Annotated in this window: 35 protein-coding genes and 1 pseudogene; 9 read left to right on the forward strand and 27 right to left on the reverse strand. The window is 38.5% G+C overall.

Annotation, left to right across the window (positions count from 1 at the left end; translation table 11 throughout):
* Nucleotides 1-112: 112 nt before the first annotated feature.
* Nucleotides 113-250 carry a hypothetical protein gene (locus V7161_RS21945; protein ID WP_335714985.1) on the reverse strand — a complete coding sequence of 46 codons (138 nt, stop codon included), beginning with the start codon at nt 248-250 and terminating at the stop codon, nt 113-115.
* Between the two features lie 210 nt (nt 251-460).
* On the opposite strand from V7161_RS21945, the gene V7161_RS21950 reads away from it, so the two are divergent.
* Nucleotides 461-1633 carry an MFS transporter gene (locus V7161_RS21950; protein WP_335714986.1) on the forward strand — a complete coding sequence of 391 codons (1173 nt, stop codon included), beginning with the start codon at nt 461-463 and terminating at the stop codon, nt 1631-1633.
* A gap of 72 nt (nt 1634-1705) precedes the next feature.
* On the forward strand, nt 1706-2029 hold the full coding sequence (locus tag V7161_RS21955; protein WP_289984206.1) for a hypothetical protein: 324 nt from the start codon (nt 1706-1708) through the stop codon (nt 2027-2029).
* A 31-nt stretch (nt 2030-2060) separates the two neighbouring features.
* On the opposite strand, the gene V7161_RS21960 is transcribed toward V7161_RS21955, so the two are convergent.
* The 7 genes from V7161_RS21960 to V7161_RS21990 all read right to left on the reverse strand — a co-directional run bounded on the left by V7161_RS21960 (nt 2061) and on the right by V7161_RS21990 (nt 8661).
* Nucleotides 2061-3530: a protein adenylyltransferase SelO gene (locus V7161_RS21960; RefSeq protein ID WP_335714987.1), complete on the reverse strand. Its 1470-nt coding sequence runs from the start codon at nt 3528-3530 to the stop codon at nt 2061-2063.
* Between the two features lie 35 nt (nt 3531-3565).
* Nucleotides 3566-4225, reverse strand: a complete 660-nt coding sequence (phoU, locus tag V7161_RS21965) for a phosphate signaling complex protein PhoU (protein WP_335714988.1) — start codon at nt 4223-4225, stop codon at nt 3566-3568.
* A gap of 14 nt (nt 4226-4239) precedes the next feature.
* Entirely contained in the window at nt 4240-5013 is a 774-nt protein-coding gene (pstB, locus tag V7161_RS21970; RefSeq protein WP_335714989.1) for a phosphate ABC transporter ATP-binding protein PstB, read from the reverse strand.
* Between the two features lie 12 nt (nt 5014-5025).
* Nucleotides 5026-5787: a phosphate ABC transporter ATP-binding protein PstB gene (gene pstB, locus V7161_RS21975; protein ID WP_335715014.1), complete on the reverse strand. Its 762-nt coding sequence runs from the start codon at nt 5785-5787 to the stop codon at nt 5026-5028.
* A 76-nt stretch (nt 5788-5863) separates the two neighbouring features.
* Nucleotides 5864-6751, reverse strand: a complete 888-nt coding sequence (gene pstA / locus V7161_RS21980) for a phosphate ABC transporter permease PstA (RefSeq protein WP_335714990.1) — start codon at nt 6749-6751, stop codon at nt 5864-5866.
* Entirely contained in the window at nt 6751-7671 is a 921-nt protein-coding gene (gene pstC, locus V7161_RS21985) for a phosphate ABC transporter permease subunit PstC (protein ID WP_335714991.1), read from the reverse strand. Before pstC ends, pstA begins: the two co-directional genes overlap by 1 nt.
* A gap of 78 nt (nt 7672-7749) precedes the next feature.
* The gene (locus tag V7161_RS21990) at nt 7750-8661 is read right to left on the reverse strand and encodes a phosphate ABC transporter substrate-binding protein (RefSeq protein WP_335714992.1); all 912 of its coding nucleotides are present in this window, start codon (nt 8659-8661) and stop codon (nt 7750-7752) included.
* A gap of 158 nt (nt 8662-8819) precedes the next feature.
* Here V7161_RS21990 and V7161_RS21995 point away from each other — a divergent pair, with 158 nt between their 5' ends.
* Nucleotides 8820-9032, forward strand: coding sequence for a hypothetical protein (locus V7161_RS21995; protein WP_335714993.1), 213 nt, complete (start codon nt 8820-8822; stop codon nt 9030-9032).
* 45 nt (nt 9033-9077) lie between these two features.
* Here the strand turns inward: V7161_RS21995 and V7161_RS22000 are convergent, their stop codons facing one another.
* From V7161_RS22000 to V7161_RS22040, 9 genes are all read right to left on the reverse strand, one after another.
* Nucleotides 9078-10007, reverse strand: coding sequence for a phosphate ABC transporter substrate-binding protein (locus V7161_RS22000; protein WP_335714994.1), 930 nt, complete (start codon nt 10005-10007; stop codon nt 9078-9080).
* 148 nt (nt 10008-10155) lie between these two features.
* The gene (locus V7161_RS22005; RefSeq protein ID WP_335714995.1) at nt 10156-10869 is read right to left on the reverse strand and encodes a response regulator transcription factor; all 714 of its coding nucleotides are present in this window, start codon (nt 10867-10869) and stop codon (nt 10156-10158) included.
* A gap of 326 nt (nt 10870-11195) precedes the next feature.
* Nucleotides 11196-12125 carry a phosphate ABC transporter substrate-binding protein gene (locus V7161_RS22010; protein WP_335714996.1) on the reverse strand — a complete coding sequence of 310 codons (930 nt, stop codon included), beginning with the start codon at nt 12123-12125 and terminating at the stop codon, nt 11196-11198.
* 342 nt (nt 12126-12467) lie between these two features.
* The gene (gene pnpS / locus V7161_RS22015) at nt 12468-13877 is read right to left on the reverse strand and encodes a two-component system histidine kinase PnpS (protein WP_335714997.1); all 1410 of its coding nucleotides are present in this window, start codon (nt 13875-13877) and stop codon (nt 12468-12470) included.
* Nucleotides 13878-13956: 79 nt separating this feature from the next.
* Entirely contained in the window at nt 13957-15279 is a 1323-nt protein-coding gene (locus tag V7161_RS22020) for a multicopper oxidase family protein (RefSeq protein ID WP_335714998.1), read from the reverse strand.
* A gap of 158 nt (nt 15280-15437) precedes the next feature.
* A complete protein-coding gene (locus V7161_RS22025; protein WP_335714999.1) occupies nt 15438-17345 on the reverse strand; it encodes a PhoX family protein in 1908 nt (635 codons plus the stop codon).
* A gap of 134 nt (nt 17346-17479) precedes the next feature.
* Nucleotides 17480-20563, reverse strand: coding sequence for an efflux RND transporter permease subunit (locus V7161_RS22030; protein ID WP_335715000.1), 3084 nt, complete (start codon nt 20561-20563; stop codon nt 17480-17482).
* Between the two features lie 139 nt (nt 20564-20702).
* Entirely contained in the window at nt 20703-23450 is a 2748-nt protein-coding gene (locus V7161_RS22035) for a bifunctional YncE family protein/alkaline phosphatase family protein (RefSeq protein ID WP_335715001.1), read from the reverse strand.
* Nucleotides 23451-23638: 188 nt separating this feature from the next.
* Nucleotides 23639-24919 (reverse strand): VTT domain-containing protein, encoded by a 1281-nt coding sequence (locus tag V7161_RS22040; protein ID WP_335715002.1) that lies wholly within the window; start codon nt 24917-24919, stop codon nt 23639-23641.
* Between the two features lie 218 nt (nt 24920-25137).
* Here V7161_RS22040 and V7161_RS22045 point away from each other — a divergent pair, with 218 nt between their 5' ends.
* Entirely contained in the window at nt 25138-28260 is a 3123-nt protein-coding gene (locus tag V7161_RS22045; protein WP_335715003.1) for an efflux RND transporter permease subunit, read from the forward strand.
* A gap of 49 nt (nt 28261-28309) precedes the next feature.
* Here V7161_RS22045 and V7161_RS22050 read toward each other — a convergent pair whose 3' ends face one another.
* The 10 genes and pseudogenes from V7161_RS22050 to V7161_RS22090 form a co-directional block, all read right to left on the reverse strand.
* Nucleotides 28310-29398 carry a PrsW family intramembrane metalloprotease gene (locus V7161_RS22050; RefSeq protein ID WP_335715004.1) on the reverse strand — a complete coding sequence of 363 codons (1089 nt, stop codon included), beginning with the start codon at nt 29396-29398 and terminating at the stop codon, nt 28310-28312.
* Between the two features lie 153 nt (nt 29399-29551).
* Nucleotides 29552-30841, reverse strand: coding sequence for an NO-inducible flavohemoprotein (gene hmpA / locus V7161_RS22055; protein ID WP_335715005.1), 1290 nt, complete (start codon nt 30839-30841; stop codon nt 29552-29554).
* Between the two features lie 512 nt (nt 30842-31353).
* Complete coding sequence (locus tag V7161_RS30445; protein WP_223590896.1) at nt 31354-31482, reverse strand: respiratory nitrate reductase subunit gamma; 129 nt, start codon at nt 31480-31482, stop codon at nt 31354-31356.
* Nucleotides 31452-31832 (reverse strand): annotated as a pseudogene (locus tag V7161_RS22060) (MFS transporter); the annotation flags it as partial. The pseudogene V7161_RS22060 and the gene V7161_RS30445, both read right to left, overlap by 31 nt.
* Nucleotides 31833-31987: 155 nt before the next feature.
* A complete protein-coding gene (locus V7161_RS22065; protein WP_335715006.1) occupies nt 31988-33466 on the reverse strand; it encodes a sodium:solute symporter family protein in 1479 nt (492 codons plus the stop codon).
* Nucleotides 33466-33663: a DUF3311 domain-containing protein gene (locus V7161_RS22070; protein WP_223590053.1), complete on the reverse strand. Its 198-nt coding sequence runs from the start codon at nt 33661-33663 to the stop codon at nt 33466-33468. Before V7161_RS22070 ends, V7161_RS22065 begins: the two co-directional genes overlap by 1 nt.
* A gap of 18 nt (nt 33664-33681) precedes the next feature.
* Nucleotides 33682-34851, reverse strand: coding sequence for a M20 family metallopeptidase (locus V7161_RS22075; protein ID WP_335715015.1), 1170 nt, complete (start codon nt 34849-34851; stop codon nt 33682-33684).
* Between the two features lie 226 nt (nt 34852-35077).
* Entirely contained in the window at nt 35078-36376 is a 1299-nt protein-coding gene (locus tag V7161_RS22080) for a hypothetical protein (RefSeq protein WP_335715007.1), read from the reverse strand.
* A 302-nt stretch (nt 36377-36678) separates the two neighbouring features.
* A complete protein-coding gene (locus tag V7161_RS22085; RefSeq protein WP_335715008.1) occupies nt 36679-40803 on the reverse strand; it encodes a S8 family serine peptidase in 4125 nt (1374 codons plus the stop codon).
* Between the two features lie 291 nt (nt 40804-41094).
* Nucleotides 41095-42342, reverse strand: coding sequence for a helix-turn-helix domain-containing protein (locus V7161_RS22090; protein WP_335715009.1), 1248 nt, complete (start codon nt 42340-42342; stop codon nt 41095-41097).
* Nucleotides 42343-42514: 172 nt separating this feature from the next.
* Here V7161_RS22090 and V7161_RS22095 point away from each other — a divergent pair, with 172 nt between their 5' ends.
* From V7161_RS22095 to V7161_RS22115, 5 genes are all read left to right on the forward strand, one after another.
* The gene (locus V7161_RS22095) at nt 42515-43159 is read left to right on the forward strand and encodes a response regulator transcription factor (protein WP_335715016.1); all 645 of its coding nucleotides are present in this window, start codon (nt 42515-42517) and stop codon (nt 43157-43159) included.
* A gap of 1 nt (nt 43160) precedes the next feature.
* Entirely contained in the window at nt 43161-44267 is a 1107-nt protein-coding gene (locus V7161_RS22100; RefSeq protein WP_335715010.1) for a sensor histidine kinase, read from the forward strand.
* 115 nt (nt 44268-44382) lie between these two features.
* Nucleotides 44383-45321, forward strand: a complete 939-nt coding sequence (locus V7161_RS22105; protein WP_335715011.1) for an ABC transporter ATP-binding protein — start codon at nt 44383-44385, stop codon at nt 45319-45321.
* 12 nt (nt 45322-45333) lie between these two features.
* Entirely contained in the window at nt 45334-46446 is a 1113-nt protein-coding gene (locus tag V7161_RS22110; protein WP_335715012.1) for an ABC transporter permease, read from the forward strand.
* Complete coding sequence (locus V7161_RS22115) at nt 46446-47591, forward strand: ABC transporter permease (RefSeq protein ID WP_335715013.1); 1146 nt, start codon at nt 46446-46448, stop codon at nt 47589-47591. Before V7161_RS22110 ends, V7161_RS22115 begins: the two co-directional genes overlap by 1 nt.
* Nucleotides 47592-47641: the final 50 nt, after the last annotated feature.

The following is a 47641-nucleotide window of genomic DNA, read 5'->3' on the forward strand; positions in this document are numbered from 1 at the left end:
ATATAATTGCTAGCAATATGATGTATTAATGCTACCCCCTTATTAGCTCAGCTTTTCTCTCTCCTTTATTCCTATTAATTTGATAAATTTTCCAATTTTAAAGTCGTCCGTATTATAGATTATATATACTGACACCAACGAATTCTCCTTGTGCAACCCTTAAATCAATTTCATGAAGCGCATGGAAGGAGTTCCTTCTTGTGTCAAAAACTTTAATAATTTTCTTCGCTTCTAAATTGAGTTCCATCATTTATCACTCTTTCCTATCAGGTCCTTAAATTAACTATAGGAAAAATACACCGGAAATTCTATAATTTTCCCTTAGCGCTTTCACTGTTTAATCTTATAATTTCGTAAGGACGGGGATACGAAGAAAATAATTCCCCAAAAGCTTGTATTCGTCCAACGATTTCCATTATCCTAATGAATAGAACAACTAGTTTTGGGAGTGAAAATACATTTGCAAACAAAAGCAGCTTTGCCAATATTATTTGTAGTGATGTTTTTGGTAATGGTGGGGTTCGGAATCATTATTCCTGTTTTACCTTTTTATGCCGAAGAAATTGGGGCTAGTCCCACAGAATTAGGGCTGTTAATGGGGGTCTATTCGTTCATGCAGCTCATCTTTGCACCAATGTGGGGACGACTGTCCGATCGGATTGGCCGAAAGCCTGTGATGATGATTGGGATTACTGGACTTGCGCTATCCTTTTATATTCAAGCAATTTCAACAGAGCTTTGGATGTTATTTGCCGCGCGGATCATTGGCGGCACCCTTTCATCAGCCAATATGCCGACGGCGATGGCGTATGTTGCTGATATTACAACAGAAGAAAACCGTGGGAAAGGCATGGGCATCGTAGGAGCAGCCGTAGGGTTAGGATTTGTATTTGGTCCGGCAATTGGCGGTATTTTTTCAAAAATTAGTTTGAGTATGCCGTTTTATCTTGCCAGCTGTTCTTCTTTGATTACCTTGATCCTTGTATTTCTTTTATTAAAAGAATCAAAACTCAATAAGAATGACTCTATAGAAAAAAGGCGCTCCATTTGGGGGGCATTTAATCGAGATGTTGGTGTATTGTTTTTTGTGCAATTATTAATTTCCTTATCCCTCTCTGGCCTTGAAGCAACCTTTGCCTATTTTGCGGCAAAAAAAGCGGGCTTAAATTCAACAGAGCTCGGTTATATTTTTATGATCATGGGGTTTGTGGGAGCGATGGTCCAGGGCGGCTTAGTCGGAAGGATGACCAAAAAATACGGTGAACCTTCTGTCATTCAAGTCGGTATCATTGTTTCAGCCCTTGGGTTTGGTCTGATATTACTGGTAAATAGCTTTACTACTGCTGCTATCTTTTTATCTATTTTTGGGATCGGAAATGGAGTCATACGTCCGAGCGTCTCTTCCCTGCTTACAAAAACATCAACTGCAGGACATGGCAGTGCCACAGGACTGCTTTCTTCCTTCGATTCATTAGGAAGGATCATTGGCCCGCCATTAGGCGGATGGCTTTTTTCGCTAGCGATTGGCCTCCCTTATATTTCAGGTGTAATTATATCCATAGCTGCTCTTGTTCTCTTTTTCCTTTTCCGCCCTCAGGTAAGTACGTTAAAGACGACAAACATGCAAAATTAATCGATAGGCATATGTGGATAGGACATGCATAAAATGGTTGCAAGAATATATTTGATAAAAGGAGTCCGGCGCATGAAAAACAAAACCGTCATTAGTGTATTTTTCCTTTTAGTCATATTAGGTTTTGCAGCCTATTTAGATTCACCTTATTCATTTATTAACAAAAACTACGCCTATTCCGACGACCAGCCTGTAATGGCCCAGCCTGTTGAAGTTGAAAAACCCGAGAATGTTCCTGAATTGGTAGATAAACTGGAAAAAACGAAAAAAGAAGATGGGTATATTATCGAAACCTACGAGGAATACGAGGTCTATAAAGATCAGAACGGGAAAGTAATCAAAAGTGAACCAACAGGAAAAACAGAAACGCTAAAATACTGGGATTATAAAGATTAAGACCGCTCTATTGATGAGCGGCCTTTTTTAATTATGTACCACAATAGGTACGGTATGGTTGGTTGGATGGTGCTGGCAGTGTGCAGTATTCCTCGTGTTTAGGCGACACTGTGAATGGGTTTGAAAGAACCTGAAGCAGACTTTCCATCACACTGTAGTCTCCCTGATTGACGGCGGCTTCCAGTGCCTCCTCAACCCGGTGATTACGCGGGATTACTACAGGATTTGAGTTTTGCATCAATTGCTGTGATACTTCTTTCGACTCCTCCTGCCTTCCTAGTCTTTCCTCCCACTGCTTATGCCATTGAATAAACTCTGGTGTTCCAAACATAGCCGTTTCCTCTGGCTTATCCATAGTTAGGGCTCTGAAGGTATTTGTATAGTCGGCACGATATTTCTGCATCATGCCTAAGAGATCATCGATTAAGGAATTATCCACTGCTTCTTCGTTAAATATTCCTAGTTTGGCTCTCATTCCCTCAAGCCAATATCCACGATACAACTCCATGTATTCTGATATCGCCTCTTGGGCTATTTTGACCGCCTCATTCTCATCTTCATGGAGCAGCGGCAGAAGAGTTTCTGCAAATCGAGCGAGATTCCATCCGCCAATATATGGCTGATTGCCGTATGCATAGCGACCTTGCTGGTCAATTGAGCTGAAAACTGTATCCAGGTCGTACGTATCCATGAAGGCGCACGGCCCATAATCGATGGTTTCACCGCTAATGGTCATGTTATCGGTGTTCATTACTCCGTGAATAAAACCAACCAGCTGCCACTTTGCAATCAGTTTAGCCTGACGCTTAATGACTTCCTTTAGGAGTGAAAGGTATTGCCCCTCGCCTGATTCAACTTTTGGATAATGGCGGTTAAGTGTATAATCCGCCAATACCCGTAGATCTTCTACGGTTCCCCAATTAGCTGCATATTGAAAAGTACCCACCCGCAAATGACTGGCAGCGACACGGGTCAAAATAGCCCCCGGCAGGTAGGTTTCACGGATAACTGGTTCACCAGTTTCCACTACTGCGAGGCTGCGGGTGGTCGGTATGCCTAGTGCATGCATGGCTTCGCTGATAATGTATTCGCGCAGCATCGGTCCAAGTGCCGCCCTGCCATCACCCCCGCGGGAGTATGGTGTTCTTCCAGACCCCTTCAGTTGAATATCAAAACGTTCCCTTTTAGGGGTGATCTGTTCGCCAAGCAGCAAAGCACGCCCGTCCCCTAACTTGGTAAAGCCGCCAAACTGGTGTCCCGCATATGCTTGTGCAAGAGGTGCTGCCCCTTCTGGTATTTGATTTCCGGCAAAAACGGCAACACCAGCTTCGTTTTGTAACGAGTCGGTCTTCAATCCAATTTCTTTTGCCAATGCGCCATTTAGTATAATCAACTTTGGTGAGCGGACAGGTGTTGGTGTTTGGCTTGTAAAAAGTAATTTAGGCAGTCGAGCATAACTATTATCAAAATTCCATCCCGTTTCTATTCTTTCATTTGTCATTGAATCCTCTTCTCTATTTTACAAAAATTTATTTTTTACGCGTTTAAATCAAAACGCTCCCCAGTCACAAGGTAAATAACATGTTCAGCGATGTTCGTCGAATGGTCCGCAATTCTTTCAATGTATCTGCACACAAAAGCTAACTGTGTAATTTGATTCGTTTGTGCAGGATATTTCTGGATATAGCCCAAAAGTTCTTTAACTAAAGTTCCGTACATTTCATCCACTTTGTCATCCTTTTTAGCGCATTCCTTTGCGAGATCAACATCTTCTGAGAGGAAGGCTTTTAAAGAATCACTTAGCATGTCTAAGGCAAGATCCATCATTTTGGGAATGTCGACAATTTCTTTAATATGTTTTTCTTTCCCTATATGCAAAGTTGACTTTGCAATATTAACGGCATTATCAGCAATTCGTTCTACCTCGGATGAAATTTTTAACGCAACAACAATTTTTCTGAGGTCCCTGGCCACCGGAGACTCCTTTGCAATTAAAATAATCGCCTTATTGTTAATTTCATGTTCTAACTCATCAATAATTGTATCATTTTTAATAATTTCATTCGCTTTTTCAATATCCTGATTTATGAGGGTGTTAATACTTTCTTTAATAGCATGTTCTGATTTATGAGCCATTTCCATAAGCATATCTTTTAATTGTTTCAAATTACTATCGAAATTTAATCTTGTGATCATCTTTGTCACTCCTATTAACCAAATCTTCCTGTAATATATCCTTCAGTACGTTCATCACTTGGATTTGAGAAAATCTTTTCGGTTTTATCGAGCTCAATTAATTCACCCATCAAAAAGAAAGCAGTTCGATCCGAAACCCTCGAGGCTTGCTGCATATTGTGTGTAACAATCACAATCGTATATTTCTCCTTCAGTTTTAAGATTAATTCTTCAATCTTTAAGGTTGAAATAGGGTCAAGGGCCGAGGTTGGTTCATCCATGAGTAAGACATCCGGTTTTGTTGCAAGGGCTCTTGCAATGCACAACCTTTGCTGCTGTCCGCCTGAAAGACCAAGTGCTGGCGTATTTAATCGATCCTTGACTTCGTCCCATAAGGCTACGTCCATCAATGATTTGGTTACAATCTCTTCAAGATGGGTCTTTCTTTTAATTCCATGGATTCTTGGTCCGTAAGCAACATTATCAAAGATCGACTGTGGAAAAGGATTTCCTTTTTGAAAAACCATTCCCACATTTTTTCGTAGTTCTACTAGGTCCATTTTTTCATTTAAAATATTTTGGCCATTATAATTAATTTCTCCTGTCATCTTAACATTCGGAACATAATTAATCATCAAGTTCAACGTCTTGATAAAAGTTGACTTTCCACAGCCAGATGGACCAATAATGGCAGTTACTTCTTTTTTGTTAATCGGGAAGTTTATTTTTTTTAATGCATGATGCTCACCATACCATAAATTTAAATCATTAATTTGAAAAACCTGTCTATGTACCGTTATGGCAGACATACGAGTCCTCCCTTATCCAAACCTTCCTGAAATGTACTCTTCTGTCTTTTTTTGTGAAGGATTGGTAAATATTTTTTCTGTTAAATCGTATTCAATCAAATCACCGCTTAAAAAGAAAGCTGTTTTATCGGAAATACGAGATGCCTGCTGCATATTATGGGTTACAATAATAATTGAATAGTCCTTTTTTAATTCTATGATAAGATCTTCAACCTTACCGTTAGAAATTGGATCGAGTGCGGAAGAAGGCTCATCCAGGAGCATAACGGTTGGTTTCATCGCGATCGTTCTTGCAATGCAAAGACGTTGCTGCTGACCACCTGAAAGACCAAGTGCTGATTTATGAAGACGATCTTTTACTTCTTCCCACAATGCCGCCTTTCTCAGGCTCTCCTCAACGATTCCATCAAGCACGGTTTTCTTTCTCGTTCCTGCAAACTTTAAAGCGTGGGTTATATTATCATAAATCGATTTTGGAAAAGGATTCGGTTTTTGAAAGACCATTCCAATTTCTTTTCGTAATGCAACAACATTTATTTGATCAGATAAAATATTCAGGTCCTCATAAATGATTTCTCCTTTTGCATGTGCTCCAGGGATAAGATCATTCATCCTATTGATGCTTCGTAAAAAAGTCGACTTTCCACAACCAGATGGTCCTATGAGAGCGGTTACGGAGTTTTTTTCAATATCCAATGAAATCCCATTAACAGCTCGTTTTTCTCCATAAAAAATCTCTAAGTTTTTTACTTGCAATATATTATTTCTTTGCATTTTCTCAAGACTTTCAACCGCTTTTGTTTCTACCGGTCGTTCCTCTGTAGCTGTAACCATGATTATTCACCTGCTTTTATTTAGATGCTGTAATTTTTCGATGAATCATACTTCCGATCCATCTTGCCAATAAATTAAAAATTAATACAGAAATAACTAAAACCGCAGCTGCACCGCTAGAGACCTCTTCTACATCCGGGATTAAGCCTTGAGTATTGACAGACCAAATGTGAACGGCAAGAGTTTCTGCCGGGCGAAAAATATTTAAGGGTGAGGTTTGAGAAAATGGATTCCAATTTGCGTAATCCAGTCTTGGTGTTGACAAACCTGCTGTAAATAAAAGCGCCGCCGCTTCACCAAATACCCGACCAGAGGCAAGGATGATACCTGTTAAAATAGTTGGGAATGCACTTGGTAATATCACGGTTTTAATCGTGTGCCAATGTGTAATTCCTAATGCAAGGCTGGCCTCTTTTAACTCCCTTGGAACAGAACGGATAGCGTCCTCACTTACACGCACTATAACGGGTAAGTTAAACACTGTAAGTGCTAATGCGCCCCCAAATATGGTATAGCCCCACCCTGTTAAATTAACAAACATCAATAAACCAAACATGCCAATTACAATGGAAGGAAGCGAAGCTAAAACTTCAATACATGACCGAATAATGTCCGTAACCTTTCCAGGTTTCGCATACTCTGCCATATAAATTCCGCCGCCAATCCCTAGTGGAACGGCAATCAGCATCGTAATAAACAGGACATAAAACGAATTAAATAATTGATCCCGGATTCCCCCGCCCGCCCTTACGTTGGATGAAGGACCTGTTATGAAATCAAGGGAGATGTTTTTTAATCCGTTTACCAATATATAGTAAAATAAACCGACAAGTATTGAAATAATAACAAGTGCAATTACATAAAAGACACCTGAAGCTAATCGATCAGCAGATTTAGCATTCATTACATCTTCCTCCTTGAAGATAAATAACGTATGAGGAGAATAAATGCGAACGACATGATTAATAAGATTAATCCCATCGACCAGAGAGTATTATTTTCCACACTTCCATATGTGGTGTGACCCATATTTAACGTAATAATGGTTGTCAACGTTGCGGACGCATCCAGTAAACTTGTAGGCAAATTCTTCACGTTACCAATAACCATTTGAACCGCTAAAGCTTCTCCAAATGCTCTTGCCATCCCAAGTACAATAGCAGTGAGCAATGTTGGCATTGCGGCAGGAATCAGCACTTTCCGGATGGTTTGCCAACGGGTTGCACCAAGAGCATAAGAACCTTCTCTTAATGGCTTTGGCAAAGAGCTCATCGCATCTGTAGCAATGGTGGTTACGGTTGGGAGAATCATGACAGAAAGCACAATGGTACCGGACAGCAGACTAAATCCAAGTCCACCCACATTTTCCCTGATAAAAGGAACTAATACTGTAAGTCCGATGAATCCATAAACAACGGAAGGAATTCCGACTAAAAGCTCAATGACTGGCTGCAAAATTTTTCTACCCCAAGATGGTGCAATTTCTGTCATAAAGATGGCTCCGCCAATACCTAACGGTGCCGCTACTAGTGCCGAAAGAAAGGTTACAGCAAATGAACCGAAAATGAATGGTAATGTTCCGTATGCAGGGTTAGCTTGATTAGTAGGATTCCAAGTCTTACTCGTTAAGAACTCAATGAGACTAACTCCATTTTTAATAAAGGATTGCAGACCTTTTGTTCCTAGAAAAATCGTGATGGCTATCGTTGCTGAAATCATAATGACAGCGCATAAAATTACTAGGGCTTTTCCCCTGAATTCTCCTCCCAGCCTATCCTTTCCTGATTTTAATAGCCTATCTTTTGCCGGAACCAGTTTTTCCATATTGCACCAAACACCCCTAAATTACGTCGTAAGGGTAAATGTGCAGCCACATTTACCCTATTTAATGCCGTATAATGATTATTTATTTGTTTGATTCCCTTTAGCGTCACGTTCAACTTTCATTTTGGTAACAGGCAAGTAACCTTGATCTTTTAACAAGGTATTTTGAACGTCATCAGACATTAAATAATCTAAAAACGCTTTTGTCACACCAGTTGGTTCCCCTTTTGTATATGAATGTTCGTATGCCCAGACTGGAAACTTGCCTGATTGCACGTTTTCATCTGTCGGTTCAACCCCATCAATGGAAAGTGGAGTTACCTTATCATCCGTAAAGTAAGAGAAAGCTAAATAACCTACTGCACCAGCGGTTTCATTCACGATTTTTTTAACCGTGTTGGAAGAATCTTCTGTAATTCCTTCCGCAGGTGTCGCTCCATCTAGGGCAAATTTATTAAAGACTGCACGTGTACCCGATGCATCAGGGCGATTCACTAAGACGATCTTTTGATCCTTGCCGCCAACATCTTTCCAGTTTGTAATTTTTCCAGTAAATACTTTAATAAGATTATCTTTTGAAATGTCCTTAATGCCAACATCTGGATTTACTGCAGCGGTAATTCCAACTACCGCTACTTTATGATCCACTAACTGGTCGGCTGGAATGCCCTCTTTTTCTTCAGCAAAAACATCAGAGTTCCCAATCTGAACGGACCCTTCAGCCACTTGTGATAAACCTGTACCAGACCCGCCTGCATTTACTTGAACATCTACTTTTGGATTATTGGCCATAAATTCTTCTGCTGCAGCAGCAACGAGAGGCTGCATAGCAGATGAACCGGAAACCACAAGGGAACCTGAAAGTTCCTTGCCACCTTTATCAGTAGTATCATTAGTTTCATCTTTTTTTGCACCGCCGCCACAAGCAGCTGTAAACACCATGAGTGTTAAAATTGTCATCATTAAACTAAACTTTTTTAAGCTTATCATCTATACATTCCTCCCTGAAAATGGCTCATTTCGGATTAGATATATTTTTCATTTTATATTTTGTCTTACCAAAATTAATTTATTAAGGTTATTTTTTATATTTTTTTATAACATAAGATTACACACAATAATTTCACATAATTAAGTGAGGGATTAATATGTCTGTGGAGGAACAAAACAAAAATGTATCTAAGGAAACAAATCAATTTATGAGTCAAAAATTTAAAGATTATAGTGCGAGGGAGTCTTCAGAGGTAAATTCGGAAGCAGAAATGGCAAATCAGGAAATTCAGGAACAATTCTATGGAAAAAACGAGGATAATCTTGCTCCTTTCCATGTGGATATCAACAATCCGCCAATTAAAAAATAAATAAAAAAGGTAAATGCGCTTTGCATTTACCTTTTGAAACCTTCATTATTTATTTGTTTGATTTCCTTTTGCGTCGCGTTCAACTTCCATTTTTGTTACTGGCAGGTAGCCTTGCTCTTTTAAAAGAGTGTTTTGAATATCATCTGACATCATAAAATCAAGGAACGCCTTGGCTAATTCAGTAGGCTCACCCTTAGTATAAGAATGTTGATAAGCCCAAACAGGGAATTTACCAGATTGTACATTTTCAGCAGTTGGTTCTACACCATCAATAGAAAGTGGTGTTACAGTGTCATCAGTTAAGTATGAGAATGCAAGATAACCAATTGCACCGTCTGTTTCGTTAATAATCTTTTTAACTGTGTTTGAAGAATCTTCTGTGATACCTTCAGCTGGTGTTGCACCATCAAGAGCGAACTTGTTAAATACTGCACGTGTTCCAGAAGAGTCAGGACGGTTTACAAGAACGATCTTTTGATCTTTACCGCCAAGTTCTTTCCAGTTTGTAATTTTACCAGTGAACACTTTAATTAAATCTTCTTTTTTAATATCCTTAATGCCGACTTTAGGGTTAACTGCTGCAGTCATACCAACAACCGCAACTTTATGATCCACAAGCTGATCAGCTGGAACGCCTTCTTTTTCTTCAGCAAAAACGTCAGAGTTACCAATTTGCACAGATCCTTCAGCAACTTGTGATAAGCCTGTACCAGATCCGCCAGCATTTACTTGAATATCAACATTAGGATTTTTTGCCATAAATTCTTCAGCAGCTGCCGCAACTAATGGCTGCATCGCTGATGAACCTGAAACGACTAATGAACCAGAAAGTTCTTTCTTTTCTTCAGTTTTAGGTGTTTCATTCTTTGCAGTTCCTTCTGTTTTATCAGTAGATGCTCCGCCTCCACATGCTGCCATAATTACCATTAATGCTGCAAATACTGTGAGTAGGCTTAATTTTTTTAAGCTTTTCATTTGCCTTATTTCCCCCTAAGAGTAATGAATTTTTGTTTCGCTTTACATTTACTAGTATAGGAGAAGAGTATTAATTCAGTTTTAATAGAATGTAAAGCTTTTGTAAAAGTGTCCTCAGTTAGTGGAACCACACTTTATCCGAATAATGCTAATATCCTTGTTGCACTTCAAATTTATAGCCAAGACCACGAACAGTTTTAATATAAGCCGGCCGCTTGGTATCCTCTTCAATTTTTTCTCTTAAATGGGCGATATGCACGTCCACAATTCTTGTATCTCCTGCAAATTCATAATTCCATACAGAACTAAGCAAATGATCACGAGTTAGGACACGGCCCTTATTTTGCACCATGAAATGAAGCAACTCAAATTCCTTTAATGTTAACTCCAGAAGATTTCCTTTAAGGTAGGCTTCGTATTTTTCAGAATAGATTGTTAATTTGCCCATTTTTATTTTTGGTCCATTTATCTGCTCGAGTGCATCTTCCGCTTGAGCCTGGGTTCTTCTTAAGATCGCTTTTACTCTGGCAATTACTTCTCTTGGACTAAAGGGCTTTACCATATAGTCATCAGCGCCGAGCTCAAGACCTATTATTCTATCAAATTCATCATCCTTTGCCGTCAGCATTAAAATAGGAGTCATGACTTTATCCTGACGAAGCAATTTACATACCTCCATTCCATCCAGCTTTGGAAGCATTAAATCTAAAACAATTATGTCAGGAGCTTCGATTGTGGCTAATCGTTTACCAGCTTCACCATCCATCGCGGTAATGACTTCAAAACCAGCCTGCTCCAAATTATATTGAAGGAGCGTAACAATGGACTGTTCATCATCAACAACAAGTACTTTATTTTTCATCAAATCACCCGCTTAATAGTAAAATATTGACTTTTCCTAAGAAACTAGCTCATACCTCCATTTTGTAAATATAGTTCTATTAAACGAAAAGAATATTAATGCCGCGTTTTGCTTTTGTAAAAGGAATGCTAATTTTTTGTAAAATAAGTAAAAGTAATACTTTTTTCCTATTAAACTCACATTAAACTCACAAACTTCAATAGACCTTTCTGTGGTAAAGTCTTTGTGATTCTGCCTCTTTCATTCATCCATTCATACATAATAATAAGAAATGTTATACTCGAAAAAAGGATAATTGCCTCGAGGCACTTACCCTTTTTAATTAATTACTTATTTGTTTGATTTCCTTTTGCATCGCGTTCAACTTCCATTTTTGTTACAGGAAGATAACCTTGCTCTTTTAAAAGAGTGTTTTGGATATTATCTGACATCATGAAATCAAGAAACGCTTTGGCTAATTCTGTTGGCTCACCCTTTGTATAAGAGTGTTCGTATGCCCATACTGGGAATTTACCAGATTGTACATTTTCCGCAGTTGGTTCTACACCATTGATTGCAAGAGGTGTTACAGTGTCATCAGTGAAGTATGAGAATGCAAGGTAACCAATTGCACCGTCTGTTTCGTTGATAATCTTTTTAACAGTGTTTGAAGAATCTTCTGTAATACCTTCTGCAGGTGTTGCACCATCTAAAGCAAACTTATTAAATACTGCACGTGTACCTGAAGAATCAGGACGATTTACAAGAACGATCTTTTGGTCTTTACCGCCAAGTTCTTTCCAGTTTGTAATTTTACCAGTGAATACTTTGATAAGGTCTTCTTTTTTAATATCCTTAATGCCAACTTTAGGGTTAACAGCAGCTGTCATACCGACTACAGCCACTTTATGGTCAACAAGCTGATCTGCTGGAATACCCTCTTTTTCTTCTGCAAAAACGTCGGAGTTACCAATTTGCACAGATCCTTCAGCAACTTGCGATAAGCCTGTCCCAGATCCACCTGCGTTCACTTGGATATCAACATTTGGATTTGCAGCCATAAACTCTTCCGCAGCAGCTGCTACTAATGGCTGCATCGCAGATGAACCAGATACGACTAATGAGCCGGAAAGTTCTTTCTTTTCTTCCGTTTTTGGTGTTTCTTTGCTAGCGTTACCATCATTTTTATCAGTTGAAGCACCGCCTCCACAAGCAGCCATAAATACCATTAATGCTGCAAATAGTGTAAGAAGGCTTAATTTTTTAAAGCTTTTCATTTGTTTTATTTCCCCCTAAGAGTAATTAATATTGTTTTCACCTTACAATTAAATACTATAGGACAAAAGTTTTAATTAAGTTTTAATTGAATGTAAAGGTTCTGTAAATGTTGAATAGGAAAATAAATCATAACTATATTAATGGAGAGAGCATTTTCTAACGCATCAGCAAAAAAGGGACTTACCCTGCTCGGCAGCCCCTTTTATGGATATCCTTATTAAAATTTTTTTAACCTTGCAAATGATATTAGATAACATATAACCCCTTTTACCAAATAAGCATCGATGAAAATTCATCGATGCTTAACCGTGTATAAAAACTGCCTATTCTACTATTTACCTTTATTTATTTAGCTCAATAATAAATTCACTACCTTCACCAATTTCACTCGTTACACTGATTTTACCTTGGTGGGCTTCAATCAAATGTTTAACGATCGCCAATCCAAGTCCAGTTCCGCCAGAGTTTCGACTTCTCGCACGATCAACTCGGTAAAATCGCTCAAAAATACGAGGGATTTCTTCTTTTTTCATTCCAATACCAGTGTCTTTTACATGTATCTGTACTATGTTACCATTATCAAACAGGAGCACCTTGACATTTCCGTTTGTCGGTGTATAAGTAATAGCATTGTTAATTAAATTGATAAATACTTGCTTTAAGCGATTCACATCCCCTTTTATCTGAACTTGCTCCTCCTTACAAATTAAATCAAGGTTGATGTCTTTTGCTTCTGCTTTCCCATTTAAGAGGGTTATAACCTCTTTAAGTAATTTGTATAAATCCATTTCTTGGATGTCCAATTTAAAGCCTTGCTGTTCTATTTTTGAAAGCTCCAATAAATCCTGAATGAGCGATTGAAGCCGTCCACTTTCTTTTAAAATAATCGAAAGGAAATATTTTAATGTATCTTTATTGTTCATCGCCCCATCCAACAGTGTTTCAGTAAATCCTTTAATCGAAGTTACGGGTGTTTTTAATTCATGTGAAACATTTGCAACAAAATCTTTCCGAACCTGCTCTAGTTTTTTTAGTTCTGTAATGTCGTGAAAAACGAGTAAAACCCCTTTCCAAACATTATTTGTTCTAATGATCGGCACACCGTAAACAGCAAAATATCTTCTTTCTATAAATAATGGGATTAGTAATTGTTTACTGACATGTTTCTCAGTCCGAAATACTTCAGTAACTAAATTACAAACTTCCTCCTGATTAATGACCTCGTAATAAAGATTTTCTAAATAATCAGTCGGGCTGCCTTTAAAAATATCAATAAAGCCTTTATTGATTAAGGTAATATACCCTCTGCTATCAATTAAGACTAAACCAGATCCCATATTTTCAATCAAAACACTGAGATGTTCCTGCTGTATTTCTTGGGATTTAACGAGTTCTTGAAGGTTTTGAGCCAGCCTATTAATAGATGTACCCAACATTCCCGTTTTATCAGAACCATTGACTTTTGTCCTGGCCTGATAATTTCCTTCTGTCAATTCAATCGCGACATTTGTAGCCTCGACGATGGGTTTTGTATATCTTGAAAAAGTTCTCATTCCAAGATAAATAATGAGTACTAAGAAAATGACAACAAAAATGAAAATGGTACGCATGATTTCAATTTTTTGAAGATCACTATGTGTGTCTGCAAAACTGCTATTAAATAACTGACCGAGCAATACTCCTAATCCAAGGAATAAGGAAAATATAAATATGATGAAAATAATTACTAACGTATTTCGAAATTTTGTCATTCTGCATCATCAACAACAAGTACTTTATTTTTCATCAAATCACCTGCTAAATAGTAAGATATATACTTGTCCTATGAAACTAACTTAAATCTCCAGTTTGTAAAATTTGCTCCATGTTATTAATCTTTTGTTCTAGATCAGTAATTGATTTCTCCAGAAATTCTGGATTCACTGTACTATTTAGTTGTTGATTAACGGTTGTTGCTGCGTTATCGAGTGAATTCCATTCTTCAAAATGCTCATCAGAAACCAAATTGTAAAACTCATGCAATCCATTACTTATATCCTTCATTTCTTTTTTCATTAAGTCGTATTTTTTCTCGAATTGGTATTGTTTTAGCAATGCAAAATGGTGTTTTACATCACTGATCGGATTTTTGCTGCCGTGGGTCATTTTGTCATGATAATTATCGTAAACCATCATCATATGCATCCCATGTGTAGTATGCGGACCCATATGGCAATGAATTGGCCAAATTCCAGGGTTATCCGCCGTCAATAATAAATCATATTTTTCTCCAGGACCGATGGTAATCGTATCCTTAGTCATCGGATTTTTAATGTCACGGCCATCAGAAGCGACAACCTTGAAATGGTGGCCATGGGTATGGAATGAATGTACCTCGGAACCTGCATTAATCAACCTTATTAAATAGGTCCCTCCCTCTTTCACATGGATAGGCGGTATTTCAGGATCAATTTTTCCATTGATCGTATAATATCTTGCTTTTCGATTGATTGTGTCATATTCACCATCCAAGTGAAGATGCTCTGCAGCCGTTCCCACATACTGGTGGGCTTCCTGGCCTTCAGCAAGGCTTAATAGCGGGTCTCTTTCCGATAGAAGCAGTGTAAATTCGCCATCTGTCTTGTATTTTGGCTTTTTCGGCTCTACAATAATTGCCCCGTATAGCCCCATTTCAGGATGTCTGTCCGGTTCAACATGACAATGATAGAAATAAGTCCCTGCTTTAGGAGCATCAAATTCGTAAGTAAAAGAATCGTGATTCATGGTTGGATGCTGGCTCATCTCCGGGGTTCCGTCGCCTCCAAAGCTATTATCAATCCCATGAAAATGTATCGTGTGCATTTCTTTTTGCTGATTGTGGAAGACCACTTTAACGTGATCTCCCTCGGTTACACGTATTTCCGGCCCAGGAACGCTAGGCTGGGTCGCAGGTGCATTTTTCTTGGGATCCCACAGTCCAAAGCCCCATGAATACAGGGTAGTACCCTGGGCAATTTCCTGTTCCATATCCGCGGCATATAAATGAAACACCTTTGTCTGCCCTTTTTCTGTTTTAGCTGACGCTTCTTCTTTCGTTGCATAAATGAAAATAACAGAAAAGACTAACAGGCAGCCCATGATTGTAAAAAGTATAAATGAAGGAAAACGTTTCATGTAAGCACTCCTACGTTGTTTAATTTATTTGAAAGGATAATCCTTTTGTGTCCATTATTCAGATAACAAGGGAAAAACCCCGGAAATCTTAAGATTACCGGAGTATGAATTTCAAGCAAACGAATCTATTTAACTCTTAATCTATATAGCGATTAATCTTAATCGTTATCTTGAAGGTCGCCAAGTTTAGGCATTCCAGAAATATATCCTACTCCACCGGTACGATCAATACCAATTTCTTTCTCCATTGCTGCTTGTAATTCAGCTTTATCGACTGCTGTTATATTCTTGCCTCCAAGTTCATCACCTGGATGCTGGAAGTTGCTCATAATATAAGAATGTCCTCTGCGGTTATCCACTGCAGCCAAACCAGTTGCTTCTGCACCGGCTGGAACGGATAAAATTCTTGTTAATTCTTTAGTATCGACATTATAAGCCCATACGAAGTTATTGGTATGCATGCCGCTATCTTCACCGATGAATAATGTTCTTAATGATTCAGAGAAGCTTAAATTATCTGTATTAGCGACTTTATTTACATTCGCTGTATTACCATAAGCATCCGCTGCTGGTGAATCTTCTCCAGCAATTAATCCAGACATTTTCGAAGCAACATATTCACTGTTAATCGTTTGTCCATTACTGTCCTTTTGACCAGCTGTTAAATCCAATTGATACGTTACACCAGATTTAATTTTTGGAAGTTTCATATCATCAACTGGATCTGACGAATTAGCGGTCATACCGTTGCTTTGATCCGAAATCGCAATGTAAACTTTCTTATCCTTTTCGTTTAGAGTTACACCTTCCATTTTGTTAAATTCAGATGTAGCTCCAAGTAGTGCAGCATAACGACGTGACTCTAAGAACGCTGCCGCTTTTTCCATTCCTGGTTTTACTTTCAAGTATTCAGTTTTTCCATACGAATATTGCTTAATTGCTTTGAAGCCGGCTTTTGGAACATCAGATGTTTCGAAAATATCACTGAATTTAACGCCGCTGTCGATAATGTCTTTAATTTCTTTATCAGAGGCATGGCCAAGTTTAATCCATTCTAAGTTTCCAGCACCACCATTTTCCGTTCCTGTTTGATGGAATTTTGCCGCATATAATGTACCAGCAGATAGATCCTTCGCTTTATCCGCTACATACATAAACATTGTCGTATAGGAACCGTCGTCACCAAAGAAGGCTGTACGATTATCAGGCATCATTTTCATCAATTCGTGAGAAAAACGGCCAATACTGTAATGCTTTTCAACCGATGCGTTTCCATCTTTGTTTACCGAAATTTCAGGAATAAACCCATAGAAGTATGGATTTGCTTTTTCTGCTTTACCAAAGTAAAGCTTAGCAAAGCTTTCTACTTGTGCTCGGACCGAAGATGTTGAGTCGGATTCAAAAGTACGGGCATCCGGTTCATACTCCTCTGACCCTAAGTGGGTATTCCACGGTGAAAGAGATCCGTTACATGGGATCCAAAGACCATTTACACTTGAAAAATCAATTTTCTTAACTTCTTTAGGTGTCAGCTCTCCCGTTTTCCTATTCTGGTCAAGAGTTGTTAGCGACATGGATGCAGGGACGATTCCGTAAGCGGATTTGCCAGCGGCATCTATGGTCTGGTATTCATAATGAGTTACCATGTATAGTTGTCCGTTAATTGGCTTCAATAAACTATTAGAATCGGGAGCATCTGAAACATAGTATGTCGGTTTCCCTTCCACGCTTGTATCCATAATCGGATTTCCCTTTACATCAATCGGAGTACCAGCTGGAATCAGCTTGCCTTTGTTAATGGCTACTTTATCTTCAGACTTGAAAAGTCTCTTATAAGTAAGTGGGAAATTCTTCACTTCACCATTGCTGTATTTTACTTCCATTGATGCGTTTGTGTAGGTTTTAACCATATCCTCAATATTTTTTGGAGCATTCATTCCAATAAATCGAACTGAGTCGATTTTCGCATCCCCACTGCTTGCGAAAGTAGGTGTTACAGCTGGAATCGTAAGTGCCAATGCAAGTGCAGCGGCTGCCCCTTTTTTGCCAAAACGGATTTTTTTCATATTTATCCTCCTCAATTGCATGCTTTTTTCTCTACGTATCCATTAAACAACAAGAATATTAATGGCAAGTTTCTCTTTCGTTAAGGGAATGCAAAGATTTTGTAAAATCTGATTATTTTTTTCAATCATGACTTCTATGCTGAGATTTGGGGCTGTTGGATAGCTTTTGTTTTTCTGCCTCTTCCACTCATCCATTCATACATGATTGGAATGACCAAGAGGCAAATAAGCGTCGAGCTGATCATACCTCCCACAACAACTACACCTAATGTTTGTGACACGATGGTGTCTGCTTTACCTGACACAGCTAAAGGAAGTAAAGTTAAAACTGTTGTACATGCCGTCATTAAAACGGGTCTGACCCGTGTAGCGGTCCCGCTCATGATGGCTAATTTTGGTTCAAATCCGTCTCTAAGATTTCTTTCAATTTTATCGACAAGGACAATCCCGTTAGTCACGACGATCCCCGTCAACATCAATAATCCCACTAATGCTGCGAGATTCCATTCAAGTTGAAAAAGAAACATTCCGATTACAGAGCCAATGAAGGCTAATGGGATACAAATTAATACGGTCATAGGTGCCCTCCATCCCCGAAAGACAGAACTTATGATGATCAGTACAAGCAAAATGGAAAAGAACAAAGCAAGCGCCATTTCGTAAATCATTTCATATACCTGCTGAGGAGCACCCGCGAATGAATACTCAATACCCTCTGGCAGCGGAATTTTTCCAAGTGCAGTTTTGACTTGTTTTGACACTTTTCCAATATCACTTGAAATGATGTTTGCGGTAATCACAGCATACGGTTGTCCATCCTTCTCCTGAATCACCGATGAACCTGTTTGCTCTAATGATGCAAGCTGATCCAATCTCACGCTTTTTCCATCCTTATCTTGGAAGGTCTCCCCGCCCATTAACGTAAAAATATCCTTTGAAGTGCCATTTTGTATATCCGTATGAATTACAATGGGAAATTGATTTTGGTTAATTGAGATGAACCCTTTTGTTCCTTCAGCGGTATATTGCTGAATTCGATTGATAACGTCCCCAAGCTTAATACCATAATGTTCGATTGCCTTTCGGTTTAGAGTAATCTGATACTGAGTCATTTGATCATCAGCTTCCGCGGCCCCTTGAACGGATAGACCTGGAATAAGTTTAAGCTCGTTTCGTACAGTCTGAGCCATTGTTTCTAATGTCTGACTATCTGAACCTGTAAGATTAATTTTTAATTGGGAATCATCGCCTGCAATATTTTGATTTGAAACAGCGTAAACAGCTTTGCTTGACAACGAATTTAATTGATATTGTAAACTCTTAATAAAGTCATTTACATCCGTACCATTCTTAACCTTTATGGATAAATTGGCAATATTCGGTTTCTGAAGCCATCCGCCTCCTGCATCAAAAACATCATCCGATTGAGGAGTAAACGAGGATCCGAGTCCTGAAGAAAAGGACTCAACTTTAGGATTCTTTCCTAATATGGCTTCCAATCTTTTTACTTCTCCGTCGACTTCTGATAAAGATGTATTTTGAGGCAATTCTATTTGGACAGCGATTTGACCAGTTTTGGCTGTTGGCAAAAAATTCACTGGCAGGAAGGCGGCTCCCACCGACGTTAATAGAAATAATGAAACAAAGGTTAAGACCACTTTTTTCTTTTGGTCAAATACCCAAGTAAGAATTTTTTGGGCGAAAGGCTCTAATTTATCCTCTCCCGACATTGGTCTTCCCCTCCAAAACAGATTGTAAAGAGCAGGAACAACCAAAATGGAAACGAATAGTGAGATCATTAAGGCAATCACCACAGACCAAGCAAATCCGGAAAAAGCTGAACTTACCATCCCGCCAATAAGGACGATTGGAACATAGACGGCAACCGTGGTGGCCGTTGATGAAACAATCGCGGGAATCATTTCACTTACAGCCTGTGACAGTAAGTGAACACTGGTTTTTGCGTTTGCCTCATGCACTTTCCTGTTCATATTATCAAGAATAACGATTGAGTCATCGACTACCCTGCCCATGGCAACAATAAGTCCTGAGACAGTAAGAATATTGAGACTAATACCCATCGCTTTTAGTAAGCCAGTTGTTGCCAATAGACAAATTGGCAGTGAAAGGACAATTAATAAGGTAGAACGGACTTTCCGGAAAAACAGAAATACACAAATCATTGAAAACAAGCAGCCTAATAGTCCCTCTTTTATTAGACCTTTTAGAGATTCATTAACCTGCGCACCTTGATCAAATAAAATGGAAACTTGAATATCTTTATTTTTCAATGCTGGAATATCATTGATTTTACTCTTTATCCGATCAGATACATCTGTAATATTGGATGTTGAAGTCTTCAAAACATCTAATAGTACGCTTGACCTCCCATCGGTTCTTGAGATCGTCTCCAGGTTGACTATGGAGTTTGAAATGCCGGCAACCTCAGATAGAGGAACAGTTTTGCTTTCTCCGTTATGAATAGGCAGCTTCAATAGATCTTGTTGATTTAAGCCCCACCCAGAAACTTGGACAGGAATAGATACCTGGTTGTTTGAAACCTTTCCCTCTAACCCAGTAATATAGTTTTCTTCAAGTGATTGTTTTACGTCATTAACGGTTAAACCAGCTTTCGTTAAATCTTCCAGCCGAAGGTTAACGGCATATCCGGCTGTACCGCCACCTGAAACTCGGACATCTTTAACTCCTGGCACAGTTTTTAATCGATTGACAAAATCCTCTTGAATAGAGGTTCGGAGCATTTTGTCTGAAATATTTTCAGAAGAACTCATCAGACTCATTCTGATAATGGGCATGGAATGTGTACTCAGGCGTGTTACCAGTGGTTTATCAATCCCAGTCGGCAATTGGATATCAGCCAAGGCTTTTGTAACCTGTTCCTCTGCTTGTTCCATATTAAAATTCATAGGAAAGTTTAGACTGATCAATGATCCGCCATTAAAGGAGTTTGTTTCTACATCTTGAAGACCATCCACGACCCGTACTGCCTGTTGGATAGGTTCTGTAATGATTGCTTTTACTTGATCCGCCTGGTAATGATCTGCACGTACTGTTACCGACAGAGTTGAATTATTGATTTCTGGCAGGTAGTCCCTTTGTATCTGCCACGCAGACATTCCACCCCATGCGAGTATAAGAACTAATAGAGTTATAATAAGAATTCCACGCTTCATGATTTCATTAATCAATGTTTTCATGTCATTTTATCCGGGCAATGAACGCCCGAAACCGCTCCCCCTTATATTTATAACAATAGCTACCCTTACGGATAGCTATTGTTATGTTACATTTTTTATTTTCGCAGCAATCCCCTATAAGAATAGTAGAATTAATCTTTTAGTCATTATCAGTAGTAGTCGGAGCAAAGCTTTCAGGCTGTTTTTCGACCTCTTCTGGTGCAAGAGCCTTTTTCTCACCAGGGTATGGTTTATCAAAGCCTTCTGTCGCATACCAAACGGCATGATTTTGCATATTTGCGTTGATTTCATCTGGTACTGCATTTTTGCCGGTTAACTTATCTTTGTTCTTGTTGGACCACTCTGTCCATTTTTTCGAAAGTTCCTTTGCCTCCGGTGTTACATTGGTTGTGTTGGCAAGAACAGCCGTATTGGCTTCAGGTGTTCCGTTTAACGTGTCAAGCGGGATTTGATTTGGCACAAATTCGTATGGTGTAAAGTCCGGCTTATTCGTAAAGAGTTCACTCATTGGCTCTGCAGCTGCATCGTTTTGGTTCATGGTAGGAATTCCAAGAATCTGCTCAATACTGCGAACCATATTGATGACAGTCCAATAGTGGCTGTTTGTAATCCCTTTCTTCACCCAAGGGCTGATGACAAGTGCAGGCTGACGATGGCCGTCAACGTGATCTAAACCGTTTTGGGCGTCATCTTCTGTAACGATAATGACAGAGTCTTTCCAGTAAGGGCTGTGAGAAATCAAGTCAACAATTTTACCCACAGCCAAGTCATTATCCGCAACCATCGCTTGAGGTGTAGGGAAGCCCGAAGCGAGTCCGTTGGTATGGTCATTCGTTACCCACATTGTCGTTAGAGCAGGTAAATCATTATTCTTCACGTGTTGTTCAAACTGTTGTTTGAAAATTTCATATCGATATTGGTCAGGTATACCCATGTCAAACGTTGGGAACGGTTTATGTGTAATTGGTTCAAGTGACGGAATATCTGTCTTTGCCTCATAGTTTCCAATCGGAACATGAAGATCGCCTTGCTTTTGGCCGGAAAGAATTAAATAATCATTATACCAATCAGTCCAAGAGCCTTGTGGCAACGTTCCGGTAAAAGCATTTGTATCTTCTCCGAAGTTTTCTACAGTCTTGCCATGTTTAAGGGCCTGATCCCATAAATGTCCTGTAGGTGCATATGCCATCGCATCCCCAGCACCACCAGGATAGCTTCGAACGTTTGCAGAATCTGTTTCTTTATCCTCATAGTCATTGTTGGTTCCTTGCATAACCCATTGGTGGCCGCTTGCTGATTGGATACCGCCAACGTAAGTATTGTCCAGAAGAGGGAACGTAGTAGCCAGTTTATGCAAGTTAGGGGTTACTTTTTGCGGGAACTGCGTTAAAGCTACTTCTCCGTTTCCTTTCCCAAGATCACCCAATACTTGATCATATGTCCGGTTTTCTTTGATAATATAGAATACGTGTTTAATTGTTGAAGGCTCACCGATACGCTCAGGCATCGCAACAGGCTTTCTATTATCGCGCGGTTTCGCGTTAAGATCCTTTAAGCCGTACCAGTTATTGTTTTTGTACACTTGGTCTGTTCCCTTAGCTAATGCCTGTGCAGTCGGGAATGGAATTAAGGAAAGTGACCCTTGCTGCGCATAAGAAGAGTGACCGTTTACGGTAATTCCCTGGATGTTCAAATTACGTGTTGGCCCGCGTGATCCAATTCCATCGGCATTGGCAACGACAAGATTTTTATTGGCTGAATCGACTGCTATATCGACTGGGAACCATGCTGTTGGTAAAAGTCCTTGCAATTCAGGTGTCTTATCTGGGCTCTGCCAGTCATAGACCGCAATGGCATTGTCACGGCCAAGGCTGACCATTAACTTGCCATCGACCATTTTAACAGCGTTTGGAGCTGAACCTTTTGGCGCATTTGGATATGGTTTAATGTCAATCGTTTGGACCACATCATTTGTCTTTGAGTCAATAACTGAAACGGTGTCACTATTTGTGTTGGTGACAAATATGTACTGGCCTGACTGTGTCATACGTTCGGGCTGCACGCCAACTGTAATGTTTTTAACCACTGTATTTGTCGAAAGGTCAACCACAGAAACGGTTCCCGTTGTTGTGGCACCTGTTTTATCTGTAACAACCGGAGTGCCAGAAGAGTCAACTGTAATGTCGCCTGGTTGAGCTTTGCGGCCGCCTTGGTTGGTTACATAAGCGAAGTTACCGTTAACTAAAACGCTTGTTGGAGCATTTTCAACGGCAACTTTGGTTAATGCACCTGTTACTGGATCGATGACGCCAAGGCTGTTGTCACGGTTTAAAGCAACCAGAAGCTTGCCGTCTGGCGCAACAGTAATATCAAGCGGGTTGATTTTACCGCCAACAGATGCTGCTGGAAGATTGATAGATTTTTGGACTTTTGGAGTGCCATCTTGTCCAACGGTCAAAACGACAACTTTACCAGTATTGCCTGACGTACCAGTTGCATAGAGCTGGCTTCCATCTTTTGAATAAGCCAAGCCCCACATACTAGAAAGACTTAAGCTGATATCCTGGGCTTTCATCACCCCGCTTGCAAGATCGATGACATTGATTCCAGTCCCGCCGTAATTGTTGCGGCCAACGATAGTTACGGCAGTTTTTCCATTTGGATTAACAGCAACAGTCATCGGGTTTCCGCCAAATTCAATTTGTTTTCCCGCAGGTGTGATCAACTGGTTAACAGGTGTTTGCACGGAACCATCTGCTTGTTGACCCACTAAATTGCTTCCAAAAACTCCGTCTTGCGCAGCATAGACACCGGCTGAACCTAATAGCATGGTACTTAATGTAAGTCCCGCAAACAGCCTTTTCTTTTTTCTAAGTTTCTTTAACATCTCTCTCACTCCCTTTTTTTGGTACGGTTTAAGATTACTCCCGTTTTATTAAGCCATTATTGATTAATTGTTAATTACAAATTAATAAAATTCTGACTATTTATCTATAACTATTGAACTAGTTCGATTTTCGAGGATTCTTATATTTTAAAAAAAGAAAGCTGCCTCGATGGCAGCTTGACTTTAAACTATTGATTTTTTTTCAAAACAAGTCGAATCAATTCAAACAATAAGAAGTTAAAAAATATCCAGACACCGCCATAGACATATCCGCCAACAATATCGCTTGGAAGTATTTCGCTCGATGCTATCTTTGTTATGGTTAACCCCGCTAATACGACTATCGTTACTATGGGGCCCATAATTGGCGTAATTGTGTTTTTTGGATGACGGACAAGTAAAAATAAACATGTTCCATAAATAGTGATGGTTATCAACGAACTTATGTCAGGAAAATGATCAGAATGAATTTTCCCTACGAACCCCATTGATTGAAGTGAGGAAAAAATCTGTATGACTGATTCATGAAACAACCTCGCTCCTAAAATGGGCACAATTAGTAGAAGAAACTCAAGCAGCCTGTTTTGCCCTTTTCTCCAAATCATGATAAGGGTTATTCCAATTATGACACCGAGAGTATACGGAGATTGGAATAAATGAAAAAGTCTCATCCATCTCATATAAATAGCTGCTTCAACCAAATATTCAGTAACATCATTAAACTCGCTAAACTCACCAAATAAATAGTCTTGAGCCATACCAAGCATCAATGTCACCATACCTATTAATATGAGAGTGAGAAAAATGAGAAAGAGTTCAGTTTTTCTAATGGTTTTTAGATGATGAAGCAGCCTTTGTGTGAAGCGAATAAAAAAATCCTTAATTTGATTTTTATAAAACCGGTAAGCCAAATAACTTGCCAACAAGATTGCAATAACAATGATAAAGATAATGAAATATTTGCTAGCCGAATGATGGAAAGCCTGCCATCGCGGGCCCAATACTTTTCCTAAAGTAATAAAACAAAATCCCCATAAAAACGATCCTATATAAGCTGGCAGAATAAATTTACGAAATGGCATTTGTGAGATCCCCGAAATATACCCCGTAAAATGCCGGATTCCCGGTATGAAATAAGCGAAAACTAACAATTTACTTCCTGAACGCTCGAACCAGGCAGCTGTCTTTTTATATCTTTCCGGTCCCATGTGGATGTACTTTCCGTATTTTTCAATAAGTTTATATCCTCCTGCCTTCCCAATCCAATAGGTTACCGTAAGGCCCGCGCCGCCTGCAGCAAAGACCGTCAGGAGTGCCAAAATATAATTCATTTTCCCCTGAAAGACAAAATATCCTGCATAACTCATTAAAAATTCGCCTGAAATGGGCAGTGCCATAAGCTCCAGGAAAATTCCTATAAATAAAATCAGATAGCTATGATGTTCAAATAAAGTGATTAAATGTGACATTTATATGCCTCCAAATTTAGAACCGAAATAGAACTCAAATGGATTTTTCCCACATAGCTCTATTCAAAATGCTAACACGAATTGTCCTTTCATTTTGCATCTTAATCAATTATTAATCTTTTATTAAGGGAACGTACAAGTTCGTTATATACACTTAAATTGTCCAAATATGGGAGGCAGTATCATTTTAGATTTGAAAATTTCGGGAGGCATAATTAATGAAAAGATTAGTTGAGGCAACCATGCAAAGAGCCATTCTTATGATTGTATGTGTGGTTATCATTTTAGCCTGGGGCGGTATTTCTGCTTATCAGATGCAAAGAGATTATTTGCCGGGAATTAATAATACTACCCTTTCTGTTAGTATGCGGATTCCTGGGTATCAAGCCGCACAGGTAAAGCAGCAAGTAACGGATAATCTGGCAAGTGCCGTCAAAACAGTCGATGGTTTATCCAATGTTGAATCCACTTCTTATGACGGCGGATTGTTTATGAGTTTGTATTTTCCAATGAATACAGACATGAAGCAAGCGGAAGATCAAGTAAACAAAGCTTTGGCAAATGCAGACCTTCCGTCAACCATTATAAGCACGCCTTCGGTAACACGATTAACAACTAGTTCATTCCCGATTTTGACATACAGTATAACCAGTGCAAAATTAGATGAACAAACATTACGCTCTACCGCAACTCAAGAAATTGTTAAACAATTAAAATCTGTACCTGGTGTATCAGATGTATCTGTCATTGGGGGAGCAAAAGATGGATATGTATTAACCGTTCGTATGAAAGACCTTGTTAAAAACGGTTTGACATTGGATGATGTGAATAAGTCATTCGCTTTGGCCGTTCCTTCGATGCCTCAAGGGAATATTGTAAACAACAAATTATCCATTCCAGTATCTTTTGATGGATTACCATTAACAGAACAACAAATGGAAAACACAACGATTAAAAATAAGGAAGGAAAAGCAATCCCTGTTTCAGCGTTTGGTACAATTACACATTCTTTAAATGACGTAAAAACAGTCTCTAGAACAAACGGAGCACCAAGTGTTACTTTAAATGTGATCAAGACACCATCAGCCAATATCACGGATGTGGCTGATCAAGTAAAAGACCGTGTAGCACAACTTCAATTAGATACCGTAAATTCAAAAGATGTTTCGTTCAAAGTTCTACTTGACCGTGAAAAAGAATTAAACAGTTCTCTTTTTGGCTTGGTTCGTGAAGGGTTACTTGGCTGTTTATTTTCTATGATCTGTGTGTTCTTCTTTTTCCGAAATGTAAGAAGTACGTTATTAATTGCCATTTCGCTGCCAATCTCATTGTTGGCAACAACCGCATTTTTAAAGTCAATGGGTATCACGTTAAACATTTTAACCGTATCTGGTTTGATTGTAGCGATGGGTCGTATTGTCGATGATTCAATTGTTATCTTGGACAATATGTATCGTAAACGAGAAGAATCGAAGGATAATTCTCTTCTGTCCATTCTAGCATCATCTGTTGTTGAAATGATTCCAGCAATTTTAGGCTCAACACTTACAACAATCGCCGTTTATATTCCGATTGCTTTTGTCGGTGGGGTTATCAGTGCATCCTATAGCGGGTTTGCGTGGTCAGTTGTCATTGCCTTAATCATTTCATTCTTTGTTGCGATGCTTGTCATTCCTGCACTTGCTTTTATGAGATGGAAAGGCGGAAACGGGGAAAAACAAACCGTCAAGCTCGATTCAAAAATGAAACCAATTCTCCAATCTGCTTTTAAACACAAAAAAGCGATGATTATTGTTTCGATTGTAGTCTTTTTAGCTGCTGGTATTTATTCCGCTTTTCTTCCAATAAGTTTATTACCAAGTGGAAAAATCGGACAAATTGCGATTAAAGCTGAATTACCTAAAGGAAGCACGTTAATTCAAGTCGATTCTGAAGTGCAAAAAATTGAAAAAGCATTAAAAGAGAATCCGAAAGTAACTGCGTACTCAGCCAACTTTGGCTCAACCATGACACCTCAAAGTGATGACGTGTTTGACCAAGGCGGCGGCTTTATCATTTATCCAAATGTAGCCAACCTTTCTGTTGTATTGAAGAACGAAAAGGATGCTGATTCTGTAATTAAACAGTTACAAAACCAGCTTCCGACATTATCTAAAAATGTTACTTATACAGTAACTAGCCAGAACATCTCTGGTGATGATTCACAAATGCGTATCTTATTTACAGGTTCAGACCAAACAACATTAGACCAAGTTGCTCAAGAAGCGAGAACAAACTTATCCAAGGTTGTCGGCTTAAGTGTTGACGGAAAAGTTGATTTAACAAATGGTTCACCAAAGTATAAAGTGACTTTTGATCAAAAAGAAATTGAAGATAAAGGTGTTAAAGTGTCTGATATACTGGCCGTTATTGGTCGTTACATGTCTGCATCTAAAGATGCGACGATTACGATTGATCATAAAGCCCTTCCTGTGGACCAATTTTTAGATCAAATTGCAGCAGGAACCAACTCTACTATTTCGTTAAATGCTACTGCCGATGATGTCTTAGCATCACTTGCGGCTGAAACATTTGCAGGAAATAATGGTGAAATGGTTCGTTTTGACCAAATCGCAAAGATTGAAAAAGACCAATCTCCTTCAACCATTAGCGAACGTGATGGTCAGCCATTCTCCCTTGTGACAGCACAGATTACATCCAATGATATTAGTAAAGTGTCGAGTCAAGCAGATAAAGCTTTAAGCAGTATGAAGCTTCCTAAAAACGTGACGTATTCATTGGGTGGAATTACTCAACAGGTAAAAGATATGATTTTCGATATGTCTGTCGCGGTTGCATTTTCGATTCTTTTAGTATTGCTGATTACTTCTTCTATTTTCAAAGGCTGGAGAGCACCACTATCGGTACTATTAAGCATTCCGCTTGCATTAAGTGGTGTGGTCATCGCATTGATTTTATTCCACGGTGAATGGAATCTTGCAGCCTTAATCGGTATTCTAATGCTTACTGGTATTGTTGTAACAAACGGTATTGTGTTAATTGATAAAATTGAAAGAAATCGAAAAGACGGAATGCCTGTTAAGGAAGCTGTATTGAACGGCAGTCTTTCAAGGATTAGACCGATCTTAATGACAGCAGCTGCAACTGTCCTTACTTTGTTACCACTTGCATTTTCACACAATGCCGACACAGTTATTTCTCAAACTCTTGGTATTGTCGTTATTGGCGGTATGGTAACATCAACGATTAACAGCTTTATTATCATTCCTATTATCTATGAGTGGCTGCATAAAAAATCAGGAGTCAAAAACACGAGTTCAATTACCCAAAGCATTCACTAATAAATATTCACACCCAAAAAACACCGACTTCATAGTCGATGTTTTTTTGTTATTTAATTTCATTCATGGGACTTATCATTACCCTCCCCTTCTTCTCAGCAATTTCCTTTAAGCCCATCCGAATCATCCGGAAAACGAGAATCCATGAGGCGGTCATCAAAACGATTTGTCCTACCGGGAAAATACCTGGAATCGGTGCGTCCCATAAAGCATGCAGCAAAACGACGATAAAAAATATCCGAAGGAATTTTGCTTTTATAAACATGTTTAATTCCGGGTGTTTATCCCCTTGTACCATGCAAAATGCGGCCCCTGTTAATGCGGCCCAAGCGACATGTCCGCCAGGGGCTAGAAAACTGCGCCAAAGAATGGTGGAATACAGGCTTGAAAAACTACCTGAAAGAAGTGCTCTTAATGCATAACCTGCGGTTTCAAATGCTGCGAAGCCGGCCCCAACCGCCGCACCAATCAGAAGACCGTTCAGAATATATCTGTATTTAATGTTGCGCACGAACAGGATTACCGTCGCAACCTTTGCTAGTTCCTCGGCAATTCCTATCGTGATCGGATTGATGTTATGTTTTAAGATATTAAAAAAAACAAGGGCGACCAGCATCGATAGAATACCGCCGATAAACACCACGTAAATGACTCTATAAAAAGCAATATTCTGAGGTGCGTTCATTTCCCAGAAGAATATTAAAGTAGTAAATGGCACCGCAAAAGCACCTACGATTATAAGTCCTGGTAAGAAGTTAATATTTTTGAACAAGCTGACACCCAAAAACAATCCAAGGAAAGCAACGAGTGCAATGATGAAAACCCTCGTAAATAGCCAAGGTTTCGGCCATGTTTCCTTTACTTCCTCTATTTTAGGAGTGGTAAGCGCTGTTCCAACGATGAAAAGCCGTTCAGCCTCAAGAATACTATGATTTCGGAACACACGTGAAAATATATTTTGAAATTTTGGTTCAACCGACCGTTCAAATTTGGGAACCATGTCGACATAATGGGCAAATTCATAGAAATAGCTGTTTTCGTCCTGGTCTCCGTTTTCAGGGCGCATAAACTTTTCGCCGCAGTTTAAACAAAACTTTACCCCATCCGGATTAACATAAATACATTCCGGGCATTTCATTTGCCTTCTCCCCTTCTATTATTCAAATTTTCTAATCTTAAATGTGCTAATAAATGTATGATTCCCTTTTGAAACCAATAATACCAATAGATTTTTTGTAAAATTTTATCGCAATAAAGGCAGGAGGATTTAAATTCCTTCTGCCTTTTTGTATTAATCCATATCATCCAATTTACCAAAAGAGCCAAAAAATTCGTAATGGATTTGTTCTTCTGGTACTCCCCACTGCTTTAATGCTTTATTTACTACCTTCATGAAAGGCTCTGGTCCGCAAAAATAAAAATCAGCTTCTTTAGACGGGAAAGTGTGCTGAAGCCATTCTAGATTAAAAAATCCTTCCTTATCGAAATTCCGCATTTCTTTATCTTCTTCTGTTGGTTTCTCATAGATCACGAAGGATTTCAAATTTTTATGTTCTGCAGCCATATCATTCACATGCGTTTTAAAAGCATGCAGCTTACTATTGAGGGAAGCATGAATATAATAAATTTCCCGGCTTGGCTTTTCTTTTACCGTTGCATTTAACATCGACATCATCGGTGTCAATCCAACTCCGCCGCTGATTAATACCAATGGCAGTGTTGACTCCATATTCACATAAAAGTCACCAGCTGGGGCGGTAATCGGAATAATATCTCCTTCCTTTACATGATTGTGCAAATAGGTTGACACAATCCCTGCAGGAACATTTTTACCTTTTGTATCTTCCCGCTTTACGCTTATTCGGTAATAATCTAAACCAGGACGATCTGACAGGCTATATTGCCGTAAATGGGTATACGTTTCACCTGCAATCTCCATTTTAACGGTTATGTATTGCCCTGGTATAAAGCCGGCAATCTCCTTCCCATCTTTCGGTTTTAAGTAAAACGATGTAATAACGTCGCTTTCTTCCACCTTTTTATTGACGACGAAATCACGGAAACCAGCCCATCCACCTGGCATTGCTTCAGTGGTTTTGTACATTTTGTTCTCCATTCTGATGAAAACATTTGCTATCACTCCATAAGCATCTGCCCAAGCATCAATAATTTCACTTGTGGCCGCATCCCCTAATATTTCTTTAATCGCTCCAAGAAGGTTTTCACCGACAATTGGATAATGCTCCGGTTTGATTTGCAAGCTTCTATGTTTTTCTCCGATTCTCTCTAATACAGGCATAATTCTACTAAAATCCTCAATGTTAGCCGCAGCCCCATAAACCGCATCTGCGAGTGCTTTCGGCTGATGGCCTGTAATTTGGTGTGTTTGATTAAATATATTTAAAAGTTCTGGATGCTGCTTGAACAACCTCTTATAAAAAGCTTTCGTAATCGCTTCACCGTGCTCTTTTACGACTGGTAATGTTGCTTTAATAATTTCGAGCTTTTGTGGGTCAAGGGCCTTAACTGTTTTTAAAACCTCTTGCCACGACTGCTTGTCTTCTATTTTTGTAATGGACATCCTTTTAAAACCCCCTTTATTCTACAAAATTTATTTTCTCTATAATGTGGAGTTCTAAATGAGGTATTTTTTGTTAGAGTATTTGAAAAAGATGTGAGATCGGAAAGGTTTCCAATTAAAATCCTAGAAATGTCGTTAGTTTCGAAAATTATGTAGTAAGTGAACGGAAAGAGGTCATAAGTAGCGAAAAAGATGTTGTAAATCTTCTTGAATTGGAGGATTTACCAATTAATATCCAGTAAATGTCGTAAGTTTCAAAAATTATGTAGTAAGTGAACGAAAAGAGGTCATAAGTAGCGAAAAAGATGTATTAAATCTTCTTGAATTTGGGGATTTACCAATTAATATCCAGAAAGTGTCCTAAGTTTAGAAAATCATGTAGTAAGCGAGAGGAAAGAGGTCATAAGTAGGGAAAAAAAAGTGTAGTAAGTCTCAAAAAATTTGCCATAAGTATCGAAGGATATGATAAATAAGAAAATAGAGGAGGTTTCCCCCTCTATCTACTATTTTTTTTAACCGGTTTTTGAGCGGTACTGCTGCGGAGAGCGTGTTGAATAACGCAGTGGAAAACTAAACATATTCACAAGATGGGTAAACGGAATTGCAGCAAATAAGATAAACGAGAAAAATATTTTGGTAATGAAGTGACTCCGATTGAAAAGACAGCTCCCCCCATTCCAAGGACTAAGCCGCCAATGATCAAATCCGCCTTAGAATTTGCCATACTTATATAATAGAGGGGGAAAATTAAAATGATAAAACTGATGAAAAAGATGATTCTTACGCCAAAGTGGTTTGTCCAGTATCCCAAAAGGACACAAATAAGCGAACCTAATATTACGGGAACGGCTGTAACCAAGGCGATTTCATTAGGTGAGAGCGATATTTCTTTTTTTATATGGGGCATTAAGGATGAAATGATCGCCCAGACCATAAATCCAACCACAAGGCTTAGAGATTGAAGTAGCAGTTGCAATTTTTTTAAATTCATAGTCCATTTTCTCCTTTCAATAGGGATGAAAATATTTATGTAAATTCTTTTTAGTTTACGATACTCGCTGTGATTCAAATCCTTTTTTCAAAAATTCGACCTTGCTATTTTGTATCAAAAAAAAGAGAACCCTCTTTTAGGATTCCCTTTTCACGTTACTCAGTCACTGCTTTGGCTTTGAGTTGTGTCAGCGAGATCTTTTTAGTCATCAAACTTACTGCTATCACAACGATTGTGTTTACAAATAGAGCAATAATTCCTACATTCAAATCTTTAATAACTTGAGGTATATGAGGTAAAAGCTGTCCAATCGTTATATTTCCTAAAGACATTATGGATACCAATACTCCTCCGGAAAGGATTCCCGCTAATGCGCCATATTTTGTGACAAAATTTCTCTTCAACAAACTAAAGAAAAACGCAGGTGCCAATTGTGTAATAAAATTATAAGCAATTAATGCAATTCCAAATAGTGAATTTCCTCCTTTAAAGGTAAAATAAAGCCCTAAAAGAGTAATTATTGGAACTAAATATTTCACTATTTTTGCAATCTGTTCCTCTGTTGTAGAAGGAACAAAAACTTGAAAGATGTTTTTTGTCAGTAATGTTGATATAACCATCAATAGCATGGAACTCGGTACTAAGGCTGCTAAAACACCTGTGCCGCCAATTAATCCGACAAACCAAGGATCAAAAGACTCTTTAGAAAGACGGAGCAAAATAAGATCGCTTTCACTTCCTGTTAATCCTGGAATCTGTAATACAGCTGCAAATCCAACAAAAAAGGCAAACAATAATATCAATTGATACAATGGCATAAGGATTGCATTTTTCCGTAAAGCTTTCTCATTTTTGGCTGCAAAGATATTGGGGAACGAATGCGGCCACATATAAAAACCAATCCCGCTTAAAATAACTGTTGAGATATACCATGTGGTGTTCATACCATGATTAGGAAGTACGGTAAAGTTTGATTTTGCTTGTTCGATCGCTTCATACATTGGTTGAATCCCGCCAAAATAGTGAATCGGAAAGTAGACACCTAAAAATACTACGATGCCAAGAATGAGGAAATCCTTCAGAACAGAAGTCCATGCAGCGCCGTGAATACCTGACAACATAACAAAAACAGTTACGCCAATAGCTCCAATCCAAATCGCTATTTTGGAAGATATAACCCCATAAGATGTTGCCTCAACGATATACCCCAACCCTTTTAATTGTAAAACCAAATAACAAATACAAGCGACCACGCCTACTACGGCTACCAGTACTCCAAGATAAGGACTTTGATATTTTTTTACAAAGAAATCTGATTGGGAAATTAATTTATGTTCCTTCGCATATTTCCAAATTGCAGGAAATGACCAGTAAGAGATGACAGTAGCTAGGCAGCCGTATGATACAATACTAAAAATGGCACCTCCATCACTATAAGCCGAACCACTTGCACCTAAAAAAGTAAAGGTCGTATACATTTCACCGGCGGATAAAAGAAAGACAAACAGCGTACCCATTCCACGACCGCCAACAGACCACTGTTCTAAATTCATCTCCTTCCCTTTTCTAGACCAGATACCAATAACGATTGAAACAACGAAAAACAACATGATTAAAAACATGGAAATATTCATTAAAAATCCTCCTTTTGATTCGCAGGATCAAGTTTATAAATAATTCCAAGTATTCCAGTTGTAAGTAAAGACCAGAGGACAACCCAAAAGTGGAAAAATGGCATTCCTAAAACATAAGGAGTCACTCTGTTTGAAAATAAAGCTCCTATCACAAAACCCAAAACCGGAATCAATCCAAGCCAATAGATTTTTTTCATACTCATCCCCCTCGTGTTCTAATTCAATATTTTCAATGTTCCATGAACGAATAACTTTACTCCGAATTGTAATGCTTGCTCATCAATATCAAATTTCGGGTGATGGTGAGGATGAATAATCCCATTTTCTCCGTTACGAGCGCCTATGAAGATATAAGATCCTGGCACCACTTTTTGATAAGCTGAGAAGTCTTCACTCCCCATGATTGGCTTAATATACTCTCTGCTTTTTTCCCCAAACACTTCACAAACCGCTTCATCCAGCAATTTTGTGACTTCTTCATCATTTATGGTAGGCGCATAACCGAACTGATAATCGTATTCATATGTTGCTCCATGCGCTTCTGTAATTCCTTTTACAATGCGTTCGATATAAGTTGGAATCTTTTCCCTCAGATTCGGGTTAAAGCTTCGTACCGATCCTCCAATTCTCACATTACTTGGAATTACATTAATCGCGCTACCCGCATGGAACTGGGTCACAGAAATCACTAGGGTTTCTTGAGCATCGCAATATCTCGAAACAATATGCTGAAGATTTGTTACAATCTGGGTTCCAATGGCAATCGGGTCGATGGTTAGTTCTGGCTGTGAGGCGTGTCCCCCCTTACCCACCACGGAAATCCTAAAAGTGTCAGCCCCTGCCATCATCGGACCGTAACTCAAGCCAATTTTCCCAAAAGGAAGAGTGGACATGAGGTGTGTACCAATTATCATATCTACACCATCAAGGACACCGGCTGCCACCAGCTCTTGCGCACCTCCAGGCGGTAATTCCTCAGCATGCTGAAATAAAAAGCGCACCTCCCCTTTTATTTGATCCTTTACCTGTGTCAAAATCTTTGCCGCTCCAAGCAGCATCGCCGTATGCCCATCATGCCCGCAAGCATGCATCACTCCTGAACTTTGTGAAACAAAATCAAAATCATTCTCTTCTTCAATTGGAAGCGCATCCATATCTGCCCGCAGTACAATGACCTTCCCTGGTTGCTGACCAATTAAGCGGGCCATAACACTTGTTTTTGTCGGGCGTATAATCTCTAAATCACCAAAAGTTTGAAGTGTTTCATAAACGAATTGTGCTGTTTTTTCTTCCTGAAAAGACAGCTCTGGATATTTATGTAAATATCTTCGCCATCCAATTACTTCGTCTTTAACCTCCTCAATTAATTCATGAATCATTTTCATTTGTAACAACTCATTCAACTCCTTCTTTATACAACCTACTAAACTAATTTAGGATACTTTAAGGAAAAAATTCCTTAAATAGAGTATATTATTTCGAGTCATCCATTTCAATAATTTTTAGAAATTTCTTAATAAAAAAATTTAATTTCAATTAGAGTTTTTCTTTTTGCCCCTAAATTTGCTAATTTATTCAGACAAAAAAAATGAGCACCCATATCATAGGTGCTCATAACAATCGATAAATTTTACTTGGTCTTCCACGTGTAGAATAGGCTTCTTGACCTATGGATTGTGCTAGCTCAACTTCGCACATATCCGCAACAATACGCCGGACATTCCGCTCTGTCATCTCAAGCTGAGTGGCTAAGTCCTTTGTGGTAAAATCGTTCCACCCCATTTTTTGGATGATGGCCAAGATTTTTTTATAGGTTTTTACACTGATATTCCCTTTTTTTAACTTCTCAATAAGGATTTCATTTTGGGTTCGGCTCGAATATTGCAGTTCTTCTTTATTGCCAGGTGATTCCACAATCTTACCATCATCTTGAACAATCACAATTTCGCGTTTTTTCATTTCCTTGGAATGGTGAATGGCACGATAAGCATTGATTTCCGCCGAATAGGCAGTCTCGCCAAAGCCAATTCCAACCGCCACGGTAGTATCGGCCTCGAAGGCTAATTTCTGAACGGTTGCTTCGAGCGTATTAATTTCTCGTTCAAGAGCGCCGCGAGAACTAATAATCATGTATCTTCCGTTTCCTTTTTCTGAAAAAGATCCATTAATTTTTTCAGTTAATTGAATCAACATTTCTTTTAGCCGGAGCTCCAAATACTGCAAATGGTACGGGGTCTTCATTTCCTCTGCCACTTTGCTAAAAAATTCGACTTCGATGATTTCAACTCCGATTTGTGTGTCTTTAAAGTAGGAGGCCTTTACTTTTTCAGCTAGAATCCGAAGCGTTTGTCGTATTTCCATTGTACTCATAGACATTCTGTAGGCTGGAATTCCTTTTTCCCTTAACGCTTCGCATACGGACGGAAAACAAGATAAAGCGCCATCTGTCTTTCCCTGATTCCATAAATCTAAATGAAATTGCTGCAATTCATTCGTATCAACATCTAAATCAAAGACCTTTGTATAAAATTTTGGGGTTTTTATATTTAACTGTGACAATGCTTCTTCACTAATATTGTTTAAATGCATGGTATCGATACTTAGCTTCTCAATGATTTTCCCATGTTCATAAATCAGCTCTATAAATGATCGATAAAAACCTGATTCCGTGGCAGGAACATTGACCATTTTCTTATCGGTTCCTAATATTTCTTTAGCAATTTCATAAGGTAGGGGACCAGAAAAAAGCCATGTTTGCATGTTTTGATCATGTTTTTTTACAATGGATTCTACCTCTTCGATATTTTCATAGGGAAAAGGAAAGAATTCCATCTCATGTTTATATTCTTCTGCCAAGTTGAGAATGATTTCTACAGAAGTTTTTAGTCCGACTAACCCGATTTTATACATTATGTTTTCAACTTCCTTTATCACAAATATTACGCTAGAATCCTATACTTAAAATCATTATAGTCGGTTTGAGCGGTTAACTGTCAAGTATGGGCATGTTTAAAACAAAAACGCTATCCTTTGCATTATTATACAGAAAGAATAGCGTCATTATTTATGATCATTATTTTTCAGCATGATTCAAGGTTGAATGCCTCTCCCCCATAAAAATATTTTCTCTATAATTCTATGAATCTATAATTTTATTAATCAGGGGAGTTACCTCCCCTTTTTTTCAACGGAACCTGCTGTAAAAGAGACTGTTATAATCCTAATTCTTTTAAAATACTATCTAAAGTAGCACCTTTATAAGAATTTTTGGCTTTTGGAGTATCTGCTACCGTAGGATTTTGTAATCCAAAGTTTTTGATGATATAATTCATGTCTTTACCATCCACCACTTTATCAAAGTTAAAGTCTGTTGTTGGATTGTCAGTACCCCAATTTTTCTGTACGGCAATAGCGTCTAAAATATCAATGACATCGTCCTTATTGGCATCACCGGCTGCTGCTGTTGATAAATTGATTCGTAAAAACTTCCCTACTGTTTCTCCTCGAACCTCATTTGATAATTCGAATTGCTTGTGCATCGTAAAGTGGCCAGGGACATCTACCACAATGGAATAAGGATTTGTTTCTGCTTTTAATCCATCTGCGCTGTATTTGCCGTCTTTAGATAGGATAGGAGCGTCCACGATGGTTTTGCCATCAAAGGAAGAAACTGTTACTTTTGCGCCAATTTTACTTTGATCTAGTGAGTAAATGGTTTCTCCTGTAGCAGGGTTTTTCGCCCCTTCTACTTGAACGAATCCATCTAATTTGGAAATGGTTGATTTTGTCATATAACTTTCCATATAGGCGTACACATTTTTCGTCTCAACATTCGATTGATCAATGGTGGAGGCACTCATTGAATTCCAGTCGAACGGCACATTTCTTGTATACTTGTTTAATGTCTTTAAATCGAAATTAAATAACGGTAAATCTTCTGGTAAAGCTTCAGTTCCTAAATAGGTAAAGGTTAGGGTGTAGTTCATTCTCGCTCCAGAAGGTGCAGATGTTACCAAAACTTGGGCATCTCCGTATTGTTTAACTGCATCATTAACTACAACATTTTCTATTTCAGCTAGATTTGAATCTATAGGTAACGTAATTTTAGTTGTTTTTAAATTTTTCACATTGTTGGAACGAACCGTATAATTGACAGAATCACCTGTAGTGACAGTTTTCTTAGTCGCCTTTAAATAGTAGTAAGGCAATTTATGGTCGACAAACACGACTCTTAGCATGTTGGTAGCATCTGCTGTAAAGTTACCCGCTGCATCCATCCCATAAAACTGAACCTTTAATGGTGAATCTTGCTTTCTTACTAAAATTTGATCCGTGTAATTTCCGTCTTTATCAGTCTTAATCGGATTCGCTGGAAACGGACTATTATAAAAGGAAACAACAGAATTACTAGATTGATCTAATTGACTGCCAAACTGTTTTGCTTCTTCCACTTCAGAATCGTTCAAATTAATGTCAAAGTCATATAAAAATTGTCCATTTGCATCAAATTGGCTATCAGTATATTCAATTACCTTTTGGTCTAATTGATCAAAGCTGGACTTCATTGTTGGTGCGCCAAGTTCATAGATGAAATCCGATGCAGCTGTAAAGGTTTGTCCCTGCTCATTCGTGCCGACCAATTTCAACTGATAATGACCCGTTTTGGCGAATGCCGGTTCACTGCTGATTGGATTTTTCGCATCACCAGTAAATGGATAGTAAAGGGTGCTAAATCCTCTTCCAATAAAATACGATTGGTTATCATTGATAAGAATTGGATCAAATGATCCCACTAACCCTAGATCTTTACCTGTTTTTGGATCATGTAATACAACATCTAAGGTTTTCATATGTGATTTTAATGAGAAATCAAAACCAAGAAATGGAAATGAATTGGCTGGCCAAGCTGTATCATTAGAAAATACAGGTTTATCTACTTTAAACGTATCAATGCCTTCCTCGACAACACGCACACCAAATGGAATTTGATAGGTTTCAGAAGGATCTTTTTGGTTGGTATATACGATATAACCTTCATAAACGCCCATTTCCGCTGTTTTTGGAATAAAAAGTGAAACATTTCTAGTAACCTGGCTGTTAGCCGGAACTTTAATAAACTCGTCTGTCTTCACAACTACACCATTCTTTTCTGCATCAATAGAACCAATTACATCTTTTTGGAAGGCTACACTTACATTAAAAATTTTGTCATCTGTTCCCTTGTTTTCTATTGTCACTTCACGAGAATCTTTCATATCTTTCCCGCTGTAAGCAAACTTGCCAAAACTGATGGCACCTGTTTTTTCCTTTATTTGCTTTTCTTTGCCATTTGTGATTGTTGGCGTTTTATCTTTCACTTTGATTTCAATCGAGGAGTGGATCGCCTCATAAGGATCGACACGCCCTGCACCTTGCTCAAATACGCTATAAGGCTTGCTTAACGAATCAGCTGTATTCATCAAGATCGCTTTTACATCCTCTGGCGAAAGTTTTGGATTTGCCTGCAATAATAAGGCTGCAACGCCGGATGTGAATGGAGTTGCCATCGATGTTCCTGACATCCGCTGATACGCCAAGGTGTAATTATTCGGTTCATTTGGACTATTAATAAAGCTTGGAACAGTCGATAAAACACTCACACCTGGTGCTGTGATTTCCGGTTTAATATCATACGTCAGACGGGATGGTCCGCGGGAACTGAAGTCAGCCAGCGTATCTCCCTCTGTTTTCATTCCATTCATGTCTGTATAAGTGAAGAAGTCAGAGCCTGATTGAATTTTTTGTTTCAACGCCAGTCCGTCGGCATTTGTTAAAGAGAAGGATGGAATGAAATTGATTCCTTCACCGAGGTATGCAGGAATATGACCCTCTGCCGCATTATCATTGTACATCAGAACCCCAGCTGCTCCCAGCGACTTGGCATAAGCAATTTTAGAGTCCAATGTATAAACTCCCCGGCTGATGAGGACGATTTTCCCTTTTACATATTTTCCCTTATATCCGTTTGGATCTCCTAGTCCTGCGTCTACAATGGGATACGTTTGTCCTTTTAATTTTGTAATGTCATCTGTGAATCCCCTTGCCATGAAGCGTAAATCCGCAGTTACACTGTCGATGGATCCCTTGGCAGACACAGTCGTAATCGGGACACTGCTTGCCCCTACAGTCAAAGCTAGAGAAGCAGCTCCAGGAGATCCGACTGTGTACATCTTGTTTCCTGCGTTCCCTGCTGCTACGACTGCAGTAATGCCGCTTAGGACAGCGTTATTAATGGCGATACTTGTCGGATACATCGGGTCATTGTAGTCTGCTCCTAACGAGAGGTTCATGACGTCCATGCCATCTCTTACTGCTTGATCAATGGCCGCGATGATATCGTCCACTGTTCCGCTTCCTCCTGGACCAAGCACACGATACGCATATAAATCTGCATCGGGAGCGATTCCTGTTGTGGCGTATTCACTCTCATTTTTTCCTTGACCGGCAATCGTACCCGAAACGTGGGTTCCGTGTTCTGTTATATAGGCTGCTGCATTCCCGCCCGGCTTTCCGGCTTTTACCCAGTCGGCATAGGTGGTTTCCATCGGATCATTGTCATTGTCAACAAAATCGTAGCCGCCTTTATAGGCGTCCTTCAAGTCCGGGTGATTGTAATCAATTCCGGTATCCAAAACCGCAACCTTAATTCCTTTACCTGTATAACCTTCTTGATGTAATTGATCTACTTTTAGGAAAGAACGCTCATCGGCCATTCCTTGACCTTTCGTTTCTTTTACTGGAGGCTCTGAAGTCACGGTGGAATCACTGTAGATCGCATGGACTGCGTCTGATTTTAATAGTTCGTTAAGCTTGTTTGCAGGTACATCCAATGCGACTCCGTTGAAGGCATGTTTATATTGACGTTTCACTTTGTATGAACCATTTGCTTTATCTTTAAAAATGGAGTTTAAATCATTTTGGAATGTCGAATGATCCGCTTCTGCCTTGCTTTTTGCTTTATCAACAGAAAGGTTTTCTCCTTTTATTGCCGCTTCTAATACCGCCACTTTATCGGGCTTATTTTTAAATGCAACAATAACCGGGACTGTTTGATCGCTCTCTAAATTTACTGTTGAATTTAGTAATAGCCCAGATTGACTATCGGTGGAAAGCTTTTCTAATGCTTGTCTTTGTTCTGGGGTTAAATTGGCTAAAATTGATTCCGCATTAGATGTTGCGACAGCAAGCACTTTTGATTGCATACTTAGATATGGAGTTGCTGGAGTGCTAGAAATCAAACCAACGCCTAATGTAAGGGCTGTAGCTTTTTTAAGGAACTTCTTTTTGGTAAGTTTCATCCTTTACTTCCCTTCCTTTTCTTGATAAATTGATAGAATATTTTCTCTATTAATTTAAATAGTACGGGGACTGCATGCGGAAGTAAATTGGGGTTATTGAGGCTAAGGAAAAGCGTAAAACTACGCAAAATCGAGCATCGTTCCCCTAAATATATGACATTTTCCAACTTGGATTTTGAATTTTGGAAAACCTTAACCAAAAAACCAGGATAATAGTCATGTTTTTATTTATTTGAATTACCCCAAATTTAAGTAAGTTAAATATAAGTTAAAATGAAAACACCTTCCTATTCAGGAAGGTGTTTCATAGCTCATTTTGCTTTGCATGTAGGATTGGGCAAGATCCAAAGCTTTTTGTGTCTCACCCTTTTGGTTAAAATATTGAAACAGTTTTTTTTCATAGTGTTCAATTAAGGTTGTGAAACCAATATTTTTTAAATGAGGCAGGACAGTTGTTTCGATTAGCTTATAGTATTGATCGTCTTCCTGATTCAGTTGAAACAGCTGTAATTGAAAGGGAATCCACAAATCTGATTTTGAAGATTTTGCTAAATTCAATCCTTTTTTTGCAAGTTCCATTAATTTCTCATTCGAAATTAAGTTCCCTTTGAGATTTGAACTGATCATTCCATTTAAGCTAAGTAAATAATGAGGGGTTTTTTCATCAACCAGATTAATGGCTTTTTTGAAATAATCTGTGGATTCTTTATACTCTTTTCTCCTGTAGAGGTCAAAGGCCAGATTATGATATAACTTGGATTTACGCTCTTTATCATTAATGGCGTCACAAGTTCGTATTAGTTGGTCGTACCGTTCCTTCGTCTCGTTAATATCATGATGTTCTTTTGAGTTTAATTGGATAAGCATCATCATCTCTGTATCAATAATTCGCTTAATATTTAACGTTTTTTTGAAATAATCAAGAACTTTTTCCGCATAGTAATAGGAAATAATATTCGCATTAACTGTATGGTAGGCAAGAGACAAATGGTAATAATATTCAAAATGATGATAGTGACTTTGATCGATCGATATTAATATTTGAATGCAATCTCGATATTTCCCCGTAAGAAAATAGTAGATTCCTTGGACATGTCTAAACATATTTCGATCTTGCGGAGAGAATACTGTCTCATTTTTTTGCAGGCCTTGAATAATCACCTTTGCTGCATTTAATTTGTGATGGGATAGATAATATCTCACAGATAGTAATTGATAGAAAACATTAAAATCCTGTAGTTGAATCAAGTTTTCTTTTTCGATTTCGCTTTTCAATTTTTCTGATTCCTGGTTGTTTTGCATCACGAGGGCATCGTGCCAAAGCCTTAGTTTCAGTTGAAGGTTTTCATATCTGTCCGTTTCTTCTTCTAGGCAGATATTTAATCTTTTTGACAATAAGTATGTAATTTCCCCTGAGTATTCCGTAATATCTCTTTCTATCTTGCTTAAATGTGTTACAGAGCAAATTCCTTCACAAAGCTGACCTTGAGTCAAGCCTGCTTTTTCGCGATAAAATTTGATAATTCTCCCATCAATCATTCATGCACCTCAAGTTGGATTTTAACAATAATTATGGATTGCTCGTTATATTTTACAATAAATATCGGTATTGTAATAGACAAATATAGAATGTGGAAATTTTACATAGCAAGATTACCGGCTTCCCTAAAATGCGTTATAATGGAGAAAAAAGGAAGTGACCGGCGGGGATATGGCTCCAAAAATTAAATTGATTATTGCCGATGATAATTCATTTATCCGGGAAGGCTTAAAAATTATTTTTAATACATATGAAGAATTTGAAGTGTTGGATACGGTGAATGATGGAAAAGAAGCTTTGGAATATTGCATAAAGCATGAAGTGGATATTGCCTTACTGGATGTACGCATGCCGAATATGAATGGTGTGGAAGCAACGAAGCTCATCAGCGAACAAACGAAAACAAAACCGATCATTATAACGACCTTTGATGATGATGAGTACATATTAGATGCTATCAAAAATGGAGCAAAAGGGTACTTACTGAAAAATAATGATCCTGAACGGATTCGCGATGCAATCAAAAGCGTCATGAATGGGAATAGCATTATTCAGGATGTTGTTTTAGAAAAAATTAAATCAAACTTAACGGAGAAAAAAGAAACGGAAACAAAAATTGATCCCACTTTGTTTACAGAAAGAGAACGGGAAATCATGTCTCTAATAGCCAAGGGCTATTCAAACAAAGCCATTTCCAAGCAATTATTTATATCTGAAGGAACTGTCGCCAATTACATCACTTCTATATTAGGGAAAACAGGACTCGAGCATCGAACACAAATTGCCATTTACTATATTACTGGGAAAGTAGAATAAGATGGATTTTTGGATTATTTTTTGCAAGCTCGCTTTATTAATTTTTATAGCCTTTACTTGTGTCAGGGCTGACATTAGTCATATTTCATGGGTTGTTTTTGCTATTCTGCTTTATTTCTGTTTGAATATCACTCTAACTATCTTTAAAAGGATTTCAATAAAAAGAATCCTGCTGTTACTCTCAATCGGGATATCGATTACATCCTATTTCGAGATAAATTCGTTGTTTATTTTACTTTTACCGTTAGCCCTGATTGAATTGACAGCTGATTTTTTCAATAAAAAAGTAATCATCCTGCTTATTTCCATTGTCCCTATCATAAACATTAATGAAACACTACAGCCCCTTTATGGATTAGTGGCGATTTTTTGTTTCATGATTTTTACCATTACATCAGTGTATAGGGATCGACTGTTAAAAGATGAAAAACAAATGGATTCAATGAGAAAAACACTTCAAAAAATGACCAAAAACCTAAATGAGAATACAGAATACATTCGACAGTCGGAATACACCTTTAAATTAGAAGAACGAAATCGAATCTCACAGGAAATCCACGATAAAATCGGACACTCCATTACGGGGGCACTTTTTCAAATGGAAGCAGCCAAGCGGTTAATCGAAACTGACAAACTCAAAGCAACAGAGCTGCTGCAAAATGCCATTAATATTTCCAAGGATGGGATTGAAAACATTCGATTGACACTAAAAAATATGAAACCTCCTTCTGAACAGGTGGGGATTCATCGGATCAAGCTGATGATTGACGAATTTGCCACAAAACATCAATTTAAAACAGTCCTGACTCATGATGGCAATTTAGATATCATTACCCCGATTCAATGGAAAATCATCCATGAAAATATCACAGAAGCTTTAACCAACACTATGAAATATTCCAATGCAACGCTCGTTTCAGTTGAATTGAAAGTGTTAAACAAAATGATTAGAGTAGAAATTAAGGACAATGGTTCCGGTGCGGTTAAAATTAAAAAAGGGCTTGGTATCATCGGGATGGAGGAACGTACTGCTTCCGTGAACGGGAAAATTATTGTCGATGGAACCCGCGGATTTTCTGTCACCACCCTCCTCCCCATTCATTCATGAAAAACTCACGCAAACAATATGAATAATCTCATGTGAAAAGAATGAACGATTGCACTTATCTCCGTTCATTCTTTTTTTTATACTTAAACCATACAAACGATTTAGGGGTGAAAACATGAACGTATTAGAAATTAAAAATTTAACCAAAAAATTCAGTGATTTTATTGCTGTCGATAATATGTCTTTAATGGTTGCCGAGGGAGAAATATTTGGTTTCCTGGGTGCTAATGGCGCAGGAAAAAGTACCACCATCAATATGATTGCCGGCCTTTTGCGTAGTAATGAAGGTGCCATCAATATTCTTGGTAAAAATGCTGCCAAAAACAGCCGTTTTGCCAAAATGAACATTGGGATGGTTCCTCAAGATTTAGCGATCTATGAAGACATGACCGCCTATGAAAATGTGAAATTCTTTGCTGGACTCTATGGCCTGCGGGGTCAGGAACTAAATGAAAGAGTGGAAGAAGCGCTGGAGTTCGTCGGTCTTCAGGATAAACATAAAAGTTATCCCAATAGTTTTTCGGGCGGTATGAAACGAAGGCTGAATATTGCCTGTGCCATTGCTCACCGTCCAAAACTGATCATTATGGATGAACCAACGGTTGGAATTGATCCACAATCACGGAATTATATCTTAAATTCCGTTCGAAAATTAAATGAAATGGGATGCACCATTATTTATACCAGTCACTATATGGAGGAAGTCGAAGAAATCTGTTCTCGCATTGCCATCATTGACCATGGCAAGATCATTGCTGAAGGTACAAAGGAACAGTTAAAATCCATCATCACCAATACGAAGGATTTATGGATTGAAGTCAAATCAACGGAAAATGTAAATGTGGAGTCCATAAAAGCAATCAATGGTGTGGAAGCCGTGCAGGTTGATGAAAATCTTATCAAAATAAATTCGGACACCGGCGTTAATAATCTTAATAAAATCATTGAGCATTTTATCAATAGTCATATTGAAATCCGCTCCCTTCAAGAAAAAGCGCCGAACTTAGAGACTGTTTTCTTAACATTAACAGGGAGAAATCTGCGTGACCAATAAGGGGGATTTACTTTGAACATATTGAATATTGCTTGGAAAGGAATTAAAACGGACTTCCGGGATACTAGGACCTTGTTTTTTATGCTCGCTTTTCCGGTCGTGCTGATGCTTGTACTCGGATCTGCCTTATCGAATACCTTTAAGGATGGCCTTCCCGTGGATGACATTCATGTTTTATATCAAGATACTTCACATAGTGAAAATTTTAATCAATTTATCAGTGCAGCCGAAAAATCTGGGATTCAATTTCAAAAAGTGACCGAAAACATCAATCCCAAAAATGAAGTAAGACAAGGTAAATATGATGGATATGTAGAAGTGACACAACGGGGTTTACAACTGTATGTTAATAACGGGAACAGCATCGAAGGGAATATCCTTCAAGGAATGTTCACTTCCTATGTTGATAAATACAATATTGCTTCAGAGATTATGAAGGTTGCCCCTGAGAAGCTGGCAAGTGCCTTTACTCACGAACAGAAGAATGATTTTATTAAGGAAACATCCATTCTTCCAAATAAACAGCCTGGTTCGATGGATTATTATGCGATAGTGATTACAACGATGATTGTCCTATATGGAGCGATGTCGTCAAGTTCTTTAATTATCAGTGAAAGGGTCAGAAAAACGGCAGATCGTTTAATTGCCTCACCTGTGAGAAAAAGTGAAATTTTTATCGGGAAAGTCTTAGGGAGTCTTGTAAGCAATACCATATGTGTCCTATTAGTCATTTTGTTTAGCAAACTATTTTTTAAAGCGAATTGGGGCGATCATTTAGGGATGGTTATCCTCGTCTTGCTGACAGAAATCATCTTTGCCGTAAGCATGGGAATTGGACTCAGCTTTTTGACGAAAACAAGTGCGGCTCCAAGAATTATCATCATGCTGTTTGTCCAGTTAGCGTCATTTTTCGGTGGAGCCTATTTTAAAATTGATAATCCGGAAGGAATCTTTAAGATTATAACGGATCTCTCTCCCCTTACCTGGGTAAATTCAGCCATTACCAAAATGATTTATGCAAATGACCTTTCAGCAGCCATTCCTGCAGTGACCATCCATTTGACTGGAGCACTCATATTCTTACTTGTGGCTGTCATCTCTTTACAAAAACGGGAGGGATTATAATGAAGGATATCCTCTGGTTAATTCAAAATACGCTAAGTGTAACGTTCCGAAAAAAGAAAAATATTATTTTATATCTTTGTATGCCATTAATTGGTATCTTTATTTCTCTGCTCGTGTATGGCGGGGACCAAAAAGCACTCCTGCATGTCGGAATTGTTAACCAGGACAATAGTGAAATCGCATCCGATACAATCAAATTTCTAAAAGGCTTGGAAAATGTTAAAGTTGTAGAAATTCCAAATGCAAAGACAAAAGATAAAATCATTTCCGGCGATGTGGATAGTGTCATTACCTTTGAAAAAGGGTATTCAGAAAGTGTATTATCCGGTAATCCTGGGCATATCCAGATCACTTCGATTAAGGGAGCTCAAATCACTGGATTTGTTAAATCCTATTTATATCAATATGTCGATAATATTTCGAAGATTGGTATTGCCGCTGCTGGAAATCAACAAACTTTTAAGCAGATGTATCAGGATTTTCAACAGACCAACTACAAGCTGACTACTCATTCCTTAGAGGATACATCCAAAAACAAGAATATGACTAATCAAACGATTGGCTTCCTAATCATGATCATGCTTATGTCTGCAGGAAATATGTCAGAGATTATTCTTCTTGACAAAGAAAACAGAACCTATTTCCGTTTGCTTTCGACCCCCATAAATGCAAGAAAATATTTATTAGCGAATGTCTCAGTGAACATGATTATTATGACGATTCAGGTTCTCATCACGTTAACGATCATGAAAATCCTTTTTAATATCGGCATTAACATGTCATTTTGGCAGGCAGCGTTCGTGATGATTCTATTTTCATTTATTTCAGTAGGGCTCAATTTAGTGATTGTTGCATTTTCAAATAGCCGGAGTGCCGCAGGAGCGATGCAAAATTTGATTATTACCCCGACGGTTATGATATCCGGTTGCTTCTGGCCGGTCGAAGTAATGCCAAAAACGCTGCAAAAAATAGCTGACTTCCTGCCGCAGCGCTGGACCTTGGCTACCCTGACAAAACTGCAAGAAGGAAGCTCCTTTAGCAGTTTATCATTAAATTTTATGATTCTGATTGCTTTTGCGGCTGCCTTTTTCCTTATCGCCGTTTATAGGTTCAGCAGAAATAATTCTACTCAGAACTTTGTGTGAAAAAAGCCTGTTCCTTTCTTAGGAACAGGCTTCAGACTGTCGACAAATTC

Source organism: Neobacillus drentensis (assembly GCF_036965425.1).
Lineage (GTDB): Bacteria > Bacillota > Bacilli > Bacillales > Cytobacillaceae > Neobacillus > Neobacillus drentensis_F.

Bases quoted from the DNA above. Each gene is read 5' to 3' on its own strand.
- V7161_RS21945 (WP_335714985.1), bottom strand. From the start codon at position 250: ATGATGGAACTCAATTTAGAAGCGAAGAAAATTATTAAAGTTTTTGAC.
- V7161_RS21955 (WP_289984206.1), top strand. From the start codon at position 1,706: ATGAAAAACAAAACCGTCATTAGTGTATTTTTCCTTTTAGTCATATTA.
- V7161_RS21960 (WP_335714987.1), bottom strand. From the start codon at position 3,530: ATGACAAATGAAAGAATAGAAACGGGATGGAATTTTGATAATAGTTAT.
- phoU (WP_335714988.1), bottom strand. From the start codon at position 4,225: ATGATCACAAGATTAAATTTCGATAGTAATTTGAAACAATTAAAAGAT.
- pstB (WP_335714989.1), bottom strand. From the start codon at position 5,013: ATGTCTGCCATAACGGTACATAGACAGGTTTTTCAAATTAATGATTTA.
- pstB (WP_335715014.1), bottom strand. From the start codon at position 5,787: ATGCAAAGAAATAATATATTGCAAGTAAAAAACTTAGAGATTTTTTAT.
- pstA (WP_335714990.1), bottom strand. From the start codon at position 6,751: ATGAATGCTAAATCTGCTGATCGATTAGCTTCAGGTGTCTTTTATGTA.
- pstC (WP_335714991.1), bottom strand. From the start codon at position 7,671: ATGGAAAAACTGGTTCCGGCAAAAGATAGGCTATTAAAATCAGGAAAG.
- V7161_RS21990 (WP_335714992.1), bottom strand. From the start codon at position 8,661: ATGATAAGCTTAAAAAAGTTTAGTTTAATGATGACAATTTTAACACTC.
- V7161_RS21995 (WP_335714993.1), top strand. From the start codon at position 8,820: ATGTCTGTGGAGGAACAAAACAAAAATGTATCTAAGGAAACAAATCAA.
- V7161_RS22000 (WP_335714994.1), bottom strand. From the start codon at position 10,007: ATGAAAAGCTTAAAAAAATTAAGCCTACTCACAGTATTTGCAGCATTA.
- V7161_RS22005 (WP_335714995.1), bottom strand. From the start codon at position 10,869: ATGAAAAATAAAGTACTTGTTGTTGATGATGAACAGTCCATTGTTACG.
- V7161_RS22010 (WP_335714996.1), bottom strand. From the start codon at position 12,125: ATGAAAAGCTTTAAAAAATTAAGCCTTCTTACACTATTTGCAGCATTA.
- pnpS (WP_335714997.1), bottom strand. From the start codon at position 13,877: ATGACAAAATTTCGAAATACGTTAGTAATTATTTTCATCATATTTATA.
- V7161_RS22020 (WP_335714998.1), bottom strand. From the start codon at position 15,279: ATGAAACGTTTTCCTTCATTTATACTTTTTACAATCATGGGCTGCCTG.
- V7161_RS22025 (WP_335714999.1), bottom strand. From the start codon at position 17,345: ATGAAAAAAATCCGTTTTGGCAAAAAAGGGGCAGCCGCTGCACTTGCA.
- V7161_RS22030 (WP_335715000.1), bottom strand. From the start codon at position 20,563: ATGAAAACATTGATTAATGAAATCATGAAGCGTGGAATTCTTATTATA.
- V7161_RS22035 (WP_335715001.1), bottom strand. From the start codon at position 23,450: ATGTTAAAGAAACTTAGAAAAAAGAAAAGGCTGTTTGCGGGACTTACA.
- V7161_RS22040 (WP_335715002.1), bottom strand. From the start codon at position 24,919: ATGTCACATTTAATCACTTTATTTGAACATCATAGCTATCTGATTTTA.
- V7161_RS22045 (WP_335715003.1), top strand. From the start codon at position 25,138: ATGAAAAGATTAGTTGAGGCAACCATGCAAAGAGCCATTCTTATGATT.
- V7161_RS22050 (WP_335715004.1), bottom strand. From the start codon at position 29,398: ATGAAATGCCCGGAATGTATTTATGTTAATCCGGATGGGGTAAAGTTT.
- hmpA (WP_335715005.1), bottom strand. From the start codon at position 30,841: ATGTCCATTACAAAAATAGAAGACAAGCAGTCGTGGCAAGAGGTTTTA.
- V7161_RS22065 (WP_335715006.1), bottom strand. From the start codon at position 33,466: ATGAATATTTCCATGTTTTTAATCATGTTGTTTTTCGTTGTTTCAATC.
- V7161_RS22070 (WP_223590053.1), bottom strand. From the start codon at position 33,663: ATGAAAAAAATCTATTGGCTTGGATTGATTCCGGTTTTGGGTTTTGTG.
- V7161_RS22075 (WP_335715015.1), bottom strand. From the start codon at position 34,851: ATGAAAATGATTCATGAATTAATTGAGGAGGTTAAAGACGAAGTAATT.
- V7161_RS22080 (WP_335715007.1), bottom strand. From the start codon at position 36,376: ATGTATAAAATCGGGTTAGTCGGACTAAAAACTTCTGTAGAAATCATT.
- V7161_RS22085 (WP_335715008.1), bottom strand. From the start codon at position 40,803: ATGAAACTTACCAAAAAGAAGTTCCTTAAAAAAGCTACAGCCCTTACA.
- V7161_RS22090 (WP_335715009.1), bottom strand. From the start codon at position 42,342: ATGATTGATGGGAGAATTATCAAATTTTATCGCGAAAAAGCAGGCTTG.
- V7161_RS22095 (WP_335715016.1), top strand. From the start codon at position 42,515: ATGGCTCCAAAAATTAAATTGATTATTGCCGATGATAATTCATTTATC.
- V7161_RS22100 (WP_335715010.1), top strand. From the start codon at position 43,161: ATGGATTTTTGGATTATTTTTTGCAAGCTCGCTTTATTAATTTTTATA.
- V7161_RS22105 (WP_335715011.1), top strand. From the start codon at position 44,383: ATGAACGTATTAGAAATTAAAAATTTAACCAAAAAATTCAGTGATTTT.
- V7161_RS22115 (WP_335715013.1), top strand. From the start codon at position 46,446: ATGAAGGATATCCTCTGGTTAATTCAAAATACGCTAAGTGTAACGTTC.